The following is a 53873-nucleotide window of genomic DNA, read 5'->3' as shown; positions in this document are numbered from 1 at the left end:
ACAGCGGGCGCAATTGCAGGCCGTGCACCTGTTGTGGTTTCCGCCGGCTTGGCACCTGAGGCGGCCGGTGTCGATGGAGGGGACGCGCAGCCTGCCAGCAGCGCGGCCATGGCCGCGGACGCAGCCAGGAGCGTGAACCTGCCGGAACGCAGAAAGAGGGTACTGGTTGGATGCATCGATGGATTTTCACCGCTGGTTCGCGGGCGCTGTTACCAGACGCTGCGCAGGACATCGCCTGCACCGCCTGCTCATTCCGTCCGATAGCCCGTACAGCCCTGCGGCGGAGGATGGCCACTGGCGATCAACAGGAGCACCAGACATGAATCGGAAACAAGCGCCCGATACATCGGCGGATCCGGTGACGCACCAACCGGCGTCGGGACTGCCGCTTGAAGCCGAGGTGCGCGCCAAGGACCTCGAGCTGGATGAGCCCACCAACCCGGAAGACACGGCCAGCGACGAGGCGCAGCCCGGCAAGGGCGAGAACGCGCCGGGCTTTCTGAAGCGCCGGAAGCCCTGAGGCACGTTCCTGCCCTCCGCAGTGAGCGAAGTGCGGCAACCACGAGTGGTTGTCAGGCCACAGATGCAGCTACCGTCCGACAGGGCACCGGGTGTGCCTGGCTTAGATTTTCTGCGTCTCGCCGAGAAGGCTCGCGTTGCGGGCTGACAAGGAGAACCATGAAAACGCTCGAAACCCTTCTGCGAGCGCTCACGCTCGTTGGCATGGCGGCGCTCGCCGCGGGGTGCTCGACCCTGCCGGAGCCCGATGCGCGCGCCGGCACCGCGAGCGCGGCGCGGACGAGCGGTCTTCAAGACCCGCAGTTCATCACCGCGGCGGTCGGCAATGGCCGGTACGAAATCCAGGCATCGCGATTGGCCATGTACCGCGCCTCGAGCCCCGAGGTGCGAGGCTATGCGCAGATGCTCGTCGACCACCACACACGCGTCAACAACGAACTCAGGGCACTGGTGCGCGACCGAGGAATGCGACTCCCGGGCGTTCTGCCGCGTGGCAAGTACGCCAAGCTGGACCGGCTGGCTTCGGCGTCGGGAGACGAGTTCGATCGCACGTACATCCGGCTCGTGGGTATCGAAGACCTCCAAACGGACATCGCGCTCTTCGAGCGTGCGAGCCGCGAGGCCCGCGACCCCGAATTGAGGACCTGGGCAGGCAAGACGCTGCCGGCCCTGCGCTCGCACCTGGAGGCGGCCCGCTCGCTCAGTTCGACATTGCGTTGATCGCTGCTCACTGCAAGCCCTTGCCGTCGCCAGTTTCCAATCTCAAGGAGAAAGCAATGCCACATGAAGCCTTCGACGCATGCATCGAGGCATGCAACGGCTGCGCCACCGCGTGCAACCACTGCGCCGCCTCCTGCCTCAAGGAAGCCGACGTCAAGATGATGGCCAGATGCATCGCGCTCGACATGGACTGCGCGGCCGCCTGCCAGTTTGCGGCTGCCACCATGGCACGCGGCAGCGAGTTTGCCAAAGCCATCTGCGCCCTCTGCGCCGACATCTGCCAAGCCTGCGGCGAAGAATGCGGCAAGCACAAGCACGAGCATTGCCAGGCATGCGCCAAGGCCTGTCGGGACTGCGCGGCCGCCTGCCGCGCGATGGCGGGCTGAGCCGCGGCGGACGGACGGGCCGCGCCCCCTCAGCGCTTCTGGCGCAGGAGTTCCGACTTTTTGGCCAGCTCCACCGCTTCGACAACCTGCTGGATGGAAAGCGGCCCGGCCAGTTTCACTTCGCCGGCAAGAACGCTTTCCAGCGCGGCGCTTCCCGCAGGCCCGGTCAACCACGTGAACACCGAAGTGATCGAGCCACCGCCGAACTTGGCATGCAGCGCCTGGGACGCTGCGCGGCTGACCTCGACAAACGCGGCGTGATCGGCTGCGGCCGAAGCCGCGCGAACGACGACACAGAATGCTTCGAGCTTGTCGGCTTCCGCGCGCAGGCGGCCGGCCTTGGCTGCGCCTTGCGCAGCGGAATCGTGAGGCGTGGGTTCGGCGGAATCGGTGAACTGATCGGAAGGCATGGAGGCATTCATTGCAAGAATGCCTTGATTGTCGCGGCATCAGGGCCAATGCCTGGATTCACGACGATCTTGTTACTCACCCCTGCACTCCAGAGTGCATAGAGTTGCCTCGCGGGCCATCCAGGGCGCGCCACAAGGAACCGGCGATGACCCGCAAAAGCAGCACCACCGACAGCCGAGTCGCACAGGCGCTCGGAATCTACCGAAGCATTGCCGCGTGCGATGAATGCCTTGCGCGCGGCGACGGCGTTCATGCGCTCACGGCGGCGCTGATGCTGCCCTGCTACCGGGCTGACTTCAGGCGCCTGGTGCGTGAGCTGGACCCTCTGGAGGAGAACGAACTGAGGCTCGCGCTTCATCCTCTCTCACTCGACGCTCACTCGATAAAAAGCAGCGCCGGGCATTCGAGCGAAGCCCGCACGGCCTGAATGAATTCAGCCGCAAGCTGGCCGTCAACCACGCGATGGTCGAAGGAGGAGGACAGGTTCATCATGCGGCGCGCAACCACTGCGACGCCTTGCATCACGGGGCGCTGCACGATGCGGTTGACGCCGACGATCGCCACTTCGGGCGCGTTGATGATCGGCGTGGAGGCGATGCCGCCGAGCGCGCCGAGGCTGGTGAGCGTGATGGTCGAGCCGCTCAGTTCATCACGCGTGGCCCGGCCAGCGCGCGCGGCATCCGCCAGGCGCGCGATCTCGGTTGCACTGGACCAGAGGTCGCGTGCTTCCGCGTGGCGAAGCACCGGCACCATGAGGCCGGCCGCGGTCTGGGTCGCGATGCCGACGTGCACCGCGCCGTGGCGCGTGAGCACGCCTTTTTCGTCGTCGAATCGGGCATTGACCTGCGGGAAGCGCGGCACCGCCAGCACCACCGCGCGCACCAGCAGCGGAAGCAGGGTCAGGTGCGCCCGCTCGGCGCCCCAGCGTTCATTGATCCGCGCGCGCAACAGCTCCAGCTCGGTCACGTCGATCTCCTCGACGTAGGTGAAGTGCGGGATGCGGCGCATCGCATCCTGCATGCGCTGCGCAATGCGGCGGCGCACGCCGGTGATGGGCACAGCCTCCTCGTCGTTGCGCTCTGCAAGGGTCGCCGCAGTCGGCGCCGTCGGCCCGTGCCGGCGGACGAGCCAGGCGTCGAGGTCCTCATGCAGGATGCGGCCTTGGTCGCCGCTGCCTGGCACTTGTTGAAGGTCGATGCCAAGGAGCGTGGCCCGATGGCGCAGCGCGGGCGAAGCGAGCGGCTTGGCGGACGATGGGCGCGTGCGTTCAGCCGGTACGGGTGTCGGTATTTGCGTGGGTGCAGGTGCTGGTGAAGGTGCAGGTGAAGATGCAACTGCGGCTGCTGATGCTGGCGCGGCACGCGCCGCCTCCGTCTCGCCGCTGGCCTCCACATCGAGTCGGATCAGCTCCGCGCCCACCGCCATCTGCCGCCCTACCTCGCCACCAAGCGCGATCACCTTGCCCGCCACCGGCGAGGGAATCTCGACGGTGGCCTTGTCGGTCATCACGTCGGCCAGCACCTGGTCTTCGGCCACCGTGTCGCCGGGCTGCACGCGCCACGCCACCAGTTCCACCTCGGCAATGCCTTCGCCCAGGTCCGGCACCTTGATTGCATGCGTGGCCATTCAGTTCTCCATGGCGCGCCGGAATGCAGCGCCAACGCGTGCCGGGCCCGGAAAGTAGGCCCACTCCTGCGCATGCGGATAGGGCGTGTCCCATCCGGCCACGCGCCCGATGGGCGCCTCCAGGTAGTGGAAGCAGTGTTCCTGCACCAGCGCCGCCAGCTCGGCGCCGAAGCCGCTGGTGCGCGTGGCCTCGTGCACGATCACGCAGCGGCCGGTCTTCTTCACCGAGGCGACGAGCGTCTCCAGGTCCAGCGGCCACAGGCTGCGCAGGTCGATGATCTCGGCATCGATGCCGGTCTCTTGCGCGGCCGCTTCCGAGACGAACACCATCGTGCCGTAGCTGATCACCGTCAGGTCGGCGCCGGGGCGGAACACGGTGGCCGATTCGAGCGGCACCGTGTAGTAGCCCTCGGGCACCTCGCCCAGCGGGTGGGCCGACCAGGACACCAGCGGCCGGTCGTGGTGGCCGTCGAAGGGGCCGTTGTACAGCCGCTTGGGCTCCAGAAAGATGACAGGGTCGTCGTTCTCGATCGAGGCGATCAAGAGGCCCTTGGCATCGCGCGGATTGGAGGGCATCACCGTGCGCAGCCCGCAGACGTGCGTGAACAGCACCTCGGGGCTCTGGCTGTGCGTCTGCCCGCCATAGATGCCGCCACCGCAGGGCATGCGAATGGTGATCGGCGCGGTGAAATCGCCCGCCGAGCGATAGCGCAGGCGCGCCGCCTCGGACACGATCTGGTCATAGGCCGGATAGACGTAGTCGGCAAACTGCACCTCCACCACCGGACGCAAGCCGTAGGCGCCCATGCCGATGGCCGAGCCGACGATGCCGCCCTCGTTGATGGGCGCATCGAACACGCGCGAGCGCCCGTACTTGGCCTGCAGGCCTTCGGTGCAGCGGAACACGCCGCCGAAGTAGCCCACGTCCTGGCCGTAGATGATCACGTTGTCGTCGCGCTCGAGCATCACGTCCATGGCGGAGCGCAGAGCCTGGATCATGGTCATCGAGGCCATGCCGTCATCCCTCCGACGACAGCTGTTCGCGCTGCCGCTTCAAGTGTTCGGGCATGTCCTTGTAGACGTCCTCGAACATGGTCGCGGCGCCGGCAACGTGGCCGTCGGCCATGGAGCCGAAGCGCTCGGCCTCCTTCAGCGCGGCGTTCACCTGCGCCTCCAGATCTGCCCGCGTCTGTTCGTGCTCCTGCTGCGACCACGCGCCGATCGCCGTCAGGTGCTGCGCCAGGCGAGGGATCGGATCGCCCAGCGGAAAGTGCGCCCAGTCGTCGGCCGGCCGGTAGCGCGAGGGATCGTCCGAGGTCGAATGGGCGCCGGCGCGGTAGGTCACCCATTCGATCAGCGTGGGCCCGAGGTTGCTGCGCGCGCGCTGCGCGGCCCAGCGCGAGGCGGCCAGCACGGCAAGGAAGTCGTTGCCGTCGACGCGCAGCGAGGCAATGCCGCACCCCACGCCGCGCGCCGCGAAGGTGGTGGCCTCGCCGCCCGCAATGGCTTGAAAGGTCGAGATCGCCCACTGGTTGTTGACCACGTTGAGGATCACCGGCGCGCGGTACACGTGGGCGAAAGTCAACGCAGTGTGGAAGTCGGACTCGGCCGTGGCGCCGTCGCCGATCCAGCCCGAGGCGATGCGCGTGTCGCCCTTGATCGCCGAAGCCATGCCCCAGCCCACCGCCTGGATGAACTGCGTGGCCAGGTTGCCCGAGACCGAGAAGAAGCCGGCCCGCTTCATCGAATAGCACACCGGCAACTGCCGCCCCTTGAGTGGGTCGCGCTCGTTGGACATCAGCTCGCAGATCATCTCCACCATCGTCACGTCTTCGCGCGCCAGCAGCAGGCCCTGCTGGCGGTAGGTGGGAAAGCACATGTCGCCCTGCTGCAGCGCGAGCGCGTGGCCGGTCGCGATGGCCTCCTCGCCGAGGCACTGGATGTAGAACGAGATCTTCTTCTGCCGCTGCGCGATCAGCATGCGGGCATCGAAGGCGCGCGTCTTCATCATCGCGCGGAGGCCTCGGCGCAGCAGTTCAGGATCGGCCTCCGGCACCCACGGGCCAACGGCGCGGCCCTCGTCGTCGAGCACGCGCACCAGCGTGTAGGCCAGGTCGCCGGTGTCGGCTGGCAACGCGTCGATCGGAGGCTTTCGCACCTCGCCGGCACGCGACAGGTGGAGGTAGGAAAAATCGGTCTCGTGCCCCGGCCGGCCGGTGGGCTCCGGCACATGCAGACGAAGAGATGCGCCCTGGCTCATCGCGTTGTCTCCGCGCTCGATGGGATCGCTCGCCAGCAAAGCCTAGCGAATTTCAGGCGAAAGCGCAGTCGGTCAATCGCGTATTTCTCTGGATGCAGAGGGGCGGCAGGACTCGAATCCGGCGCGTCACGCCAGGGCTTCGAAGAAGGCGAGCTTCCGCGAGCGAGGCAGTGCCTTGACGCTGATTTCCGCCCGCAGCGCAGCCCCCTTGTCGGGGTATGCGCGGGCTGCGAGCACACGCAACGGAGGACGCGCGCGCGTGAATTTGGCGCCCAGTCCGAAGACATGCTGAAAGAAGCGCTGCTCCACGTCGATCGCGATCCCCGTGTAGTACACGCCGCCTTCGCATTCCAGGAGGTAGAGCCAGTAAGGCACGGGCCCGGTGTCGGGCAAGGTTCGAGGCATGGCTCGGATTGTGCAGCGACAATATTCCCATGGCCCAAGGCAAACGCATCTCGGCGGACATCGACAGCGGCGCCCTTCAGGCGATCAAGCACATGGGTGCTGCGGCCAAGTTGGCTCGCACCAATGCCGGTGAGGGCCAGGCCGCAGCGGCCGCCCGACTGGGTGTGCATGTCCAGACGGTTGCGCGAATCGAATCGGGTGAACCGGGCGTCGCCATCGGGCACGTGCTGGGCATGCTTGCGCTTTACGGCATCAAAACGAAGTTGCTGCTCACTGGCGATGACCAGCCCACCTCCTGAGTGAGTGGGTTCATCTGCCGAGTGCGGGCAAGCGGGAGCAGGCGTACAGTCGATGATCGAGCCCACGGGTGCCGGCAGCCGCCGCATCTATGTCGGGGCTCTCCACAAATGGAGGCTGAAGATGTCCCAGCATGCGATTACCGCTGTCCACTTCAAAGACGAAAAAATCGAACTCGTCGCCATTCACCCGGTTGTGGAGAAGGAGTTCGGTTCGACAGAGTTCGCCCTTGGCACGGCGCAGCGAATCAGCGTTGCCGAGTGCGCCGAGCTCCTGGCCGCCGGCGAGGAAGTGTGCCTTGCACGGCGCACCGAAAGCCATGCCTGGGAGGTCATCTGCGATGTCAACCTCTTGCCGGGCGGAACCGGCATCACCGGCGTCGACATTGTCGGACGTCCCAACGATGCGTTGCAGAACCTTGCGGCGTGGGGCTGAGGGCCGGCCGCCCTATCTCATGGTTCCCAGATCCCGGACATCGGCTCGGAGAGACACCCGGTCGCCTTTGGCCAGTGGCAGGTTGACGAACAAATCGAGTCTTCGACGCAAAGCGTAGAGCGCTTGGATCGCGCCGTAGGTCGTCTTTTCTGGATCTCCCAAGGCGGCAACGTCCGGCATCGACCAAAGTGCGGTATCCGGTTGCCCCGGCCATGCCGGCTGTTCCTCGAAGGTCTTGTCGTCGAGCGTGATGATGAAGGTGGCTCTTGCGGCACCCTGTTCCTTCAACTTCTCCCAACTTGTCGGGATTCCGAGAGGCGGCCGCATCCGGGCGCTCGCCAGTGCGCCGAGCGCGGCTGGATGAATTTCGCTGGCAAGGTGTTTTGGAGAGCCGCACGACAGGGCTGCAAAGCGCTCACCACCGATATGTTCGAGACAGGCCTGTGCAAGAACGCTTCGAAGCGAGTTGCGTTTCGAAACAAAAATGACCCGGACCTTGCCCACTGTTGACATATAGAGTGGAGCTTAGTGCAGAGGTGATAGTTCAATCTGCCCGACGGCTTCCTTCTTACAAGGACGATGCGATGAGCAAGGATCAAGCTCGCCTGCAGCACCTTCTCGTGCGAATGCAGGCCTGGTACGGAGCAGACGATGCCGATGTTCTACAGCTTCGTGACGCGGTGCAGCAACTGAAGCTCGACGAATCCCGCGCACGCGGAACCCTGCGCTATTCCAACGCGCCCTTGTTTTCCGACCGGGCAACGCGCCTGGCGCGCGTGAGCCAGGACAGAGGCTTGTTGTAGAGACGATCGCGGACATCGGGGAGCAAGCTTCCTTGGCTGGCCGATTCAAGACGCGGTTTGCAGCTGATCGAGGTCCAGCAGAACATACTTCGCGGATCGTTCTGCCTTCCGGCTCCCGTCGTCGCTGACGATGATGATTCGGTCGACCCCGTCGATGACGGCCGGGCTCACCCCTTCTGCGCGCTCCAGGCCTTGAAGACCTGGAACCGTGACTCGACGCGTTGCGCCACCTTGCCGACCATTCCAGCGCCAGAGGGCGAACTGGCCCGGCTCGCGCGAAACCGGCCCGCTGATGACAAGGTACTCGCCGATGGCGGGGACGTAAGACAACCCACGAATTCCGTGGCCGTCCAGATCCAGCTCATCGAGATCAGCCGCCACCCGGGGGACCTCATCCGCCTCGAAGAGGCCTTGCGGGTTTTCGACGCTGGCGATGATCGCGCGGCCATTGCGCAACGGGCTGCGAAAGCCGATCAGCAGCCGTTGCTGGTCCGGGCTGATCTCCAACGCTTCGATATTGAGCCCGCCGCCGGTTTTGACATCGCGGATCTGGGCCGCCGAAGCCAGTTCAGGATGCTTCGCCATCAGGGCGCGCTTCAGTCCGTCGATGACTTTGGGGTCTTCGACGCGATTCCCCTCGATGCGGAACCGGACCAGTCGTTCACGTGACTTCTTTTCGTTGCCTTCGTCGTCTCGAGAATGCGACGTGATCGCGTAGACGAAGCCTACGCGGTCCAAGGCGAGTCCTTCGAGATCATCCAGTTTCCAGAAGTCGCTGAATATTTGAAACAGCCCGGCGATGAGTTCGGTGCTGTCGACACTTCCGTCGGCGCCGAGCACGACCAGACTGAAGGGATGGCCCTTTTCGTCCTCGACCACAAGAAAGCGCCCATCCGGCAACCGCTGGATCGCCGACGGCTCATAGATGCCGGTCAGGGGCTGGAAAGCGGGGAGTCTTTTCTGCGCCATGAAAGCATTGTCCACCCACGTATCCGCTTTTCCCAGGCCCTCCTGTCACAGGCATCGCCGATGCCGCGAGGAACGCCGCGCGGCCTTCGGTTGGCCTACTTCTTCGGGCGCCCAGCCTTCAGCGGCGCCAGCGAATCCAGCGCACCGCGCAGCTGGGTGTCGGTGAGTTGTTGAAGCGCGTGCAGCCCGGCTCGCAGCAACTCGCTCTTCTTGGCAGGGCGTTTGAAACCTAGCGCGCGATCCTTGAGGACGGCAATCAGACCGAAGTCCGGCTGGGGCATCGTGAAGCTGTCTCGCACGAGCTTGCTTTTGGTCTTGGCCGCGTCGCGGACGGACTCGGAGGAAGTGGCCTGGAAAGACGTCGCCAGTTCCGTGCGGGGAGCAGCAGGCCGGGTGACCTGAGGCGGCGCGACCACGGCCTTCACCGTCTTGGTCTTCAGCGGCCCCGTCTTCTTTGCAACTGTCTTCTTCGCTGATTTCTTCACTGATGCCTTGTTCACTGGCGTCAACTTTTTGGGTGCAGCGGTGGTCTTGGCGCCGGCTTTGGTGGGCGTTGCCTTCTTGGTGACTGCGGCTTTCTTGGTCACCACGGCCTTTTTTGCCGAGGACTTCGTAACCACCGGTTTTGCCGGCGTGGTCCGAGGCGAGACCTTCTTGGCGGTGGCCTTCTTCGTCGCAGCTGCTTTGGGTTCGCGCACCGGCGCCTTCTTGGCCGCCGGCCTCTTGCGTGCAACCGGCTTTGCGGTTGGCGGGTTCGACGGCAGCTGCGGTGCGGCAGGCGTTGTCGACTCTGCCGGAGGCTGGACCGCCGAGGCGGTCACTGTCGGGTCGGTTGCGTTGCTGGGCTCAGAAGTCATTTCGTTGTTGGTCATGCCAAAGTCAGTCATTGAGGATTTCTTCGATTATGGTGTAAATGATTTACACCATTATTTTCAACGCAATCGAAGTCGTCATCAAGAGCCTGTCCGTCTGGCGGATACGTCGAAGCAGAGGGGCCGGCAGCACCCGGATCTTTCCTCTTGTCTTTCCTTGCGCGCATCTGCACGCTCCACCAAGCGGCAGCGGCTTATGAGCAATACGGATCCTTCGTCCCCCCCAACGGAACCGGGCCGTATTGCGCGCCGGACGAAGGCCGCCGATCAAACCGGGTGGAGCCGCTGGCTCCCGGGGCTGCGCACGCTGCGCGAGTACCAGGTGGCCTGGCTGCGGCACGACATCGTTGCAGGACTGGTGCTGACCACGATGCTGGTGCCCGTCGGCATCGCCTACGCGGAGGCGTCGGGCGTACCCGGCATCTCTGGCCTCTACGCAACCATCGTTGCGTTGCTCGCGTACGCCGTGTTCGGCCCCAGCCGGATTCTGGTGCTGGGCCCGGATTCTTCGTTGGCCGCCGTCATTCTGGCCGTCGTCCTTCCATTGTCTGGCGGGGACCCGCATCGCGCGGTCGCCCTTGCGGGCATGATGGCGATCGTGTCGGGCGCGGTGTGCATCCTTGCCGGAATCGCGCGCCTGGGCTTCGTCACCGAGCTTCTCTCCAAGCCGATTCGCTACGGCTACATGAACGGCATCGCGCTGACGGTATTGATCAGCCAACTGCCCAAGCTTTTCGGCTTTTCGATCGAGGGCACGCGCCGGGGTGTCGGTCCTTGGCGAGGTCCCGCAAGGTCTGCCTGCGTTCGCCATTCCGTGGATCACCACCGCCGACATCGTCCCCGTCCTGATCGGCGGTTGTGCCGTCGCTCTCGTATCGTTCGCCGACACCAGCGTGCTTTCTCGTGTCTATGCGGCGCGGACCCGCAGCTATGTCGACCCGAACCAGGAGATGGTGGCGCTCGGCGCCGTCAACCTGGCGGCCGGACTTTTTCAGGGCTTTGCTGTCAGCAGCAGTTCGTCACGCACCCCCGTGGCCGAGGCCGCAGGCGCCAAGACTCAGCTGACCGGAATCATCGGCGCGCTGGCTGTTGCCCTGCTGCTGGTGGTGGTGCCGGATCTGCTGAAAAACCTGCCCACCAGCGCGTTGGCCGCGGTGGTGAGTGCATCGGCCATCGGCCTGATCGAGGTCGCCGACCTGCGAAGAATCTATCGCATCCAGCGCTGGGAATTTTGGCTGTCGATCGCCTGTACCGCCGGCGTAGCCGTGCTGGGCGCGGTTGAAGGCATCGGCCTGGCCATCGTGATTGCGGTCATCGAACTCCTGTGGGATGCATGGCGCCCGTATTCCGCTGTTCTGGGACGCGCCGACGGCGTCAAGGGCTACCACGACATCACGCGCTATCCCGACGCGCGCCTTATCCCGGGCCTCGTGCTGTTTCGCTGGGATGCGCCGCTGTTCTTCGCCAACGCCGAACTGTTCCACGACCGCGTGCTCGACGCCGTGGTTTCGTCGCCTACGCCGGTGCGTTGGCTGGTCGTTGCGGCGGAACCGATCACCAGCGTCGACGTGACCTCCGCCGACATGCTGGCCGAGTTGATCGAAACCCTGCACGCGGCCGGCATTCAGTTGTGCTTTGCCGAGATGAAGGACCCCGTGAAGGACAAGCTGAAGCGCTTCGGGCTTTTCGAGCGGCTTGGGGATGCGACGTTCTTTCCGACCATCGGTACCACCGTCAGCCGATATCTCGAGACCCATGCGGTGGACTGGGTGGACTGGGTGGACTGGGTGGACGAAAGGCGCTGACAGATACCAGCAGCCGACGGTCGAGCGCAGGCTATATTGCTCGCTCAGCAACTGAGAGAAATCACTATGGCAAAAGCCTATTGGGTCAGCGCGTACCGTGCCGTCAAGGACGCCGACAAACTTGCGGCGTACGCAAAGCTCGCCGGTCCGGCGATCACTGCAGGCGGCGGGCGCTTTCTTGCGCGCGGCCTGCCCGCCGAGGTCTATGAGTTCGGTCTGCTCCAACGCACCGTGTTGATCGAATTCGACAGCATCGAGCAGGCCAGGGCCGCGCATGACAGCTCCGACTACCAGGCCGCACTTGCCGCGCTGGGCGATGGGGCCGAACGGGACCTGCGGATCATCGAAGGGGTCTGAGCCATTCGCGGCAACCGTTGACCTGGTGTGCCTTGAGACCCGGAGATTCAGATGCTTCCTGTGGTCATTGCGCTCATCGCGACGGTCATCCTCCTCGTCTGGATGGGTTTCTTCATGATGGGCTCGCTGCCGCTGCTGGTGCTCAAGCACGACACGCCGCTGGACTCTCGCTTCATTCGGGGCCTGTTCAACGTCTACTACGTCGCCGTGATGCTGACGGCGAGCGCTGCGGCACTCAGCTATGCATGGTCCGGCAAGCCCGCCTTTGCCATTGGCATGGCCTTGATCGCCGCCTTCGCGTTTGCGCTGCGCCGCTGGATCATCATCCCGCGCATGGACCTTCTGCGTCACACTATCCCGGCCACTGGCACTTCGATCTTCCGGTTCCGCCGGCTTCACGTCGCCGGGATGGTGCTCAACGTGGCGCAGCTGTGTACCGTGGCTTGGGCCTTGACCCGGCTGGCTCTCTGATCGCATGGAATCAACGGGACGAAACACTGGCTCGCCAAATTCCCTTCACGATCAGCACTGCGAGCAGTACGCCTGCTTCGGCAAAGACGGCGCATGCGAGCAAGAATTGCAGTGGCGCCTGTGCCAGCACGATGTCCGGGGCCTTCCATGGAGCGGGAATGACGCCTCTGAAGAGGCCTCGCACGGCAATGTAGATAGGCACTCCCCCGAAGAGGAGCGCCAGAAAAATACCAAAGACCTTCAACTGCCACGGCGACAGCACGGTACGCTCGAAACCGCTGTCTTCGAACCGTGCTTCTCCCAGGATCGGGAGGTTGAATATGACAACGGCGAGCGCAAAGAAGGCGACAAGCACTGCGGGGATGAAGAAGAGCCCTCCCAGCGCAGAACTGCCCGAACGCATCTCGATCGAGACGTAGGTCGCACCGAGGAAGATGGCAAGCGCAATTGCCCTGCGAAGCAAATCCATCGTTTGGCCCCAATGTGTCAATCAAGAAGGTCGACATCCACGTCGTCGTCATGCCAACGGCGCTCGATAAGCCAGGCGCCCAAAGCGGCGGTTGCCAGCCCCAGCAGGATGCTGCTCCAGCCCCATGGTCCCACGCGCCAACGAGGAACCATCAGCAGGCATAGCGCCCAGAGCAGCGGCGCGCGCACCAGTGCGCGGACGATCGCACCGGGCACGAGGATCGTCATGAGGAAGACGAACCCCAGCCCCAGCGCCCAAGCCACGATCTCTCCCAAACCCATGGCCACAGTCCAGCCCAGCACGCGAAAGAAATCCACGGCGGGATCTGCATGCACGGACAGGCTCGTGAGCGCCAGAAGGGCGCCCACCCAGCGGGCGGGCCGAAGGTGCGAAATCGGGGTCGGCGCGAGCATGGGCGCAGTATGCACACCCTCGCCGTGTGCAGGATGTCCAACGCGAGAAGGCGCAAAGACCGCGACCGGCGGGTGCATGGGCTGATACCGAAGCAAGTCGATTGCCCCCCGGCCCACCGCCCCTCGCAATCACTCCACCGTCACGCTCTTGGCAAGATTGCGCGGCTTGTCGACATCGGTTCCGCGTGCGCAGGCCGTGTGGTAGGCGAGCAATTGCAGCGGCACCACGTGCAGGATCGGCGAGAGCGCGCCGTAATGCTCGGGCATGCGGATCACGTGCAGGCCTTCGCTGCCCTTGATCTTGGTGTCGCCATCGGCAAGCACATAGAGCACGCCGCCGCGCGCGCGCACTTCCTGCAGGTTGCTCTTGAGCTTTTCGAGCAGCATGTCGTTGGGTGCCACGGCCACCACGGGCATCTCGCTCGTCACCAGCGCGAGGGGGCCGTGCTTGAGCTCGCCGGCGGCGTAGGCCTCGGCGTGGATGTAGGTCACTTCCTTGAGTTTGAGCGCGCCTTCCAGCGCAATCGGATAGTGCAGCCCGCGGCCGAGGAACAGTGCGTTGTCCTTGCGCGCGAAGTCTTCGGCCCAGCCGATGATCTGCGGCTCGAGCGCGAGCACCGATTGCAGCGCCACGGGCAAGTGGCGCATCTCCTTCAGGTATCGCGCCTCGTCGGCTTCGCTCAGGCGGCCTTTGCTCTGGGCAATGGCGAGCGTTAGCAGAAAGAGGCCGGCCAATTGCGTGGTGAAGGCCTTGGTCGAGGCCACGCCAATTTCGACGCCCGCACGCGTGATGTACGCAAGCTTGCACTCGCGCACCATCGCGCTGGTTGCCACGTTGCAGATGGTGAGCGTCTGTTCCATGCCGAGCGATCGCGCATGCTTGAGCGCAGCCAGCGTGTCGGCGGTTTCGCCCGACTGGCTGATGGTGACCACCAGCGTCTTGGGGTCGGGCACCGAATCGCGATAACGGTATTCGCTCGCAATCTCGACCTGCGTCGAGATCTTTGCGATGCCTTCGAGCCAGTACTTGGCGGTGCAGCCGCTGTAATAGCTGGTGCCGCAGGCAAGGATGAGGATCTTGTCGATGTCCTTGAAGACACGGTACGCGCTGGCACCGGTGGTGCCGTCCTGCCCGATGCCGTCGAACAGCTCAGGCACGATGCCGGCCACGCCTTCGAGCGTGTCGCCGATGGCACGCGGCTGCTCGAAGATTTCCTTCTGCATGTAGTGGCGATACGGGCCGAGTTCGGCCGCGCCGCTGTGCGCCTGCACGGTGCGCACCTGGCGTTGCACGGGCTTGTGGTTGCGGTCGACGATCCAGTATTTGCCGGGCTGCACGTCCACCACGTCGCCTTCTTCGAGATACACGATCTGGTCGGTCACGCCGGCCAGCGCCATGGCATCACTCGCGAGAAAGTTCTCGCCGCCCTCTTTGCCCGCGCCCAGGATGAGCGGCGAGCCCGCACGCGCACCGACCACGCGCTGCGGCTCGTCCCGGCAGATCACGGCAATGGCGTAGGCGCCGTGCAGCTGCAGCACCGCGGCCTTCACGGCCTCGAACAGGTCGCCGTCATAGAGGCTGTCGACCAGGTGGGCGATGACCTCGGTGTCGGTTTGGCTCTCGAACACATAGCCCTTGGCTTCGAGCGCCGCGCGCAGGGCTTCGTGGTTCTCGATGATGCCGTTGTGCACCAGCGCGATACGGCCGGGCCGCGTGCCCTGCGCATCGGGGCCGGGCCCGTGGCTGAAATGCGGGTGCGCGTTGTGCACGGCGGGCGCGCCGTGCGTGGCCCAGCGCGTGTGGGCGATACCGGTCAGGCCTTCGACGTGGTCTTCACGCACCTGGGTCACGAGATCCGCCACGCGCGACGTGGTGCGCGCCCGCGTGAGACCGCCCGCGTGAACCGCCACGCCGCAGGAGTCATAGCCTCGGTATTCGAGCCGCTGCAGGCCCTGGACGAGGACCGGAACGATGTTGCGATGGGACGCTGCGCCGACGATGCCGCACATGGTGAGCTTCCTTTGAATGAAGAGGAGGCCTGATGGTAGAGAGCGACGCGAAAAATATGCGCTCGCAATTTGGTTGATTTTGAATTTTTATTTCACTCATCTACCTGCATGGTTTTTTATTCCATAATTTGTTCATATATGGAATCGATTTCCCTCGATGCAATAGATCTCCGCTTGCTCGACGCCTTGCAGCAGGACGCCTCGCAGACCAATCAGCGCCTTGCCGCCGAGGTCGGCATTTCGCCGCCCACCTGCCTGCGCCGCGTTCAGCGGCTGCGGCAAGAGGGGCTCATCGAGCGCCAGATTGCCCTGCTCTCACCCGATCGGCTGGCTGCTGCGCTGGGCCACGGCTTGCAGGCGGTGGTTGAGATATCGCTCGACCGGCAAGACACGGCGGCGCTCGACGCATTCGAGGCGCGCGTGATCGCCGACGACGCCGTTCAGCAGTGTTGGCGCGTCTCGCCGGGACCGGATTTCGTGCTGGTGGTGGCCGCCCGCGACATGCCGGACTACGGCGCGCTGGCGCAGCGGCTCTTCACCGCCGACGCCAACGTGCGCAACGTGAAGGCTTTTTTCAGCCTCAAGCGCGCGAAGTTCGATCCCAAGGTGCCGCTCGCGCCCTGAGCGCAGCTTGTTTGCTTGCTGCAGGCGATCAGGCCTTGGGCGTCTTCTGCGGGCGTTTCCAGTTTGGAAAGCTCACCTGCTTGCCGCGCGCCACGGTGAGCGCCCCGGGCGCGGTCGACTTGTTGACCGTGGACCCGCCGCCGATGGTGCCGCCCGCACCGATGGTGATGGGCGCCACCAGCACGCAGTTGCTGCCCACGTGCACGTCGTCCTCGATGACCGTGCGATGCTTGTTCGCGCCGTCGTAGTTGGCGGTGATGCTCCCCGCTCCGTAGTTGACGCGCTGGCCCACGCTGGCGTCGCCCAGATAAGCCAGGTGATTGGCCTTGGCACCGTCGGCCAGGGTCGAGTTCTTGACCTCGACGAAGTTGCCGATGTGCACCTCGGTGCCCAGTTGGGCGCCAGGCCGCAGCCGCGCGAAGGGGCCGACGAGCGACCTTTCGCCCACGGTCACGCCGGTCTTTTCGCCGTCGATGTGGGTGAAGGGATGGATCACCGCACCCGCTTCGATGCGTGCATTGGCAATCACGCAGTTGGCACCGATGCGCACGCCTTCGCCCAGATACACCGAGCCCTCGAACACGCAGTTGACGTCGATCTCGACGTCGGCCTCGCAGGCCAGCGTGCCGCGCACGTCGAAGCGCGCCGGGTCGGCCAGCCGCACGCCTTGCGCCATCAGCGCATCGGCCTGGCGCAGCTGCCACGCCCGTTCGAGAGCCGCCAGCTGCGCGGGGCTGTTGATGCCCGCAACCTGGAGCGCATCGCCGATCACGTGCGCAACCACCGGCACGCCGTCGGCAGCGGCCAGCTTGACGATGTCGGTGAGGTAGTACTCGCCCTGCGCGTTGCGGTTGTCCAGCCGCGCAAGCCAGCCTTTGAGGAGGCCGACGGGCACGGCCATCACGCCGCTGTAGATTTCGCGGATCTGGCGCTGTGCCTCGGTGGCGTCTTTCTGTTCGACGATGGCCGTGACTTCGCCGGCGCCCTGCCCGCCCTGCCCTTCCGCGCGGACGATGCGCCCATAGCCCGTGGGATCGTCGAACTCGATCGTCAGGAGCGCGAGCCGCTGGCCTGCGCTGGCGGCGATCAGCGCGCGCAGCGTTTCCTCGCCGATCAGCGGCACGTCGCCCGACAGCACCAGCACCGTGCCGTCGTCGGGCAGGAGCGGAACCGCCTGCTGCACCGCATGGCCGGTGCCGAGCTGCGGCTCCTGGCGTGCAAACTGCAACGCGGCGCCGGTGGCGGACATGGCGGCCTCGACCTCCGCTGCGCCATGGCCGGTGACCACAACCACGTGGCGGGCGCCGATGCGCGCGGCAGTGTCGGTCACGTGCGCAAGGAGTGCACGCCCGGCCAATCGATGCAACACTTTGGGCAGCCGGCTCTTCATGCGCGTGCCTTTGCCGGCCGCCATGATGACGACGTCGATGGGTCCCTGGTTGTCCTGCGGAATCTGATTCATGCTTCTTTCTACCCGAATGAGTGGCGCCAACTTGGCGCGAATTATCGGTGTGCTGCTGGTGGCCGCCGCGCTCGGGGCATGCAGTGCGGTCAAGCTGGCCTACAACAATCTTCCCGAGGTGAGCTATTGGTGGCTGGACGCCTACCTCGACTTCGACGGCTCTCAGACGCCCAAGGTGCGCGACGAACTCGCGCAACTGCAGGCCTGGCACCGGCAGAACGAACTCCCCCGCGTGGCCGCCCTGCTGCAGGAAGCGCAAGCCATGGCACCGGGCGACGTGACCGCGGCGCAGGCCTGCCGCATGGCGGACCAGATCCGCGAGCGCCTGCTGGCCGTGGCCGAGCGCGCAGAGACGGCGGGCACCGAGCTGGCCCTGAGCCTGGGCGAGGCCCAGTTGCTGCAGCTGGAGCGCAAGTACGCCAAGGTCAACGCCGAATACCGCAAGAAATGGCTCGACCGCAGCGCCGCCGAGGTCCAGGAGAAACGCTACGAAAAATACCTCGATCGCCTGGAAGATTTCTACGGCCGGCTCACCCCGGAGCAGCGCGACCTGGTTCGGCGGCAGGTGGCGCAATCGGGGTTCGACCCGCGGGTGATCGATGCCGGGCGCCGCAGGGGCCAGCAGCAGACGCTTGAAATGCTGCGCCGCCTCAACGCCAGCAGGCCGTCGGCGGCCGAAGCGCGCGCCGCCATTCATGCCTGGGTGATGCGCGTCGCCGCCCCGCCGCTGGGACCGGGGCGCGATCAGCAACAGGCGCTGCTGCAGGAAGGCTGCCGCAACCTGGCGGCGCTGCACAACACCACCAGCGCGAGCCAGCGCGAACGGGCGGTGCGGCGGCTGCAGGCCTACGAGGACGATGTGCGGCAGCTGGCGGCTGCGCGATGAATTCGAAGCCGCGCCGCTAGATGAGCGGCGTCGGCCGCAGGGGACGCTCGAAATAGTCGCCCAGCGTTTCGAGCGCGCGCGGCTCCAGAATGCGCAGCCATCCTGCATCGAGCTTGTAGAGGCCGAGGTTCTGCAGCCTTCGCAGCGTCTTGTTGGTGTGCACCAGCGAGAGTCCCAGCGCATCGGCCAGGTGCTGCTGGTTGAACGGAAACTCGACCCAGCCGTCGCGCTCCATGCCCACGCGCTGCGCCCGGCGGTACAAGTGCATCAGCAGCATGGCCACACGCTCGCTTGCGTTGCGCCGGCCGGCGGTCACCAGGTTGTCGTCGACCAGTTTTTCCTCGCGCGCGGCAAGCCAGGTAATCGCATAGCCCAGCTTGGGCTGGGCGTGGAACAGCTCCCACAGCTTGTCGCGCGAAAACGCGCAGAGCGTCGTGTCGGTCACGGCCTCCACGCCGTGCGTCTGGCCATCGGCAAACTCGTCTTGCAGGCCGATGAAATCGCCGGGCAGCAAGAAATTGAGAATCTGGCGCCGTCCGTCGCCCAGCGTCTTGTAGCGAAAGGCCCATCCGGCATAAAGCGTGAACAGCTGGGCGCTCGGCCGATGCTCTTCGATGATCGCGCCGCCGGCCGGAACGCGGCGGGAGCCGACGCGAAAGGACTGGATGATCTTCAGTTCTTCGGCCGAGGCCGGCAAGAAGGCTTCGAGCTGGCGCAAGGCACAGTCATCGCAGGGATTCGGCCCCTGGGGCGGCGATGCAGTCGGCGGATGGTCCTCGAATTTCACGCACCACTATAGGCTTTTCGCCTGTGTCTTTTTACATTTCGCAGGGGGCCGGAGCTTCATACACTTCGCACGTTTTCCGCTCCCTTTCGCAATGACAGAAGAAGCAGCTCTCCACGAAGTCTTTTATTGCAGCATGCTCACGCAGGACCTGCCGCCAGCCACGGTCGGCTCGATCGTGACCCAGGCCCGCGCCCGCAATGCCCAGCACAGCATCACCGGCCTGCTCGTTTTCGACGGCATGCGGTTCTGCCAGCACCTGGAAGGACCGCAAGGCGCGGTGGAAACCTTGATGGAACGCATCGCGCAAGATCCCAGGCATACGAGCGTCAGGGTTGTCTATCGCGGGCCCTTGGCAGCCCGCCGCTACTCGGGCTTTGGCATGGGTCTGGCCGAAAGCGAGGGCCCCCATCTCATGGCCGGCGTGCATGCGCTGGAGGGTGAAGCTGCGCTCAAGCACTTCCTGGCGCTGCAGCCCAGCTTCGACATCAACGCCTGAAAAACAAAAAAGGCGGCCGAGGCCGCCTTTCCGTCTGTGGGAAACCAGGCGCTCAGGCCGGATCCCACGAGTAGGTGGCGCCGTAGCCGTCCCACGCTTCCATGACGATGCGCTGGCCGGCGGCCACGGTCATCGACTCGCCCGGTGCCAGCACCAGGTCTTCGCTGGGGGCGGCCGAGGTGGCGTCCGGCGTGATCCAGACGCGGCCCTGCTTGACCCGCAGTACGCTGGCCGACCGCGCCTTCAGGCTCATCGCCTCGCCGGGCGCAATCTGCCAGGCACCACGGCGCACGGCCGGCGGAACGGCGGTAGCGGTACGGGCGGCAGGCGCGAGGGTAGCGAGCGATTGGTTGGTGCAGACAGCGGTAGACATATGAAACTCCTTGGCGTTGCCGAATTGCGATGGCACAGACGGAGGCAATAGCGCAGTTCGGGAATGAATGATCGTTTTTGTGCCGTTGGCAGTCCAATGAAAACGAGGTAGCCTACTGATTCCGAATCCGCATCAATCGAAACCGAGGCCGCCCACGCCTTCATCCATGCAGCATTCCCAAACCCACCTGCGCTCCCGGCCCATCTCGGCCGGCCACCTGCGTGCCTTCGAGGCCGTGGCCCGGCACCTGAACTTCCGGGCCGCCGCTGAAGAAATGGCACTCACGCAGTCGGCCGTGAGCCGCCAGATCCAGTCGCTCGAGGAAGAAGTAGGCGTGTCGCTGTTCCTGCGCCACACGCGCGCGGTGGAGCTCACGAGTGCGGGGGCGCAGCTGCTGCTCGCGGTGCAGCAGTCGCTGCCGCGCATCGATACGGCCGTGCGCCAGATTCGCCAGAGCGCGGGGCGCAAGAGCGTGTCGCTCACCACCTTTGCGTCTTTTGCATCGATGTGGCTCATCCCGAGGCTGGAGGCCTTCCAGCGCGACAACCCCGAGATCGACATCCGCATCGACGCCAGCGACGTGGCGGTCGATCTGGACGTGGCCGACGTCGACATCGCCCTGCGCTACGGCACGCGCGAAGCCATGCCGCCCACCGCGGTGCGCCTGTTCGGCGAAACCCTCACGCCAGTGGCGAGCCCCTGGCTATTGAAGAGCAGCCCGCCCATCAAGACTCCCGCCGACATCGCCCGCTTCACGCTGATCGAGGCCGGCGACGCGCACCGCACGCACCTCGAATGGCTGACTTGGCGGCGCTGGTTCGAAGTGAATGGCCTGGAACGGGCGCAGCCCAAGCGCTGGCTCTATTTCAACTACGCCTACCAGATGGTTCAGGCGGCGCTCACGGGCCAGGGCGTGACGCTGGCGCGCAGTTCGCTCATCGCGGAAAGCCTGGCCAACGGCGACCTGGTCGAGGTGCTGCCACAGCACCGCATGGATTCGCCGATGGGCTACTGGCTCATCGCCGGGCCGCGCAACGCGCTGCGGCCGGAAATCAAGGCTTTCTGGGACTGGCTGCAGACCCAGGCCGTCACCACGCGCGAGACCATCGGCGAAGTGCCTGATCCGGACACGGTCGACAACATCGACTGAACGAAGCATCAGCGAGAGGTGGCCGCCGCCGGGCCGCCCCAAGGCGGGCCACGCCTCCCCCTCGGGGGGTGGAGTTACACGAAGTGAAAAGCCGGGGGGCTCAAGACGTCGGCCAGACCACGCCGTTGTCGTTCAGGATGGCGTCGAGCGGCAGGTCGTGCGGTCCCGGCTCGAAATCTTCGAGAAAGCCGTTCGTGAATCCCAGCCCCACGGTGTAGGGGCGCGGCTCCAGCGCCGCCAGCGTGCGGTCGTAGAAGCCGCCGCCATAGCCCAGCCGGTAGCCGCCCGCGCTATAGCCCACGCAGGGCACGAACAGCAGCGTTGGCACGATCAGCTCGGTGTCCTTGGGCTTGGGAATGCCGTAGGCGTCTTCCTCCATCTGGCACCCCGGGTACCAGGCATGAAAGGTCAGCGTCTTGTGCACCTTGTTCATCACCGGCAGCCCGATGCGGCGGCGCTGCGGTTCGTCGATGAGCTCGCCGTCTTCCTTCCAGCGGTGCAAGGCGGGCAGCGGATCGAACTCGCCCTTGATCGGCCAGTAGGCGCCGATCACGGTGTCGGGCCGGCCGACCAGCCAGATCCGCATCACCCGCTGCAGCAGGTCGGCCCTGGCGAGCCGGTCGGGCATGGCCAGGCGCTGCTCGATCAGCGCTTTTCGCACCTGATCCTTGAGAAAACTCGTGGTCGCCGAGGTGTCGGCATCCTTTGACTTGTCCATAATCCCCCGATGCAGTTCCCAAGCATTTTGGCACCCATGTGCCATCGCCCGCTCCGCGCGGCGCCCGCACTCCTTTTTTCCGCCGTCTTGTTCGCAGCCGCGTTGCTCTCGCAGCAGCCGGCAAGTGCGCAGACAAACACCAATGACGACGTGCTCATCCAGATGAAGCAGGCCTTTCAGCGCGGCGACAAAGGCCGCCTGGCGGCCCTGCTGCCGCAAGCGCGCGGCCATGCGCTCGAACCCTGGGCCGCCTATTGGGAGCTCAAGGCCCGGCTGCAGGAAGCCTCGGCCAACGAGGTGCAGGATTTCTTCGCCCGTTACCCCGGCACCTACCAGGAAGACCGGCTGCGCAATGACTGGCTGCTGCTGCTGGGCCAGCGCCGCGACTGGGACGGTTTCTCATCCGCCGTGGCCGGGTTCCGCATGGGCGACGACGCGCAGGTGCGCTGCTACGCCATCCTGGTCGAATCCCTGCGCTCCGGCAGTGCCACGCAAGCCCAGGCCGACGACGTGCGCCGCAGCTGGTTCAGCCAGAAAGAGGCGGACGACGGCTGCCTTACCGCCGCCGACCGCATGGTCGCGGCCCGGCTGATGTCGCCCAACGACGCGTGGAAAAAGGCGCGACTGGCCATGGAGGCCAATCGCCCGCAGGCCGCGCGCGGCGCCGTGACCATTGCCGCGCCCGATGCGCTGCCGCTGTTCGAAGAGCTCAATGCCAGCGCGGCCAAGTTCCTGACCGGCCGCGCCTTCGTGGCCGCCAAGTCGCGCAAGGAACTGGTGGTGCTGGCGCTCATCAAGGTCGCCATGGCCGACCCGGACCAGGCCGCATCGCAGCTGGACAGCAAGTGGGGACCGATGCTTTCGGCCGAAGAGCGCAACTGGCTCTGGGGCACCATCGGCCGCCAGGCTGCTGGCAAGCTCTCGCCGCTGGCCGGCAGCTACTTTGCCAACGTCACGAAGAACGGCGACCTGTCCGACGACATGCTCGGCTGGCGGGTGCGCGCCGCGCTGCGCGCCGGCCAGTGGAAGGAGGTGGCGCCCGCCATCAACGCCATGAGCGAAACCGCCCAGCAAGAGTCGACCTGGGTCTACTGGAAGGCACGCGCCCTCAGCGCCGCGGGCGGCGACGACCGCCGCGCCCAGGCGCGCGAGCTCTACCAGACCATCGCCGGCACGCGCGGCTTCTATGAAATGCTGGCGCTCGAAGAACTCGGCCAGCGCACCGTGGTGCCCACCCGGCCGGCACCGCTCACGCCCGAAGAGAAAGGCGTCGCGCGCAGCAACATCGCGCTCAACCGCGCGCTCTATGCCATTGCCATCGGCCTGCGCCCCGAGGGCACGCGCGAATGGAACTACGCCACCAATCTGCACGACAAGGGCGGCATGGACGACCGCGCGCTGCTGGCTGCGGCCGACTTCGCCTGCCAGCGCGAGGTGTGGGACCGCTGCATCAACACCAGCGAGCGCACCAAGGGCGTGATCGACGTCGAGCAGCGCTTCCCCATGCCGTTCCATGACACGGTGCTGCGCAAGAGCCAGGACATCGGGCTCGACCCGGCCTACGTCTACGGGCTGATCCGCCAGGAAAGCCGCTTCATCATGGATGCGCGCTCGGGCGTGGGGGCCTCGGGCCTGATGCAGGTGATGCCGGCCACGGCGCGCTGGACCGCGCGCAAGATCGGCATGAACGACTTCACGCCGGGGCAGATCAACGACCGCGAGACCAACATCACCATCGGCACCAACTACCTGAAGCTCGCGCTCGACGACTTCGACGGTTCCATGGCGCTGGCTGCCGCCGCCTACAACGCCGGCCCGGGCCGGCCGCGCAGCTGGCGCAACGGCCCGGTGATGGAGGCCGCGATCTGGGCCGAGAACGTGCCCTTCAACGAGACGCGCGACTACGTGAAGAAGGTGCTGGCCAACACCACCAACTACGCGGCGCTGATCAGCGGACGTCCACAGTCGCTGAAAGAACGCCTCGGCCGGGTCGGCCCGCGCGACGCCTCGGAGCCCGAGCCCAACAAGGACCTCCCCTGAGATGAGCTGGGCCGGCGAGGTGCTCGACACCATTGCGGCCGAGTTCTCGGACGTGGGCGACGTCGCCCAGCTCACGCGCATCGTCGTTCGCCTGATGCTTGCGGCGGTGCTCGGCTTCATGCTGGGCTTCGAGCGCGAGCAGCACGGCAAGGCGGCGGGCGTGCGCACCCACATGCTGGTGGCCATCGGCTCGGCGCTGTTCGTGCTGATTCCGCAGCAGACCGGCATCGTGCCGGCCGACATGAGCCGGGTGATCCAGGGCCTGGTGGCAGGCGTGGGCTTTCTATGCGCCGGCACCATCCTCAAGCAGGGTCGGGACGAACACCAGGTGCAAGGCCTCACCACCGCCGCCGGGCTGTGGATGACGGCCGCCATCGGCATGGCCTGCGGGCTCGGCCGCGAGGTGACCGCGGTGTTGAGCGCACTGCTCGCGCTGGCCGTGCTTGCGCTGGTGCCGCGCCTGGTGGACCTGATCGAGCGCATGGTCGGGCCGCCGAGGGGTGAAGGCAAGGCCGGCGAGGCGCCCCGCGTGATCGTTCCACCCGAGGACCGGCCGCCGCGCTGAACCCGCATCAATAAGCGCAGGCTTCGGCATCAATCCACGCGCACGGCCGCGCTAGCATCGAAGGTTTCTCATCCGAACCGCGGGATCACATGATGCGCAAGCTCTACATCGGCAACAAGAACTACTCGTCCTGGTCCATGCGGCCCTGGGTGCTCATGAAGCAGGCCGGCATCCCGTTCGAAGAGGTGATGGTGCGTTTCGACTCCTTCGAAGCCGAGTCGCAGTTCAAGAACACCATCGGCGCCCTCAATCCCGTGGCGAAGGTGCCGGTGCTGGTCGACGGCGACCTGGTGGTGTGGGACACGCTGGCCATTGCCGAATACCTGGCCGAGAGCTTTCCGGACAAGCAGCTCTGGCCCCGCGCCGTGGCCGACCGGGCCCGCGCGCGCAGCGTCTGCGCCGAGATGCACTCGGGCTTCAGCAACCTTCGCAACCTGTGCGGCATGAACATCGAGGCTTCGCTGGCCCATGTCGGCGTGCGGCTGCTGAAGGACAACCCCGGCCTGCAGGACGAGATCGACCGCATCGTGCAGATGTGGACCGGCCTGCTCGACGCGCATGGCGGCCCGTTGCTGTTCGGCGAATTCAGCATTGCCGATGCCTACTTTGCGCCGGTCGGCACGCGCATCAAGACCTATGGGCTGCCGGTGACACCGGCCGTCTCGGCCTACATCGAGCGGGTACAAGCTTTGCCGGGCATCAAGGCATGGATCGATGATGCACTGGCCGAGAAGGACTTCCTGCAGTTCGAGGAGCCCTACCGCACCGGGCGCTGAGCCTCGTCGGGTTCAGGGGAGCCGCCGTATCCCTACACTGGGCGCATGAAAACCTATCTCGTCGGCGGTGCGCTGCGCGACCGGCTGCTCGGGCGGCCGGTGTCGGACCACGACTGGCTGGTGGTGGGTGCGACGCCCGAAGAAATGGTCTCGCGCGGCTACCTGCCCGTGGGACGCGATTTTCCGGTGTTTTTGCACCCGCGCACGCGCGAGGAATACGCCCTGGCCCGCACCGAGCGCAAGAGCGCTCCCGGCTACCGGGGTTTCACCGTGCATGCCTCGCCCGACGTCACCTTGGAGCAAGACCTGGCGCGGCGCGACCTCACGGTCAACGCCATCGCCATGCCCGCGGAGTTCGTGCAGGCCGATGGCAGCTTCGAGCCCGACCCCGGCAAGCTGGCCGATCCCTTCCATGGCCGGCGCGACCTGGAGCAGCGGTTGCTGCGCCATGTGACCGACGCCTTTCGCGAAGATCCGGTGCGCATCCTGCGGGTGGCCCGTTTTGCTGCGCGCTTCGACGATTTCTCGGTCGCACCCGAAACCATGGCCCTGATGCGCGAGATGGTCGAGGCCGGCGAAGCCGATGCGCTGGTGGCCGAGCGCGTGTGGCAGGAACTGGCGCGCGGCCTGATGGAAACCCGCCCGTCGCGCATGTTCGAAGTACTGCGTGCCTGCGGCGCGCTGGCCGTGCTGCTGCCCGAGGTAGACCGGCTCTGGGGCGTGCCGCAGTCCGCGGAGCATCATCCCGAGGTCGACACCAGCGTGCACCTGATGATGGTCGTCGACACCAGCGCCACGCTCGATGCGTCGCTGCCGGTGCGCTTCGCCTGCCTGATGCACGATCTCGGCAAGGGCACGACGAATCCCGAGGAGCTGCCGCGCCATGCCGGCCACGAGAAACGCAGTGTCGAACTGCTGCAGGCGGTGTGCGATCGCTGGCGCGTGCCGGTCGATGTCCGCGAGCTGGCCGAGGTGGTGGCGCGCGAGCACGGCAACATCCATGGCAGCAGCGAGCTCGAAGCGCCGGAGCTGGTGCGCCTGCTGGAGCGTTGCGACGCCTTCCGCAAACCGGCCCGTTTCGCCGACGTGCTCCTGGCTTGCGAGTGCGACTCGCGCGGCCGGCTCGGATTCGAAGACCAGCCCTATCCGCAGCGCGAGCGGCTGCTTGCAGTGCTCTCCGCGGCCACCGGCGTGGCCACCGACGCGGTGGCGCGGGCGGCACAGCAGTCGGGCGCCGCCGGCCCGCAGATCGGCGAGGCGATCCATCGCGCCCGGGTCGAGGCCGTGGCGGCGTTGCTGGGCTGAAGCCCGATTCGAGTGCGACGGCGCCCTGCGCCGCCCAAACGCGCGCGGGGCTTTGGCCGACACGGCAAATGCCAGGCCCGTGTTATGGTTTTCACCGATGCCAATGCCCTCTCAGACGCCTCCCCCGCTGGGCCGAGACACCGCCCTCTTTCTTGACTTCGACGGCACGCTGGTCGCGCTTGCGCCCACTCCGGAAGCCATCGAGGTCCCCCCTGCGCTGGTGGCACTGCTGCAAGACCTGCGCGACCAGCTCGGCGGTGCCCTGGCCGTGGTGTCGGGGCGCCAGATCGACGCCATCGACCGTTTTCTTGCGCCACTGCGACTGCCGGCAGCCGGCGAACACGGCGTGCAGCGGCGCGACTCGCAGGGCCGCATGCAGGAACAGCACGCGCCCGACCTCGTACCCATTCTCGACATCGCCAATGAGCTGGCGCGCGTGCACGAAGGCCTGCTGGTCGAGCGAAAGCACGCGGCCATCGCGCTGCACTACAGGCTCGCGCCGCAGCTGGAGGCCGTGTGCAGGGACGCCATGTCGCGCGCCATCACGGGCCGACCGTATCTCGAGCTGATGCACGGCAAGTTCGTGTTCGAGGTCAAGCCAACGGGCGTCAACAAGGGGATTGCCATTGAGGCCTTCATGAACGAGGCTCCGTTCGCGGGGCGCGTGCCGGTCTTTGCGGGCGACGACACCACCGACGAGAGCGGCTTCGCGGTCGTTCAGCCGCGCGGCGGTGTCGGCATCAAGGTCGGTTCGGGCCCGAGCCTGGCACTGCACCGGCTGGAATCGCCCCGCGCCGTCTACGAATGGCTGGTGCAGATGCGCGACCTGCTGGCCGCGCCAAAAAAGAAGAAGAATGAGTCCCCAAGGAACCCTGAATGAGCGAGATGCAATTGTCGAAGGCACCCGAAGATCGCGCAGGCGCTTCCATTTCCGGCGCGGCCAGGCCCGCCGGGACGGCGCCCGTCGACCCGCATGCCGCGGTGCAGGCCGTGCCGCGCGGCTTCGGGCCGTCGGCCGAGCCTTCGCTCAACGTGGGCGTGATCGGAAACTGCGCCTACAGCGCGATCATCGACGCCCGCGGGCGCGCCGTGTGGTGCTGCCTGCCGCGCTTCGACGGCGACCCGGTGTTCAACGCCCTGCTGCACCCCGAGGAAGATGCCGGCGCCTGGGCCATCGAGATCGAGGACTTCGCCTCCAGCAAGCAGTGGTACGAGCCCAATACGGCGGTGCTGCGCACGCAGCTTTACGACAGCGCCGGCCAGGGCATCGAGATCACCGACTTTGCGCCGCGCTTCTACAGCCGCTCGCGCTACTTCCGGCCGCTCACGATGGTGCGCCGCGTGCGGCCGATTGCCGGCGCGCCGCGCATCCGGGTGGCGCTCGACCCGCGCTTCCAGTGGGGTGCCACGGCGCCGCTTGAGGTCACGCGCGGCAGCAACCACATCCGCTACGTGGGGCCGGACGTGACGCTGCGGCTCAATACCGACGCCTCGATTTCGCACATTCTTTCGCGCCAGCCTTTCGTGATCTCGCGCGAATACAACTTCATGTTCGGCGTGGACGAGACGCTGCTCGAAGGCATTGCCGACACGGCGCGCAGCTTCGAGCAGGAAACCATCTCCTACTGGCGCACCTGGAGCAAGCGCCTGGCCATTCCGTTCGAATACCAGGACGCGGTGATCCGCGCGGCCATCACGCTCAAGCTCTCTCTGTACGAAGACACGGGCGCCATCGTCGCGGCCATGACCACGAGCATTCCCGAGGCGCCGGGCAGCCAGCGCAACTGGGACTACCGGTACTGCTGGCTGCGCGATGCCTTCTTCGTGGTGCGCGCGCTCAACTCGCTGAGCGAAGTGGGCACCATGGAAGACTACCTGCGCTGGCTCGGCAACGTGGTGATCGGTTCGCACGGCGAGCACATCCAGCCGCTGTACGGCATCGGGCTGGAGCGCGAACTGCCGGAGTCGATGGTCGAGAACCTCGCGGGGTACCGCGGCATGGGCCCGGTGCGTGTGGGCAACCAGGCGCAGGAGCACTTTCAGCACGACGTCTACGGCAACATCGTGCTCGGTGCGGCGCAGGCCTTTCACGACCACCGCCTGCTCGCCCGCGCGGGCGTGGCCGAGTTTCCGCACCTGGAAGCCGTGGGTGAACAGGCGATTCGCGTGTACGGCACGCCCGATGCCGGCATGTGGGAGCTGCGCACGCGAGCCCGTGTGCATACCAGTTCGGCACTGATGAGCTGGGCCGCCTGCGACCGGCTCGCCAAGATCGCACGTGCGCTGGAGTTGCCCGAACGCGCCGCCTATTGGCACGGCCATGCCGCGCGCATGAAGGAAGAAATCCTCGACAAGTCATGGTGCGAGGAGCGCCAGGCCTTCGCCGAAAGCTTTGGCGGCCACGAACTCGATGCCAGCATCCTGCTGATGGTGGAGGTGGGCTTGATCGACGCGCGCGATCCGCGCTTCATCTCGACCGTCGATGCCATGGAAAAGTCGCTCTGCGATGGCCCCTACATGCGCCGCTACGAAGCGGCCGACGACTTCGGCAAGCCCGAGACGGCCTTCAACATCTGCACCTTCTGGCGCATCGACGCACTGGCCAAGATCGGCCGCAAGGCCGAGGCGCGCCAGATCTTCGAGACCATGCTCGCGGCGCGCAACCCACTCGGCCTGCTGTCGGAAGACACGCATCCGGTCACGGGCGAGATGTGGGGCAACTTTCCGCAGACCTATTCGATGGTTGGCATCATCAATGCGGCCGTGCGGCTGTCGGCTCCTTGGGACTCGTGCATATGAGCGCCGCGCCAGGAGTGCACCCATGAGCCGGCTCGTCGTTGTATCGAACCGCGTCGCGGATCCGCGCAAGCCGGCCGCGGGCGGCCTGGCCGTTGCGCTCGGCGAAAGCCTGCAGCAAAGCGGCGGCCTGTGGTTCGGCTGGAGCGGGCAGATCGTCGAGGACGGCCCCACGGGCGAAGGCGAGCTGCACGTGCTGCAGGCCGGCAAGGTCACCCTGGCCACCATCGACCTGAGCCGCGAGGACCACGACAGCTACTACCTGGGCTACAGCAACGACGTGCTGTGGCCGGTGTTCCACAACCGCCTCGACCTCGCCCATTTCGATGCCGGCTTCATCGGCGGCTACCGGCGCGTGAACCAGCTGTTCGCGCGCAAGCTGATGCCGCTCCTGAAGGACGACGACATCATCTGGATCCACGACTACCACCTGATGCCGCTCGCGGCCGAGTTGCGCGCCATGGGCTGCCGGCAGCGCATCGGCTTCTTCCTGCACATTCCGCTGCCGCCGCAGATCATCATCGCCGCCGTTCCGCAGCACGAATGGCTCATGCGCTCGCTGTTTTCCTACGACCTGATCGGCTTCCAGGCGCAGCAGGACGTGCAGCATTTCGAGCACTACGTGCGCAACGAGGCGCATGGCGAATACCTGGGCGACGAGATGTACCGCGCCTACGGGCAGACGGTGCGCTGCAGCACCTTCCCAATCGGCATCGACGTCGACGAGTTCGCGGCGCTCACGCACGCCAAAGAGTCTCGCGACATGTTCGAGACCATGAAGCGCGAATATTCGCAGCGTCGGCTGCTGCTGGGCATCGACCGGCTCGACTACTCCAAGGGCATTCCGCAGCGGGTGCGGGCCTTTCGCGAACTGCTGGCCAACTACCCCGAGAACCGGCGCAGCGCCACGCTGATCCAGATTGCATCGCCCACGCGCGAAACGGTCGATGCTTACGGCGACATCCGGCGCGAGCTCGAATCGCTGTGCGGCGCCATCAATGGCGACTACGGCGAGCTCGACTGGATGCCGGTGCGCTACATCCACCGCATGGTGGCGCGCAAGCGCGTGCCGGGGCTGTGCCGCGCGGCGGCGGTCGGACTGGTGACGCCGTTGCGCGACGGCATGAACCTGGTCGCCAAGGAATACATCGCGGCGCAAGACCCGGCCGACCCGGGCGTGCTGGTTCTGTCGCGCTTTGCCGGCGCGGCGGAGCAGCTGAAGGAGGCGCTGCTGGTGAATCCGTACGACACGCACGGCACGGCCGAAACCGTGCAGCAGGCGCTGCAGATGCCGCTGGAAGAGCGGCGTGAGCGGCACCAGAAGCTCTTGTCTCGCATTCGCGAGCAAGACATCCATTGGTGGCGGCGCACCTTTCTCGAAGCGCTGCGGCACGCCGCGAGCCAGCGCTAGACAGAACGCGGCAGCCCGTTCAGGTGCCGGTCAAGAGCCGCACCAGGCGCATGACGGGCCGGGTCTCGGTGGGCCGGGCCGCCGGTGCCGGGGCCTGCTGCGGCGCATGAACCCGCAGCCGCACCGGCGTGAGCGCCGACAGCTCGATCCAGCCGCCGCGTTCCAGGCGATGCACGTCGCCCTCGGCCAGCGCAGTCTTCACGGTGAACACGGTGTCGCCGAACCATGAAGGCGGCGACACGAGCTGGGCGTGGCCCTCCAGCATCTCGAGCCAGGTGGCGGGGTCGAGCGAGGTGCGCAAGGCCTGGCCCGGTTGCAGGGAGACCGTATCGGGCAGTCGGTCGAGAGTGAGGGGGGACATGGACGCACCTTCCGGAGTTGATGCGGTCATCGTAGGAATTCGGGCGCCCAAAAAACAGGCACACGGCAAGGCGATTCGCACCGGAACAGTGGCGGGCACGGCGCATCTGTTATGGTCGTTTTCCTTTGCAACTGCATCTGTTTTCGGATGCGCGATAGGGGGAGCATCGACGCCATGGATTCGCTACCGCTCTACCGCCAGCTCGCAGCGCACTACGTGGACGCGATTCACACCGGCTCGCTCAAGCAGGGCGACAAGCTGCCGTCGCTGCGCAGTCTGATGCGGCTGCACGACATCAGCCTTTCGACCGCGCTGCAGCTGTGCCGCACGATGGAGAGCGATGGATGGGTCGAGGCGCGAGACCGCTCGGGGTACTTCGTGCGTCGGCCCCGGCGCCTGGCCATTGCGCCCATGGAGGAGCCCGCAGCCGGCGTGCCGCCCGATCCGGCGCAGTACGTGGGCATCCACGCCAAGGTCTCGGAGTTCGTGGCGCGCCGCCGGCAGATTTCCGAAAAGCTCAACCTCTCCATCGCGCGCGGCGCACCGGAGCTGTATCCCGCCGAGGCGCTTCGCAATGCGATGACGCGCATGCTGCGCCAGCAGCCCGAGATGCTGACGGTCGCGTCGCCGCTGAAAGGCCATCGCCAGTTCCGCGAGGTGCTTGCGCAGCGCAGTCTGCGCGTGGGCATGGCGATCTCGCCGGACGACATCCTGGTCACCAACGGCTGCATCGAGGCGCTCAACCTCGCGCTGCGCGCCGTGGCTCAGCCGGGCGACACGGTGGCGGTGGAGTCTCCTACCTTCTACGGCCTGCTGCAGGTGCTCGAAAGCCTCGGCATGCGCGCGCTGGAAATCCCGACCAGTCCGCAGACCGGCCTTTCGATCGAGGCGCTGGAGCTTGCAATCAGCACCTACGACAACATCAAGGCCGTGGTGGTGGTGCCGCACCTGCAGAACCCGCTGGGCAGCGTGATGCCCGACGCCCACAAGGCGCGGCTGGCGCAGCTGTGCGAGCGGCATGCCATTCCGCTGATCGAGGACGACACCTACAGCGAACTGGTCGACGCCCCGACGCCGCCGCGCGCACTCAAGTCGTGGGACATCAGCGGCAACGTGATTCATTGCGCATCGCTGCACAAGATTCTTGCGCCCGGCCTGCGGCTGGGCTGGATCGCGGCCGGACGCTGGCAGGCGCGGGTGGAAATGCTCAAGTTTGCGCAGACGCGCAACAACGAAGGGCTCTCGCAAGGCGCGGCGGGCCTCTTCATGGGCACCGGCGCCTACGACCGCCATCTGCGCCATCTGCGCGGTTGCCTCAAGACGCAGCGCGAGCAGACCGCCGATGCGATTGCCAGCTACTTTCCCGCGGGCACGCGCATCAACCTGCCGCCCGGCGGGCTGCAGCTGTGGGTCGAGCTGCCCGAACGGCTTTCTTCTTCAAGGGTCTTCGATGCGGCGCTGGTCGAACGGATCGTGGTGGCGCCCGGCACGCTGTTCTCCAACTCGTCGCGCTTCGACCACTACCTGCGCATCAATTGCGGCTGGCCTTACGGCGAGGCGGTAGACACCGGCCTGCGCCGGCTGGGCCAGATCATCCAGACGCTGAGCCGCGGCGCCGGCGCAGGGACGGCATCGCCCGCCGCGACCGCCTGGCCGCCCGAAGTGCGCAGGCTTCAGTCGAGCAGTGCGAGGGCCGCGTAGTCGCCGACCTTTTCGCCGAGCCCGGCAGGCACCAGCATCACGCCACGCGTGAGCGGCAGCAGCTTGCCGTCGACCTGCGCCTGCAGCCGTGGCAGCAGAAATTCGCGGTGGTGCCAGAACACGCTGCCGCCCAGGCTGATGCGCTGGAGATCGAGCGTGGCCACCAGGTTGTAGATCATCCGGCCCATGACGCGGCACAAGGCATCGACGATCTCGACGGCGTGGGCTTCTCCACCCGACGCGGCCGCAAACAGCTCGGGCGCAGGCTGCCCCAAGCGGCGCGCGATGGAGTTGCCGGCCACCAATGCCTCCACGTCGCCAAGGTTGCCGCAGCCGCAGAGCGCGCCGCTCGCGTCGTCCGCCACGAAACTGTGGCCCGCATGTCCGGCGTTGCCGTTCTTGCCGCGCAGCGGTCGGCCGTCGACGCACAGGCCCACGCCCACGCCGGTGCTCCAGGTGACGTAGGCGCAATGGTCCAGCCCCTTGAGCGCACCCCACTGGCGCTCGGCCTCGAGCGCCGCCACCGCGTCGTTCTCGACCCGCACGCTGCCGAAACGCCGGGCCAGCGGCGCTTCGATGATTGCCGTCATCCAGTTGTTGGGCAGGCCGCGCGCCGGGCCTGCAATGCCGCCGCAGATGTTCGGCGTGGCGAGTTCCACCAGGCCGTCACGCAGTTCGAAGGGCCCCGTCGACGAGACGCCCACGCGGTCGATCGAGGCGGCATCGACGCCGTGTTCGGCGCAAGCTTCCTCGATCATCCGGATGATCTGCACGGCCACCGCATCGTTGTCGCCGGTCTTGGCGGTCGGCTCGCTGCGGCGGCCGACAAGAGGCGCATCGCTCGAGGGGGAAAGGCTCACGGCCACCTTGGTGCCGCCGATGTCGACGCAGACTCTCATTGCGTGGTTCTTCTCTTTTCGGACATTGGGTTCATCGGTTGCGCTAGATGAAGCGCGCCACCAGCGCCGCGATCATGCTGAGCACCAGGGTGCTGGAGATCGGCAGTTGCCAGTCGCGGCCGAAAGCGCGAAATTCGAAATCGCCGGGCAGCCGCCCGAAGCCGAACCGGCGCAGCCAGGCGGTGAGGCCGCTCATGAGCACCAGGGCAAGGACGACGACGATCAGCCAGCGGATCATGGAAACAGTCTAGGCCGATTCAAGCCTGCGCCGAGGATGGCCATCGCCTGCGCGTGGAGTTCAGGCGTGGCGGCGGCGATCACGCGGCCGTCGGACTCGAGCCCCAGCGGCTGGCCCTGCCAGTCGGTGATGACGCCGCCCGCGGCTTCGATCAGGCCAGCAGGGCCGAGGTAGTCATAGGGCTGCAGGCCGGTTTCCACCACCAGATCGATGGTGCCGCCGGCCAGCTGGGCGTAGCCATAGCAGTCGCCGCCGAAGCGCCGCATCGCGCACTGACGGCTGAGCCGGTCGAAGGCCTGCCAATCGTCCGGCGCGAAGATGTCGGGCGAGGTGGTGACGATGCGCGCCTTGATCACCTCGGTGCAGCTGCTTGCGCGCACCGGCTCGCCGTCGCGCGTCGCGCCCTTGCCGGGCTGGCCGATCCAGCGCTCTTTCAGTACCGGCATGTCGACCATGCCGAGCACCACGCGCGGGCCTTGCAGCACGCCGATCAGCGTGCCCCAGAGCGGTGATCCGGTGATGAAGCTGCGCGTGCCGTCGATCGGGTCTAGCACCCAGACGCGCTTGGCGTCGAGGCGCTCGAGGCCGTGCTCCTCGCCGAAGATGCCATCGGCCGCGGCACGCTCGGCCAGTATCTCGCGCATGGCCGTCTCGGCGGCGCGGTCCGCCAGCGTCACGGGGCTCGCATCGGCCTTGGTGACGATGTCGAGCGGCGTGCGGAAGTAATGCATTGATTGCGCGGCGGCCGCGTCGGCCAGCGCATTGGCAATCGACAAAAGATCGGGGGTCGGGGGGCTCATGGAGAAGACACGCGTGCCAAAAACTGCAATTAGACCCGAGGCGGGCCGGTTTGACATGCCGGGGGCCCCCGCTCTAGCATGGTCCGGAACTCCTTCTCCTTCTCCAACCCATGCTGTCTTCCTTCCGGTTTCTGCGCACCGCACTGTTAGCACTTTTGCTTGGTGCCGCTGCGGCGCTGGCGCAGGCCACCCCGTCCGTGTCGGAGCAGAAGCTCATCGACACGCTGATCCTGCGCGTTTCGAACATGAAGACGATGACCTTCATGCGTAATGGCGACGAGCACAACGCCGCCGACGCCGCGAAGCACATGCAAGCCAAGTTCGATCACTTCAAAGACGAGATCGTCACCGCGGAAGACTTCATCGACCGCTGCGCGTCGCGTTCCGAGATGACGGGCAAGCCCTACCAGGTGAAGATGCCGAACGGCGCAGTGAGGGATGCCAAAGAGTTCCTCAACGCTGAGTTGCGCACGCTGCGCAAGGGCGGTGGCAAACCTGCCGCCAGCTGAAAAGGATCGGCCCGCCGTTCCTTTTCAGAACGGCGTGTCGCCGGCGATGGTGGTGCGGTTCAGGCGGCGGCGCAGTTGGTCGGGCGTGCCGGCCGCCAGGTGCATCAGCGAGCGGTTGTCCCAGAACACCAGGTCGTGCGGCGCCCACCGGTGGCGATACACGAACTCGGGCTTCACGCTGTGCGCGAACAGCTCGGCCAACAGCGCGTCGCTCTCCTCTTGCGGCAGGCCGACGATGCCCGTCGTGAAATGCTCGCTGACGAACAGCGCTTTTCGGCCCGTCTCGGGATGCGTGCGCACCACCGGCTGCACGGCGGGCGTGACCTGGTCGACCTGCGCCTGCGAGAGCTTCGGCCGCCACGGGTTCTTGGCGCGCAGCTCTTCGTACTTGGCAAGGTAGCTGTGCTCGGCCTTGAGCGGCAGGATGCGTTGCTGCAGATCCGGGCTCAGAGCCTCCCACGCGAGATGCTGGTCGGCGAAGAGCGTGTCGCCGCCTTCGCTCGGCAGCTCTTGCGCATGCAGCAGGGAGCCGAGACTCGGCTGGGGCTTGTAGGACAGGTCGGAGTGCCAGTAGGCACCCGCATCGCCCAGGCCGATGGGCTCGCCGTTTTCCTTGATGTTGCTGACGATCAGGATCTCGGAGTGGTTCTTTAAATGAAACTGGTGCAGCACGTGGATTTCGAGCGGGCCGAAACGGCGGCTGAAATCGATGTGCTCGGCGGGGGTGATCTGCTGGTTGCGGAACACGAGCACGTGGTGGTCGAGGTGCGCGCGGTGGATGCGGGCGAAATCTTCGTTGTTGATGGGCTTGGAGATGTCCAGGCCGAGGATTTCTGCGCCTACGGGGGCGGGGAAGGGGCGCACTTCGAAGTGCTGCGAAGCGGGGCCGGCTTTGCTTTGAGAAGCGGTCATACCGCCAATGTAGGTTTTCAGGGGTGGTTTCTCAACGAAATCTTTGTTGGTAGCTTATTTGCCGTTGTCGGTTGTTTGAGTTCCGAGGCCGGGACTCGCCCCGGCGGGCGACCCCACTGTCTGCGACCCTCCGCTTCGCTGCGGGCAACCTGCGGTGCTCGGGTTTCGCGGGGTCTCGCAGAACTCGCTTCGCTCAAACAGCTGCGAGCCCTGATCCGCGAAACCCTGCGCTCCTCGGCGCATACAGAGGGGCGGGCAAACCACACGGGCCTTTGCTTCGCTCGGCCACCAGGCCCCCGCGGCGCTGCGCGCCGCGGGGGTTGGCATTGGCTGTTGGTCTTGGGGCCGAGCGAGAGCGAAGGCTGCCCGCTCCCACCCCTTCTGTATGCGCCGAGGAGCGCAGATGCAGGCGGGATCAGGGCCGCAGCTGTCTGAGCGAAGCGAGTTCTGCGGACCCCCGCCGGAGTCGAGCACCGCAGGTTGCCCGTAGCGCAGCGAAGGGACGCAGACAGTAGGGTCGCCTTTTCTTTGCTTACTTTCTTTTGGCGAAGCAAAAGAAAGTAAGTCCGCCGCCGGGCGGATATCCCGGCCTCGGGAAGCAAACAAGGCCAACAGCTCGAAGAGTCAAAGCGTATGACTCCGATCCCCCTCCACAAACCCCATCGCATCCCAAGGCTCGCCAACAGCAAACCCCACCACCTTGAACAGTTCCCCCATCTCATGCTCATGGATGAGCCGAGCCGCCATTCCCCGCTCTGCGGTCGTGCCTTGCTCCATCCTCGAAAGCAGCCCGCAGTTCAGCAGAAACCGCGCCTGGCTCGTGTAGCCCAGCACCTCGAGCCCCGCTTCCTGTCCCGCCAGCGCAATGCCAGTGAAGTTGACGTGCGCCGTGATGTCCTTGTAGCCCACGTCGGACAGCGGATCGCCATCGGCCTGGTGCGCCCGGTGGCACATCACCGTTCCCATGTGGCGCTGCGGGTGGTAGTACTCGCCCTCTGGAAAACCATAGTCGATGAAAAAAGCCGCGCCTTCGGTCAGGCGGTCCGCCAAAGTGGCGACGAAGGCCTCGGCCTGGGGATGGATTTCAGTGAGGTAGTCATGCTCGCCCGACACCTCGAAGGGCGGCCGGAGTTCGGTGGCGCGATCGGCCCAGGTCCAGCCATTGCCGCTTGCATTGCGAACCACGCCGCGCTCATGCCACTGGCCGCCCACGCGCGCCAGCAGTTGCACCGGCATCGCGTCGAGCACCTCGTTGCCGACCACCACGCCCTGCATCGATTCCGGCAGCTCGCCGAGCCAATCGACGCGGTCGGCGTAACGCACCAGCGCCTGCTGCTGCCGCTCGCGCAAGGTGCCCGACAGATCGACGATGCGGTAGCGCACATCGCTGCGGCCCATATCGTCAAGCGCGTGCAGCAGCTGCACCGCGAGCGCGCCCGAGCCGGCGCCAAACTCCCAGACCGTGTCGGTGCCAGTCTTCTCCAGTGCTTCGACCACCTGGGCCGCGAGGGCCTGGCCGAACATGGGCGTGAGTTCGGGCGCCGTCACAAAGTCGCTGCCCGAAGACGGCATGTGGCCGAACTTGGCGGAGCTGTTGGCGTAGTAGCCCAGCCCCGGCGCGTACAAGGCCAGCGCCATGAAGCGGTCGAAGCCGATCCATCCGCCGGCGCGTTCCACCGCGCGGGCAATCAAAGTATCGAGGGCGATGGGTAAACTGTTTGTCGTCTTTATCGTCACGCCCCGATTCTCCCTTCTCTCTCCGCATGAGCACAGTGCCTCTTCCTCCTGTTACTCCGGCCCGCCGCACCGTCCTCGTCACGGGTGCCGGACGCCGGCTGGGCCGCGAGATCGCGCTGGCGCTGGCCGCAGGGGGCTGGCAAGTGGCGGTGCACTACCGCAGCTCGCGGGCCGAAGCCGAGCAAACTTCGGCCGATTGCGCGGGCCTCTCGGGCAGTTCGGCGGTCTTCGAGGCCGACCTGCTCGACGAAGGCGCCACCCGCGCCTTGCTGCCGCGCGTGGCAGCGCATTTCGGCGGGGTCGATGCCGTGGTCCACAGTGCGGCGCTCTTCGAGCACGACGATGCGGCCAGCTTCAGCTACGCGCTCATGGAGCGCCATGCGCGCAGCAACACCGGCGCGGCCATCCTGCTGGCGCAGGCGCTGCGCGACCATCTGGCGCTGCGCGACGCGCAGGGCGCGGTGGTGCACCTGCTCGACCAGAAGCTCTGGAACCCGAACCCCGACTTTCTCAGCTACACGCTTTCCAAGGCCGCACTCGAAGCCGCCACGCCCATGCTGGCCATGGCGCTGGCGCCGCGCGTGCGGGTGGTGGGCGTGGCGCCCGGCCTCACGCTGCCGAGCCACATGCTCGACGAGGCCAAGTTTTCGCAGCTGCACAAGCTGTCGCCGCTGGGCCGCTCTTCAACGCCGACCGACGTGGCGGCAACAGTGAAGTTCGCGCTGGAGAACAACTCGATCACCGGCACCACGCTCTTGGTGGACGGGGGCCAGCACCTCATGAAATTCGACCGCGACTTCTCGCTGATGTGAGCCCCACCATGCCCTCTACCCCCATCGGCCGCCAGACCCTCACGCTGCAAGGGCTTCGCTTCGACGCCAACCTGGGCATCCTCGACCAGGAAAAGACGGCGCCGCAGCCGATCCAGGTCGATGCCGAGCTGCATCTGGGCGCGCAGCCGCTGATGCCGAAGGACGACGACATCTTTCACGTGCTGGACTACCGCAAGGTGCGCCGCATCATCATCGACGAGTGCACGGCCGAGCACGTGAACCTGCTCGAAACCCTCATCGGCAAGCTCGCGCAGCGCCTGCTGCAGCTGCCCGGCGTGGTCGGCGTGCGGGTGAAGATCGCCAAGCTCGAAATCTTCGACGACTGCGAGGTGGCTATCCGCATGGAAGCCGGGGAATGGTGATCCAAGGCAAAATCGGGGCTTCCTCCCCCCGATTTGCCTGAAGCAGCCCACCCATGAACGCCGTCTGGATCGACGAGGCGCCCGTCGCCGGCGCCACCCCCATCGCCACCAACTCGCTGAAGATCGAACGCGAGACGCACAAGCTCGAAAAGCGCCTGTGCCGCGAGGTGGGCCGCGCCATCGTCGACTACAACATGATCGAAGAGGGCGACAAGGTCATGGTGTGCGTCTCGGGAGGGAAGGACAGCTACGCCATGCTGGACATCCTGCTCAAGCTCAAGGCCCGCGCACCGATCCATTTCGACATCGTCGCGGTCAACCTCGACCAGAAGCAGCCCGGCTTTCCGGAAGAAGTGCTGCCCAAGTATTTGAGCGAACTCGGTGTGGACTTCCACATCGAGAACCAGGACACCTACAGCATCGTCAAGCGCGTGATTCCCGAGGGAAAGACGACCTGCGGCCTGTGCAGCCGTCTGCGCCGCGGCATCCTGTACCGCGTGGCGGACGAGCTCGGCGCCACCAAGGTGGCGCTCGGCCACCACCGCGACGACATGCTGCAGACCTTCTTCCTCAACATGTTCTTCGCGGGCAAGCTCAAGAGCATGCCGCCCAAACTGGTGAGTGACGACGGCAAGCACATCGTGATCCGCCCGCTCGCCTACGTGGCCGAGAAAGACCTGGTGCGCTGGGCGCAGCACCGCGAGTTTCCGATCATTCCGTGCACGCTGTGCGGCAGCCAGGAAAACCTGCAGCGCAAGCAGGTCGGCGAGATGCTGCGCGAGTGGGACAGGAAGCACCCCGGCCGAGTGGAGAACATGTTCACCGCGCTGCAGAACGTGGTGCCCTCGCACCTGCTCGACGGAACGCGGCACGACTTCAAGGGTCTGAAGGCCACCGGCGTGGCCGACGAAGACGGCGACAAGGCCTTCGACACGCCTTCTTTCGACCTGCTCTCCCAGGCACCTGCAGCCCTGCGCATCCTCCAGGGCTGAACGGGCAACCCAGGGGAATTTTGGGCCGCGGAGCCCGGAGATCCTCATGAAATGTGCGTTTTTTGCTCTCTTTTTGGCAGCATCACTGAGCGGCTGCGCCACCTCCTGGGTGGTCGACAGCGACGTGAAAAGCTTCTCTTCGCTCGCCGCGGTGCCGCCCGGCGCCACCTACCGCTTCGAACGCCTGCCGTCGCAGCAGGCCGACGCCGCTCGGCAGGAATCGCTCGAGGCGATGGCCGCCACGGCACTCGAAAAAGCCGGCCTGCGCCGCGACGACGCCAAGCCGCAGTACAGCGCGCAGATCGGCGCACGGGTCACGGTCGGCCTTTCGCCCTGGGCCGACCCGTGGCTGTTCGACGGCCCCTGGGGCGCTGGCTACGGCTACCACGGCTACGCGCGCCGCTGGTATGGCGGCGGCTGGTACGGTGGACCTGGCTTCATCCCGCCCGCGGCCAACCCTTGGTATGAGCGCGAGGTGAGCATCGTGCTGCGCGACATCGGGTCGAACCGCGTGGTCTATGAAACGCGGGCCCGCAACGACGGGCCCTACAACGTGAGCTCGACCATCCTGCCCGTGATGTTCCAGGCCGCGCTGCAGGGGTTCCCGAACCCGCCGCAGGGCGAGCGCCGCGTGAACATCGAGCTGTCGACCGCGAAGAAATGAGCCGCTTCTAGAATCCCGGCAGATGGAAGAAATCACCCGCCTGATTGCCGTTCGCCATGGCGAGACCGCCTGGAACGTCGACACCCGCATCCAGGGCCAGCTCGACGTCGGACTCAACGCCACCGGCCTGTGGCAGGCTCGGCGCGTGGGGCAGGCGCTGGCGCACGAAGACATCGGCGCGATCTACGCGAGCGACCTGTCGCGCGCCTGGCAGACCGCGCAGGAGATCGCGCGGCCCCACGGCCTCACGGTGCACCCCGAGCCCGGCCTGCGCGAACGCGCCTTCGGCCGCTTCGAGGGCATGAGCTTTGCGGAGATCGAAGCCACCCTGCCCGACCAGGCCAGGCGCTGGCGCGAGCGCGATCCCGAGTTCGAACCCGAAGGCGGAGAAAGCCTGCTGGCGTTTCGCGAGCGCGTGACGCACATTGCCTCGAAACTGGCCGCGCGCCATCCGGGCCAGCTGGTGGCGCTGGTGGCGCATGGCGGTGTGATGGACGTGCTCTACCGCGCCGCCACACGCCAGGAGCTGCAGGCGCCGCGCACCTGGCAACTCGGCAATGCGGCCATCAATCGCATGCTGTGGACGCCCGAGGGCTTCAGCCTGGTGGGCTGGAGCGACACCGCCCACCTGGTGACGGACGAGGACGACGACATCCTCGACGAGACGACGACCTAGGCGTGCGACGCCGCGTGCGTTGCCGCGGCTCCACCCGCTTCGCTTTGGGCCTCGCCCGGCAAGTCGACCATCGGCCCGGTGCCGCTGTAGCGGTCGAGCGCAAGATAGATCGCGGGCGTGATGTAGAGCGTGATCACCTGCGAGAAGATGAGCCCGCCCACCACCGCCACACCCAGCGGCTGACGCAGTTCGGCGCCGGCGCCCAGCCCCAACGCGAGCGGCAGCGCACCCATCAGCGCGGCCAGCGTGGTCATCATGATGGGGCGGAAGCGCAGCCGGCAGGCCTCGCGGATCGCATCGACCGGCTTCATGCCTTCGGTGCGCTGCGCATCGAGCGCGAAGTCGATCATCATGATCGCGTTCTTCTTCACGATGCCGATCAGAAGCAGGATGCCGATGGTGGCGATCAGCGTCAGGTCGAAGTTGAAGAGCTTGAGCGAGAGCAACGCGCCCACGGCTGCCGACGGCAGCCCTGCGAGGATGGTCAGCGGGTGGATGTAGCTTTCGTACAGTACGCCCAGGAGCACGTAGATCACCAGCACGGCCAGCACCAGCAGCACGGCCTGGCTCGACTGCGAGCTCTGGAACACCGCCGCATCGCCGCCGTAGGTGGTGATGATCGACGGCGGCATCTTCAGCTCTTCCTTGAACTGGTCGATTTTCGCGGTCGCGTTGCCCAGCGGCACGTCGGGCGCGAGGTTGAACGACACCGTCACCGCCTGCAGCTGGCCCTGGTGGTTGACCGAGGTCGGTCCCACGGTGCGCTTGACGGTCGAGAAGGCCGACAGCGGCACCAGCCGGCCCGTGGTGCTGCGCACCGACAGGCGCGACATGTCGTCCTCGAACTGGCGGTCGTTGTCGGAGGCCGAGAGGATCACCTGGTAGGTGTTGCTCGCGCCGTAGATGCTGCCGATCTGCCGGTCGCCGTAGGCGTTGTAGAGCGCGGTGCGAAGGTCGCCCACGGCCACGCCGAGCACGCCGGCCTTGTCGCGGTCGACCTCGAGCGTGGCTTGCAGGCCGCGGTTCTGCGAATCGCTGGTGACGTCGCGGAAGGCAGCGTCGGCGCGCATGCGCTCCATGAGCCGCGTGGCCCAGGGCACCATCTCGCCCGCGTTCACGCTTTGCAGCGTGTACTGGAAGCGCGCCTTGCTCTGGCGTCCGCCCAGGCGCAGGTTCTGCACCGGCTGCATGTAGACCGCGATGCCCGGAATCTCGCGGAAGCGCTGGCGCAGCGACTCCAGCACCACGGCCATCTTGGGACGCTGGCTGCGCGGCTTGAGCACGGCGAACAGGCGGCCGGAGTTCTGCGTGGCGGTTGGCCCGCCCACGCCGACGAACGAACTCACGTAGGCCACGCTCGGGTCGGCCTGGAGCGAGGCCGCCACGCGCTCCTGCAGCGCATTCATGGCGGTGAAGGAAATGTCCTCGGCCGCTTCGGTGGTGATCTGGATCTGGCCGATGTCTTCCTCGGGAAAGAAGCCCTTCGGAATGGAGATGAACAGCCACGCCGTGACGATGAAGGTGCCGCCGGCAATCAGCAGCATCACCATGCGGTGTCCCAGCGTCCAGTCGAGCGTTCGCATGTAGCTGCCATGCACCCAGCGGTAGCCGCGCTCGAAGGCGCGGCCAATCGCGGTGCCGGGCTCCGGATGCTCCTCTTCATGGTCGAGCACGCCTTCCTTGCGGGGCACGTGCTTGAGCAGCCGGCTCGCGAGCATCGGCACCAGCGTGAGCGAGACGACGGCCGACACCAGCACCGCCAGCGCCACCACCACCGCGAACTCGTGGAACAGCAGGCCGATCACGCCCGGCATGAAGAAAATGGGAATGAACACCGCCACCAGCGAGATGGAAATCGAGATGATGGTGAAGCCCACCTCGCGCGCGCCGCGCAGCGCCGCGGCAAAGGGCTCCATGCCCTTCTCGACGTAGCGCATGATGTTTTCGAGCACCACGATCGCGTCGTCCACTACCAGGCCCACGGCCAGCGTGATGCCCAGCAGCGAGACGTTGTCCAGGCTGTAGCCGAAGGCATAGAGCAGCGCCACCGCGCCGATCAGCGAGATGGGGATGGTCGCCGCCGGAATCAGCGTGGCCACCAGCCGGTGCAGGAACAAAAAGATCACCAGCACCACCAGCGCGATGGTGCCCAGCAGCGTGAGCTGCACGTCGTGCACCGCCTCGCGAATGGACAGCGAGCGGTCGTTCACCATGTGGATCTCGACCGATTGCGGCAGCTCCGCCTTGAAGCGTGGAATGAGCGCGCGCACCGCGTCCACCACCTCCACGGTGTTGGCATTCGGCTGGCGCTGCACGGCCAGCGAAATGGAGCTCTGGCCGTTGAAGCTGCTCGCGGTCTTGACCGACTCGAAGCTGTCCTCGATGGTGGCCACTTCGTCGAGCCGCACCGGCGCGCCGTTGCGCTGCCCGACGATCAGCTTGGCGAAATCTTCCGCCTTGGTGAGCTGCCGGTTGGCCTGGATGGTGAGCGTCTGGCGCGGCCCGTCGAGCGTGCCGACCGGCGTGTTGGCGTTGGCCGAGTTCACGGCCTTGGCCAGCTCGTCGAGCGTGATGTTGCGCGCATTGAGCAGATCGGCATTGGCCTTGATGCGCACCGCGAAGGCCTTGCGCCCATAGACGCCCACCTGCGCCACGCCGTCGATGGTGGAGAGCGTGGGCGAGATCAGGTTCTCGGCATAGTCGTTGAGTTCGGACGGGTTCATCGACGGAGAAATCAGCGCGATGAACAGCACCGGCGCGTCGGCCGGATTCACCTTTCGGTACGAAGGCAGCTGCGTGAGTTCCTGCGGCAGCTGCCGCTGAGCGCGCAGCAGCGCGGCCTGCACGTCGACGGCGGCGGCGTCGATGTCGCGGCTGCTCACGAATTCCAGCGTGATCGAACTCACGCCCTGCGTGTTGACCGAGCTGATGGTCTGCAGGCCCGGAATGGTCGAGAACTGCTTCTCGAGCGGCAGCGCGACCGACGACGCCATGGTGTCCGGGCTTGCGCCCGGCAGCTGGGCATTCACGTTGATGACCGGCGTGTTGTAGCTCGGCAGCGCCGCAACGGGGATGCTGAAGTACGCAAAGATACCCGCCACCACGACGGCGGCGGACAACAGCACCGTCATCGCGGGACGACGGATGCAGAGCTCCGAAATGTTCATGCGCGTTCCCGCGGAGTCTGGGTGTCCGAGGAGGCCGCGCTGCCCGGCGTGACCCCGGTGGTGCCGGCCGGTGCGGCCTTCTTGTCGACGCGGACCTTGCCGCCCGGGCGCACGTTCTGGCTGCCCTCGATGACCACCTGCTCGCCCGGCTCGACACCGCTCACCGCCACCTTGGTGCCGAAGGTGTAGAGCACCTGTACCTTGCGGCGCTTGGCGTCCTTGGCCTCGTCGACCACGTAGAGCGAAGCGCCGTCGGACAGCATCATGAGTGCCGCCGCCGGCACCACCGTGGCGCCGGACAGTGTGCGCACCGTGATGCGCGTGCCGACGAACTGTCCGGGCCAGAGGCTCTGGTCGGCGTTGTCGAACACCGCCTTGGCGCGCACGGTGCCGATCTGCGGGTCGACCGTGTTGTCGACGAAGTTGAGAACGCCGATGAGTGGCTCCTTGCGCCCGCTGACGAGCGCCTCGACCTTGGAGCGGCTGCGCGCCGCCGCCAGCAGGTCTTGCAGGTTGGCTTCCGGCACCGGGAAACTCACCGCGATGGGGTCGAGCTGCGTGATGGTGACCAGCGACAGCGTGGGCTGCACCAGCGTGCCGGGATAAATGTTGACGGCGCCGATGCGCCCCGCGATGGGCGCGCGCAGCGTGGCATAGCCGAGCGCCACCTGCGCCGACTGGACGGCGGCGCGGTCGGCCGCCACCGCGGCGCGCTGCGCCTCGAGCTGCGACAGCGTGGCGTCCGTGGCGCTCTTTGAAATGAAGTTCTGCGCCAGCAGCTCCTGGCTGCGCTTGTACTGGCGCTCGAGGTCGGCCATGGTGGCCTCGTCGCGCTTCTGCTGGGCGCGGGCGCGGGCCAGGTTGGCCTGGTCGTTGCGGTCGTCGAGCGTGAAGAGCAGCTGGCCCTCCTTGACGAACTGCCCTTCCTTCACGTGCACCGCCGCAACCGTGTTGGTCACCTGCGGCCGCAGGTCGACACTGTTGAGCGACACCACACTGCCGTTGACCTGGACCGTCACCGGCACGTCCTGCCGCTCGGCCGTGGCCAGGGTGACGAGCGCGGGCGCTCCGCCGGCCGCTGTGGCCGGCTTGGCGTTCTTTGCCGAGATGCGCTCGCCAGCCCCGTTCCACCACCATCCCGCGACGGCTACGATCAACACACCTGCAAGGGCGAGAACGAGTTTTTTCTTCATGGTTTTTTGAGCACTTTGGGCTGACAGCGGCTATTGGAGCAGCGGTCGGCTTGCAGTGTCCACGAGTGCCGTAAAGATAAGTAAAGCCACCCTGCAAGGGCCCATGCTCAACCCGCTGTGGCGGGCGCCAAGGGGGATTTCACCCCCTCGGTAAAATCGCCGCTCCACAGCCTCTGGATATACGCCATGAACCGCTGCAAGAAACCCATGAATGCTCTCACTTTCATAGCGCTTTGCACAGTAGCTACAAGCCTTTTTTCCATTGACGCGGCCGCCCAGACCGACGTGCCCCGGCCGCAGACGCAAAACGAGTCGATGGTGGGCGGGCGCACCTTCCCCGTCGGCACGCTGCGCGGCAAGTTCATGGTGATCAATGCGCCCGACGTCGAGCTCGACGGCCACGCCGACCGGCTGGCGCCCGGCGCCCGCATCCGCAGCGAACAGAACATGCTGGTGATGGCGGGCGGCATCGTTGGCCAGAAATACCTGGTGAACTACACGCGCGATGCCGCAGGCCTGCTGCGCGAGGTGTGGATCCTCACGCCCAGCGAGGCGACGGCCAGCCGCGAATCGCTGAGCAAGCCGTTCCTGAACATCTGGCCGTTCACTTCGAACGACACCGTCAACACGCAATGAAAAAGACGGCGGGCCATTGCCCGCCGCGCCGCAGCGAGCGATAGCGCGCGCTGCATTTGGCCTTCCCGCAGCGGAAGGCCCGGAGAGCACCCCATGAGCAAAAAAGTCTTTATCAAAACCTTCGGCTGCCAGATGAACGAGTACGACTCGGACAAGATGGCCGACGTGCTGAACGCCGCCGAGGGCTACGAGCCGACGCAGAACGTGGACGAGGCCGACCTCATCCTCTTCAACACCTGCTCGGTGCGCGAGAAGGCGCAGGAAAAGGTGTTCTCCGACCTCGGCCGCGTGAAGCATCTGAAGGCCAAGGGCGTGAAGATCGGCGTGGGCGGCTGCGTGGCCAGCCAGGAGGGCGAAGCCATCATCGCGCGCGCGCCCTACGTCGACATCGTTTTCGGCCCGCAGACGCTGCACCGCCTGCCCGAGATGCTGAAGGACCGCGATCGGCTGGAGCACCCGCAGGTGGACATCAGCTTTCCCGAGATCGAGAAGTTCGACCACCTGCCGCCCGCGCGCGTCGAGGGCGTGACCGCCTTCGTGTCGATCATGGAGGGCTGCTCCAAATACTGCAGCTACTGCGTGGTGCCCTACACCCGTGGCGAGGAAGTCAATCGCCCGCTGGACGACGTGCTGGTGGAGATTGCAGGCCTGGCCGACCAGGGCGTGCGCGAGGTCACGCTGCTGGGGCAGAACGTGAACGCCTACCGCGGCCGCATGGGGGACACGGCCGAGATTGCCGACTTCGCGCTCTTGATCGAATACGTGGCCGAGATTCCCGGCATCGAGCGCATCCGCTACACCACCAGCCACCCCAACGAGTTCACGCCGCGGCTGATCGAGGCCTACGCCAAGGTGCCACAGCTGGTGTCGCACCTGCACCTGCCGGTGCAGCACGGCAGCGACCGCATCCTGATGGCCATGAAGCGCGGCTACACGGCCATGGAATACAAGAGCACCGTGCGCAAGCTGCGCGCCATCCGGCCCGAACTCGCGCTGTCGAGCGACTTCATCGTGGGCTTCCCGGGCGAAACGGACGAAGACTTCGCCAAGATGATGAAGCTGATCGACGACTGCCAGTTCGACAACAGCTTCAGCTTCATCTTCAGCCCGCGCCCCGGCACGCCGGCCGCCGCGCTGCACGACGACACGCCCCATGCGGTGAAGCTGGCGCGCCTGCAGACGCTGCAGCGCGTGATCGACGGCAACGTGCGCCGCTTCGGCGACGCACTGGTCGGCACCACGCAGCGCGTGCTGGTCGAAGGGGCTTCACGCAAGGACGCGAACGAACTGATGGGCCGCACCGCGTGCAACCGGGTCGTCAACTTCGAAGGCGATGCGCGCCTCGTCGGGCAGATGGCCGACCTGCGCATCACGCGCTCGTTGGCCTACACGCTGCGCGGCGAAGTGGCCACGCGCGAATCGTCGACGGCGCCGGCTTCAGCCGCGCTCGCCGCCTGATGGCGAAACGGCCGTCGACGCGGGGCTCGTTCCAGCAGCTCCTTCTCTTCGCTTTCCTCTTGATCACCGCGCTCCTGGTGGGCGTGGCGCTGCGCTCGGTGTTCCAGTACGACGTGCTCATGACCCAGAGCCGCGATGCGGCCGCGCGTGCGCTGCGGCTTTCGGGCGCGGCCCAGTCGCTGGCCGAGCGCAGTGCGGCCATGGAGCGTGCCGGGCGCCAGTCGCTGGTGCTGAACGACGCCGTGCTGCGGCGCCGCTTCGATGACGCCGCGCGCGAGGCGCACCAGGTGCTCGACCGGCTCGAGAGGAACGGCCTTGCGCCCACGGGCATCGAGATGTGGCGCAGCCAGCTCGGCGTAATCGAGGGGCTGATGAGCGGTAGCGCCGATACCGCGCTCTCGCGCGAGAACAGCATGGCCATCCAGTTCCGCGATCTCGATTCGCTCAACACCAACATCGCGCAGCAGGCCCAGTTCCTCATCGAGATGCAGAACGACGCGCTCGCCAAGCGCATCGAGGACGCGCGCCGCCGCCTGATGCGCGAGGTGGTGGCGGCGAGCGTGCTCGCGGTGTCTCTGGCGCTGGCTTTCGGCATCTGGCTCGCGCGGCCGTTCAAGCGGCTCGAACACGCCATCGTCGGCCTGGGCCAGAACCGGCTGGACGAACCGATCGACATCCGCGGTCCGGCCGACGTCCGGCGCGTGTCGCAGCAGCTCGAATGGCTGCGCCTGCGCTTGACCGAACTGGACGCCGACAAGGCCCGTTTCCTGCGGCATGTGTCGCATGAGCTCAAGACGCCGCTGGCCGCGCTGCGGGAAGGCGTTTCGCTGCTCGAAGACGGGGTAACGGGTCCGCTGAATTCGGCGCAGCTGGAAGTGGCCCAGATCCTGAACCAGAACACCGTGTCGCTGCAGGGGCAGATCGAGGCGCTGCTGCGCTTCAATGCCGCAGCCTTCGAGGCGCGCGAACTGCGCCGCGAACGCACCGAGCTGCTGCCGCTGATCGAGGAACAGATCGAGGCCCAGCGACTGCAATGGCAGGCCCACGGGCTGCGCGTTCGGGCGGAAGGCGAGGCGCTTGCGCTCACGGTCGACCGTGTCAAGCTGGGTACTGCGGTAGCCAACCTGCTGTCGAATGCGATCCGCTATTCGGCGCCCGGCGGCGTGATCACCATCACTGTGTCCGGCACGGCGGATTCGGCGTGCATCGATGTCAACGACGCTGGCCCGGGTATTGCCGAAGGCGACCGCGACCGCATTTTCGAGCCCTTCTACAGGGGCGAGCGCCAGCCCGAGCACGCGGTCAAGGGAACCGGCATCGGTCTTTCCATCGTGCAGGAGTACATTGCTGCCCATGGGGGCCGCATCACCCTGCAGCCAGGCGGGCCGGGCGCGCGCTTTCGCATCGAACTGCCGCGCACGGCCTGATCCCTTCCTGAAGCTCCGCGAACCCGGGCACCCACCTGAAACACCGCCTCTTGTCCTTTTTTCGACCCATGCTTTTTCCGTTCGTCCGCAGTTCGGCCCTGTCCGGGGCGGTGGCCATGCCTCTGGTCCTGCTGCTGGCCGCGTGTACGACGCAGCCCAAGCCACCTCCCGAGGCCGATGCCCTGCCGCCGCCTCCCGCGGCGCCGCGCGTGGTTCCCGTCGAGGCCGAACCCAAGGCGCCCGCCACCCAGCCGGCGTCGCTCTTCACGCTGATCACCCAGGGGCCCGTGGCGGCGATGCTGGCCTACGCCGACAAGGTCCGCCCGCTGGGCGGCGCCGAGTTGAATGCCGAAATCACCCGCGCCGGCGACCCGGGCGACTCGCCCGCCGCGCAGATGCAGCTTGCGTTGCTGCTGGCGCAGACGCGCGTTCCGGCCGACCTGGTGCGCGCCCTGGGCTTGTTGCAGCGCGTGATGTCCAACCCCTCGCCCGAGGCCCAGCCGCTGCAGCCGCTTGCGCGTGCACTGGCCGCGCGCTACGTCGAGCAGCGCCGCGTCGAGGACGATCGCGATAAGCAGGTGCAGCAGCTGCGCGAGAGCCAGCGCCGCATCGACCAGCTGAACGACCGCATCGAAGCGCTGCGCGCCATCGAGCGCAGCTTCGCGCGTCCCAACAACGCGCCGGTGCCGACCCTTCCGCCACCCAACAGCACCAAGCCCAATCCATGAACATCCAGCGATCGCGCAAAGGGCCCCTCCGATGAGCACGACCGGCGCGCGCCTGCTGGTGGTCGACGACGATCCGGACATGCTGCGGCTGCTCTCGATGCGGCTGAGTTCGGTGGGCTACCAGGTCACGGCCGTGACCTCGGCCGAAACCGCGCTCACGCAGCTCGAGATCGAGCATCCGCAGCTGGTGCTCAGCGACGTGCGGCTGCCCGGGCGCGACGGGCTCCAGCTGTTCGACGAAATCAGGAAGCGGCACCCTTCGCTGCCGGTGATCCTGCTCACGGCCCACGGCACCATTCCCGACGCGGTCGAGGCCACGGCACGCGGCGTGTTCACCTACCTCACCAAGCCCTACGACGGCCGCGAGCTGCTGGACAAGATCGCCCAGGCGCTGGCGCTCGGCGCTCCCGCCAGCACGCCTGCCAAGGCCGGCGACGAAAGCTGGCGCGCCGAAATCGTGAGCCGCAGCAACCGCATGTCCGAGCTGCTGGCCGAGGCCCGCATGGTCGCCAAGTCGGACGCCTCCGTGCTGCTGCGCGGCGACAGCGGCGCCGGCAAGGAAATGCTGGCACGCGCCATCCACCGCGCCAGCGCCCGCGCCGACAAGCCCTTCGTGGCCGTCAATTGCGGCGCCATTCCCGAGGCGCTGCTCGAGTCGGAACTGTTCGGCCACATGAAGGGCGCCTTCACCGACGCGCATGCCAACCACAAGGGGCTGTTCCAGCAGGCCGACGGCGGCACGCTGCTGCTCGACGAAATCGGAGACATGCCGCCTGCCCTGCAGGTCAAGCTGCTGCGGGTGCTGCAGGAGCGCGCGGTGCGTCCGCTTGGCGCCAGCCAGTCGATCGAGGTCGACGTGCGCATCATCTCGGCCACCCACCGCGACCTGGACGCGGCCATGGCGGCGGGCCAGTTTCGCGAAGACCTCTATTACCGGCTCAACGTGGTCACGCTCACGCTGCCGCCGCTGTCGGCCCGGCGCGAAGACATTCCGCTTTTGGCCAACCACTTTCTGCAGAAGCTGTCGACCAAATACGGCAAGCGGCTTTCCGGCTTCGCGCCCGAGGCGCTCAAGGCGCTGGCCACCGCGGCCTGGCCCGGCAACGTGCGCCAGCTCTTCAACGTGGTGGAACAGGTCTGCGCGCTGTCGAGCTCGCCCCTCATTCCGCTGGCGCTCGTGCAGCGGGCGCTGCGCGTGCCGACGGTCGAGGTCCAGACCTATGCCGAGGCCAAGCAGCGCTTCGAACGCGACTACCTCGTAGGCCTGCTCAAGTTGACCGACGGCAATGTGGCTGATGCCGCCCGGCTGGCGGACCGCAACCGCACGGAGTTCTATCGCCTGCTGCAGAAGCACGAGCTCACGCCGGGGCACTTCAAGGCCGACGCTGTCGCTCCCGGCAGCGAGCCTGTCGCCGAGTAGCGACGCCCCTAAGGCGTTGATTTAAAACGATATTTTCCACCAGCCTCCAAGGCTTGTCGGGATTCGGCGACAAAAACAGGGGTTTCGGGGCCTTCCAAACGGCCCGAGCCGCCAAAACTGCATCCAGATCGACGTAAGTCATTGATCTGAAAGCGTTTTTCCATGCTGGCACAGGGTTTGCCCCTGTAGAGGCATGACAGCACTAACCAGCCCATCTTTCGCACTGCGCCAGCAGCGCGACGGCCTGCGTCAAAAGCAGTTTTCCCTCTCGCGGCCCCGTGCCGCGGGTCATTCGGCGGCCGCGCACGCAAGTGCAGGCGGCGCCGAACCGGATTGCGTCATCAAGCGCTTTCCTGCCATTGGCGACACCCCTTCCCTCGACAAGCAACGTTGGTAAATCACACATGAAGCCAAACGACTTCTCCCAACTGAACGTGCTGACCGAAGCCGACTTTTCGCACCGCAGCCCGGTGCGCGAAGAACGCCACCCCAATGCCGTGACCGCTCCGCCGGTCAACCGTGGCTCCATGGCGCCCCGCCCCTGGCGCGGCTTCTGGAACAGCCTGGGCACCGCCGTGCTGGTCAAGCTCGGCGCCGGCGGCAAGCCGGAAGCCGAAACCGCCGAAGCCGGCGCACAGGTCAAGCAGCCGTGGCAGCGTGCCGCGGCGCAGCGCCGCTTCGCATTCATGGCGCTCACGCTGCTGAGCACCGTGATCGCGTCCGCGCTGTTTGCCGGCGTGCAACCCGACTACGACAACATCTGGCTCGAATACGGTCAGATCGGCCTGTACGGCCTGCTTTCGGGCTGGGTCGTCACCGGCTTCGTCACCGCACTGATGGGCTTTTACGTCTCGGTGCGCGGTGACAAGCACGCGCTCTCGGTCAAGCAGGTGGCCCACCACCCGATGAACCCCGAAGCACGCACCGCGATCATCATGCCGATCTGCAACGAAGACGTTGCCACGGTGTTCGCCGGCCTGCGCGCCACCTGCGAATCGGTTGCGACCACCGGCCACGCCAAACAGTTCGATGTGTTCGTGCTGTCCGACAGCTACAACCCCGAGACTGCCGCCGCCGAGCGCGCCGCCTGGGAAGACCTGCGCGCCGCCCTGGCCGACAGCCCGAACCAGCCGCAGGTCGAGGTCTACTACCGCCTGCGCACCCGGCGCACGCACCGCAAGGCCGGCAACGTGGCCGACTTCTGCCGCCGCTGGGGCAAGGACTACCGCTACATGGTCGTGCTCGACGCCGACTCCGTGATGAGCGGCGACTGCCTGACCTCGATGGTCAAGCTGATGGAAGCCAACCCGACCGCCGGCATCATCCAGACCGCCACGCAGGCCATCGGCCACGTGACGCTGCATGCCCGCGCACAGCAATTCGCTTCCCGCGTGACAGGCCGCCTGTTCACGCTGGGCATGCAGTTCTGGCAACTGGGCGAATCGCACTACTGGGGCCACAACGCGATCATCCGCGTCGAGCCCTTCATGAAGCATTGCGCACTGGCTCCCATCAAGGGCACCGGCGGCATGTCGGGCGGCATCATGTCCCACGACTTCGTCGAAGCCGCGCTGATGCGCCGCGCCGGCTACAACGTGTGGCTCTGCGCCGACCTTGTCGGCAGCTACGAACAGCAACCGCCGGACCTGCTGGCCGAACTCCAGCGCGACCGCCGCTGGTGCCAGGGCAACCTGCAGAACGCCCGCCTGATGGCCGAACCCGGCATCCACCCGGTGCACCGTGCAATGTTCGTGACCGGCACCATGGCGTATGTCTCGGCACCGCTGTGGCTCGCATTCCTGACGCTCGGCACCGCGCTGTGGCTGAGCGGCTCGAGCCTGATCTCCAGCTGGAGCGTGCTGCCGGCGGAACTGGCCGGCCTGTGGGTCTGGACCCTGTGCCTTTTGTTCCTGCCCCGCGTGCTCGGCATCGCTGCCGTGCTGATGCGCGGCGAGCAACGCCAGTACGGCGGCCTCTGGGGCCTGGTGAAGAGCTCGATGCTCGAAAGCGGCCTGGCCATCGTGCAGGCGCCGGTTCGCATGCTGGCCCACTCGCTGTTCGTGCTGGTTGCCCTCACCGGCATCAAGCTCGACTGGAAGTCGCCCCCGCGCGAAGCTGCTGCGGTGCCGTGGAAGGTTGCCGTGTCGCAACTCGCTCCCATGAGCGTGGTGGTCGGCGCGCTGGCTCTCGGCGTCGCAATGATCGATCCGAGCGCGCTGATCTGGCTCATGCCGGTGGGCCTGCCGCTGCTGCTGGCCATTCCGCTCACGGTGCTGACCAGCCAGATCGCACTGGGCACGTCGCTGCGCGATCGCGGCTATCTGCTGATTCCCGAGGAATCGCGTTCGCCGGCCGTGCTGCGCCGCGCCTGGATGCATGCGCTGCGCCTGGCGCGCCCCGCGGCGCTGGCAACGGCCTGATGATTCACTGATGCGCTGAAGCGCATCGTGACCCGTCCTGCCATAGGTTGACACCTATGAAGGACATATAACCGGCTTGATCCAGCCGGCCAGAGACGCCCGATGAACTTCATCGGGCGTTTT

Annotated in this window: 58 protein-coding genes and 1 pseudogene (1 of these 59 running past the window's edge); 34 read left to right on the top strand and 25 right to left on the bottom strand. The window is 66.4% G+C overall.

What is annotated here, in order from left to right; genetic code table 11:
* On the bottom strand, nt 1-176 hold the start of the coding sequence (locus tag BLR24_RS19030) for a lytic murein transglycosylase (RefSeq protein ID WP_093019709.1). Its footprint begins 1156 nt before the window's first position; the window shows 176 of its 1332 coding nt (coding positions 1-176); the start codon lies at nt 174-176; its stop codon lies off the left edge, out of view.
* Between the two features lie 143 nt (nt 177-319).
* Here BLR24_RS19030 and BLR24_RS30450 point away from each other — a divergent pair, with 143 nt between their 5' ends.
* The 3 genes from BLR24_RS30450 (at nt 320) to BLR24_RS19020 (ending at nt 1625) form a co-directional block, all read left to right on the top strand.
* A complete protein-coding gene (locus tag BLR24_RS30450) occupies nt 320-520 on the top strand; it encodes a hypothetical protein (RefSeq protein ID WP_139188780.1) in 201 nt (66 codons plus the stop codon).
* A 158-nt stretch (nt 521-678) separates the two neighbouring features.
* Nucleotides 679-1239: a DUF4142 domain-containing protein gene (locus BLR24_RS19025; protein WP_093019707.1), complete on the top strand. Its 561-nt coding sequence runs from the start codon at nt 679-681 to the stop codon at nt 1237-1239.
* Between the two features lie 56 nt (nt 1240-1295).
* Nucleotides 1296-1625, top strand: coding sequence for a four-helix bundle copper-binding protein (locus tag BLR24_RS19020; RefSeq protein ID WP_093019705.1), 330 nt, complete (start codon nt 1296-1298; stop codon nt 1623-1625).
* A 29-nt stretch (nt 1626-1654) separates the two neighbouring features.
* On the opposite strand, the gene BLR24_RS19015 is transcribed toward BLR24_RS19020, so the two are convergent.
* Complete coding sequence (locus tag BLR24_RS19015) at nt 1655-2035, bottom strand: hypothetical protein (RefSeq protein WP_139188779.1); 381 nt, start codon at nt 2033-2035, stop codon at nt 1655-1657.
* Between the two features lie 146 nt (nt 2036-2181).
* Between BLR24_RS19015 and BLR24_RS19010 the strand changes: the two genes are divergently transcribed.
* Nucleotides 2182-2463, top strand: a complete 282-nt coding sequence (locus BLR24_RS19010; RefSeq protein WP_093019701.1) for a hypothetical protein — start codon at nt 2182-2184, stop codon at nt 2461-2463.
* On the opposite strand, the gene BLR24_RS19005 is transcribed toward BLR24_RS19010, so the two are convergent.
* From BLR24_RS19005 to BLR24_RS18990, 4 genes are all read right to left on the bottom strand, one after another.
* Nucleotides 2412-3662, bottom strand: a complete 1251-nt coding sequence (locus BLR24_RS19005; RefSeq protein WP_093019699.1) for a dihydrolipoamide acetyltransferase family protein — start codon at nt 3660-3662, stop codon at nt 2412-2414. The two genes, BLR24_RS19010 and BLR24_RS19005, sit on opposite strands and share 52 nt — an antisense overlap.
* Nucleotides 3663-4676 (bottom strand): alpha-ketoacid dehydrogenase subunit beta, encoded by a 1014-nt coding sequence (locus tag BLR24_RS19000; RefSeq protein ID WP_093019698.1) that lies wholly within the window; start codon nt 4674-4676, stop codon nt 3663-3665. It lies immediately after the preceding gene.
* A 4-nt stretch (nt 4677-4680) separates the two neighbouring features.
* Nucleotides 4681-5922 carry a 3-methyl-2-oxobutanoate dehydrogenase (2-methylpropanoyl-transferring) subunit alpha gene (locus BLR24_RS18995; protein WP_093020170.1) on the bottom strand — a complete coding sequence of 414 codons (1242 nt, stop codon included), beginning with the start codon at nt 5920-5922 and terminating at the stop codon, nt 4681-4683.
* A 126-nt stretch (nt 5923-6048) separates the two neighbouring features.
* On the bottom strand, nt 6049-6327 hold the full coding sequence (locus BLR24_RS18990) for a GIY-YIG nuclease family protein (RefSeq protein WP_093019696.1): 279 nt from the start codon (nt 6325-6327) through the stop codon (nt 6049-6051).
* A 29-nt stretch (nt 6328-6356) separates the two neighbouring features.
* Between BLR24_RS18990 and BLR24_RS18985 the strand changes: the two genes are divergently transcribed.
* Together BLR24_RS18985 and BLR24_RS18980 are read left to right on the top strand one after the other, a co-directional pair.
* Nucleotides 6357-6626 carry a helix-turn-helix domain-containing protein gene (locus BLR24_RS18985; RefSeq protein WP_093019694.1) on the top strand — a complete coding sequence of 90 codons (270 nt, stop codon included), beginning with the start codon at nt 6357-6359 and terminating at the stop codon, nt 6624-6626.
* A gap of 52 nt (nt 6627-6678) precedes the next feature.
* Nucleotides 6679-7059 (top strand): hypothetical protein, encoded by a 381-nt coding sequence (locus BLR24_RS18980; protein WP_254787446.1) that lies wholly within the window; start codon nt 6679-6681, stop codon nt 7057-7059.
* A 12-nt stretch (nt 7060-7071) separates the two neighbouring features.
* Here BLR24_RS18980 and BLR24_RS18975 read toward each other — a convergent pair whose 3' ends face one another.
* Nucleotides 7072-7572 (bottom strand): low molecular weight phosphatase family protein, encoded by a 501-nt coding sequence (locus BLR24_RS18975; protein ID WP_093019692.1) that lies wholly within the window; start codon nt 7570-7572, stop codon nt 7072-7074.
* A gap of 71 nt (nt 7573-7643) precedes the next feature.
* Between BLR24_RS18975 and BLR24_RS18970 the strand changes: the two genes are divergently transcribed.
* Entirely contained in the window at nt 7644-7862 is a 219-nt protein-coding gene (locus BLR24_RS18970) for a hypothetical protein (RefSeq protein WP_093019690.1), read from the top strand.
* A 45-nt stretch (nt 7863-7907) separates the two neighbouring features.
* Here the strand turns inward: BLR24_RS18970 and BLR24_RS18965 are convergent, their stop codons facing one another.
* From BLR24_RS18965 to BLR24_RS31195, 3 genes are all read right to left on the bottom strand, one after another.
* Complete coding sequence (locus BLR24_RS18965; protein WP_093019688.1) at nt 7908-8831, bottom strand: DUF3616 domain-containing protein; 924 nt, start codon at nt 8829-8831, stop codon at nt 7908-7910.
* Between the two features lie 95 nt (nt 8832-8926).
* Nucleotides 8927-9703, bottom strand: coding sequence for a hypothetical protein (locus tag BLR24_RS30760; RefSeq protein WP_175543304.1), 777 nt, complete (start codon nt 9701-9703; stop codon nt 8927-8929).
* 267 nt (nt 9704-9970) lie between these two features.
* On the bottom strand, nt 9971-10093 hold the full coding sequence (locus BLR24_RS31195; protein WP_302848514.1) for a hypothetical protein: 123 nt from the start codon (nt 10091-10093) through the stop codon (nt 9971-9973).
* Here BLR24_RS31195 and BLR24_RS18955 point away from each other — a divergent pair.
* The 3 genes and pseudogenes from BLR24_RS18955 to BLR24_RS18945 all read left to right on the top strand — a co-directional run bounded on the left by BLR24_RS18955 (nt 10062) and on the right by BLR24_RS18945 (nt 12336).
* Nucleotides 10062-11508, top strand: a pseudogene (locus BLR24_RS18955) (SulP family inorganic anion transporter). The gene BLR24_RS31195 and the pseudogene BLR24_RS18955 sit on opposite strands and share 32 nt — an antisense overlap.
* 66 nt (nt 11509-11574) lie before the next feature.
* The gene (locus BLR24_RS18950; RefSeq protein ID WP_093019684.1) at nt 11575-11865 is read left to right on the top strand and encodes a DUF1330 domain-containing protein; all 291 of its coding nucleotides are present in this window, start codon (nt 11575-11577) and stop codon (nt 11863-11865) included.
* Nucleotides 11866-11916: 51 nt separating this feature from the next.
* Nucleotides 11917-12336 carry a hypothetical protein gene (locus BLR24_RS18945; RefSeq protein ID WP_093019682.1) on the top strand — a complete coding sequence of 140 codons (420 nt, stop codon included), beginning with the start codon at nt 11917-11919 and terminating at the stop codon, nt 12334-12336.
* A gap of 10 nt (nt 12337-12346) precedes the next feature.
* Here BLR24_RS18945 and BLR24_RS18940 read toward each other — a convergent pair whose 3' ends face one another.
* The 3 genes from BLR24_RS18940 to glmS form a co-directional block, all read right to left on the bottom strand.
* The gene (locus BLR24_RS18940; RefSeq protein WP_093019680.1) at nt 12347-12805 is read right to left on the bottom strand and encodes a hypothetical protein; all 459 of its coding nucleotides are present in this window, start codon (nt 12803-12805) and stop codon (nt 12347-12349) included.
* Between the two features lie 17 nt (nt 12806-12822).
* On the bottom strand, nt 12823-13218 hold the full coding sequence (locus BLR24_RS18935; RefSeq protein ID WP_093019678.1) for a hypothetical protein: 396 nt from the start codon (nt 13216-13218) through the stop codon (nt 12823-12825).
* A 129-nt stretch (nt 13219-13347) separates the two neighbouring features.
* Nucleotides 13348-15228 (bottom strand): glutamine--fructose-6-phosphate transaminase (isomerizing), encoded by a 1881-nt coding sequence (gene glmS, locus BLR24_RS18930; RefSeq protein ID WP_093019676.1) that lies wholly within the window; start codon nt 15226-15228, stop codon nt 13348-13350.
* A 138-nt stretch (nt 15229-15366) separates the two neighbouring features.
* On the opposite strand from glmS, the gene BLR24_RS18925 reads away from it, so the two are divergent.
* Nucleotides 15367-15852: an Lrp/AsnC family transcriptional regulator gene (locus BLR24_RS18925; RefSeq protein WP_093019674.1), complete on the top strand. Its 486-nt coding sequence runs from the start codon at nt 15367-15369 to the stop codon at nt 15850-15852.
* A 28-nt stretch (nt 15853-15880) separates the two neighbouring features.
* Here the strand turns inward: BLR24_RS18925 and glmU are convergent, their stop codons facing one another.
* Complete coding sequence (gene glmU / locus BLR24_RS18920) at nt 15881-17314, bottom strand: bifunctional UDP-N-acetylglucosamine diphosphorylase/glucosamine-1-phosphate N-acetyltransferase GlmU (RefSeq protein ID WP_093019672.1); 1434 nt, start codon at nt 17312-17314, stop codon at nt 15881-15883.
* Between glmU and BLR24_RS18915 the strand changes: the two genes are divergently transcribed.
* Nucleotides 17313-18200, top strand: a complete 888-nt coding sequence (locus BLR24_RS18915; RefSeq protein ID WP_254787443.1) for a DUF6279 family lipoprotein — start codon at nt 17313-17315, stop codon at nt 18198-18200. The two genes, glmU and BLR24_RS18915, sit on opposite strands and share 2 nt — an antisense overlap.
* Before the next feature lie 16 nt (nt 18201-18216).
* Here BLR24_RS18915 and BLR24_RS18910 read toward each other — a convergent pair whose 3' ends face one another.
* A complete protein-coding gene (locus BLR24_RS18910; RefSeq protein WP_254787441.1) occupies nt 18217-18918 on the bottom strand; it encodes a Crp/Fnr family transcriptional regulator in 702 nt (233 codons plus the stop codon).
* Between the two features lie 160 nt (nt 18919-19078).
* On the opposite strand from BLR24_RS18910, the gene BLR24_RS18905 reads away from it, so the two are divergent.
* Nucleotides 19079-19483, top strand: coding sequence for a BLUF domain-containing protein (locus BLR24_RS18905; protein WP_093019666.1), 405 nt, complete (start codon nt 19079-19081; stop codon nt 19481-19483).
* A gap of 52 nt (nt 19484-19535) precedes the next feature.
* Here BLR24_RS18905 and BLR24_RS18900 read toward each other — a convergent pair whose 3' ends face one another.
* A complete protein-coding gene (locus tag BLR24_RS18900; RefSeq protein ID WP_093020166.1) occupies nt 19536-19856 on the bottom strand; it encodes a DUF2917 domain-containing protein in 321 nt (106 codons plus the stop codon).
* Nucleotides 19857-20022: 166 nt separating this feature from the next.
* Between BLR24_RS18900 and BLR24_RS18895 the strand changes: the two genes are divergently transcribed.
* Nucleotides 20023-21006: a LysR substrate-binding domain-containing protein gene (locus tag BLR24_RS18895; RefSeq protein WP_093019664.1), complete on the top strand. Its 984-nt coding sequence runs from the start codon at nt 20023-20025 to the stop codon at nt 21004-21006.
* Nucleotides 21007-21106: 100 nt separating this feature from the next.
* Here the strand turns inward: BLR24_RS18895 and BLR24_RS18890 are convergent, their stop codons facing one another.
* Nucleotides 21107-21724 (bottom strand): 5-formyltetrahydrofolate cyclo-ligase, encoded by a 618-nt coding sequence (locus BLR24_RS18890; RefSeq protein WP_093019662.1) that lies wholly within the window; start codon nt 21722-21724, stop codon nt 21107-21109.
* Nucleotides 21725-21733: 9 nt separating this feature from the next.
* Between BLR24_RS18890 and BLR24_RS18885 the strand changes: the two genes are divergently transcribed.
* From BLR24_RS18885 to otsA, 7 genes are all read left to right on the top strand, one after another.
* Nucleotides 21734-23764 (top strand): lytic transglycosylase domain-containing protein, encoded by a 2031-nt coding sequence (locus BLR24_RS18885; protein ID WP_093019660.1) that lies wholly within the window; start codon nt 21734-21736, stop codon nt 23762-23764.
* A gap of 1 nt (nt 23765) precedes the next feature.
* A complete protein-coding gene (locus BLR24_RS18880) occupies nt 23766-24329 on the top strand; it encodes an MgtC/SapB family protein (protein ID WP_093019658.1) in 564 nt (187 codons plus the stop codon).
* 92 nt (nt 24330-24421) lie between these two features.
* Complete coding sequence (locus BLR24_RS18875) at nt 24422-25105, top strand: glutathione S-transferase family protein (protein ID WP_093020164.1); 684 nt, start codon at nt 24422-24424, stop codon at nt 25103-25105.
* A gap of 45 nt (nt 25106-25150) precedes the next feature.
* The gene (locus BLR24_RS18870) at nt 25151-26410 is read left to right on the top strand and encodes a multifunctional CCA addition/repair protein (RefSeq protein WP_093019656.1); all 1260 of its coding nucleotides are present in this window, start codon (nt 25151-25153) and stop codon (nt 26408-26410) included.
* A gap of 103 nt (nt 26411-26513) precedes the next feature.
* Nucleotides 26514-27290 (top strand): trehalose-phosphatase, encoded by a 777-nt coding sequence (gene otsB, locus BLR24_RS18865; protein ID WP_093019654.1) that lies wholly within the window; start codon nt 26514-26516, stop codon nt 27288-27290.
* Entirely contained in the window at nt 27287-29209 is a 1923-nt protein-coding gene (locus BLR24_RS18860; RefSeq protein ID WP_093019652.1) for a glycoside hydrolase family 15 protein, read from the top strand. Before otsB ends, BLR24_RS18860 begins: the two co-directional genes overlap by 4 nt.
* A gap of 22 nt (nt 29210-29231) precedes the next feature.
* A complete protein-coding gene (gene otsA, locus BLR24_RS18855) occupies nt 29232-30617 on the top strand; it encodes an alpha,alpha-trehalose-phosphate synthase (UDP-forming) (RefSeq protein WP_093019650.1) in 1386 nt (461 codons plus the stop codon).
* 19 nt (nt 30618-30636) lie between these two features.
* Here otsA and BLR24_RS18850 read toward each other — a convergent pair whose 3' ends face one another.
* Nucleotides 30637-30978 (bottom strand): hypothetical protein, encoded by a 342-nt coding sequence (locus tag BLR24_RS18850; protein WP_093019648.1) that lies wholly within the window; start codon nt 30976-30978, stop codon nt 30637-30639.
* Nucleotides 30979-31152: 174 nt separating this feature from the next.
* Here BLR24_RS18850 and BLR24_RS18845 point away from each other — a divergent pair, with 174 nt between their 5' ends.
* Nucleotides 31153-32679: an aminotransferase-like domain-containing protein gene (locus BLR24_RS18845; protein WP_093019646.1), complete on the top strand. Its 1527-nt coding sequence runs from the start codon at nt 31153-31155 to the stop codon at nt 32677-32679.
* Here the strand turns inward: BLR24_RS18845 and BLR24_RS18840 are convergent.
* From BLR24_RS18840 to hisN, 3 genes are read right to left on the bottom strand one after another with little or no spacing between them, the layout of a single operon-like run.
* Complete coding sequence (locus tag BLR24_RS18840) at nt 32652-33578, bottom strand: ROK family protein (RefSeq protein ID WP_093019644.1); 927 nt, start codon at nt 33576-33578, stop codon at nt 32652-32654. The genes BLR24_RS18845 and BLR24_RS18840 overlap by 28 nt on opposite strands.
* Before the next feature lie 43 nt (nt 33579-33621).
* Complete coding sequence (locus BLR24_RS18835; protein WP_021005700.1) at nt 33622-33816, bottom strand: DUF2905 domain-containing protein; 195 nt, start codon at nt 33814-33816, stop codon at nt 33622-33624.
* On the bottom strand, nt 33813-34616 hold the full coding sequence (gene hisN, locus BLR24_RS18830) for a histidinol-phosphatase (RefSeq protein ID WP_093019642.1): 804 nt from the start codon (nt 34614-34616) through the stop codon (nt 33813-33815). The genes BLR24_RS18835 and hisN overlap by 4 nt, the downstream gene beginning before the upstream one ends.
* Before the next feature lie 110 nt (nt 34617-34726).
* Between hisN and BLR24_RS18825 the strand changes: the two genes are divergently transcribed.
* Nucleotides 34727-35125, top strand: coding sequence for a DUF5329 family protein (locus tag BLR24_RS18825; RefSeq protein ID WP_254787436.1), 399 nt, complete (start codon nt 34727-34729; stop codon nt 35123-35125).
* Nucleotides 35126-35149: 24 nt separating this feature from the next.
* Here the strand turns inward: BLR24_RS18825 and BLR24_RS18820 are convergent, their stop codons facing one another.
* Together BLR24_RS18820 and BLR24_RS18805 are read right to left on the bottom strand one after the other, a co-directional pair.
* A complete protein-coding gene (locus tag BLR24_RS18820) occupies nt 35150-36037 on the bottom strand; it encodes a TauD/TfdA dioxygenase family protein (RefSeq protein ID WP_093019640.1) in 888 nt (295 codons plus the stop codon).
* Between the two features lie 624 nt (nt 36038-36661).
* Nucleotides 36662-37774 carry a class I SAM-dependent methyltransferase gene (locus tag BLR24_RS18805; protein ID WP_093019638.1) on the bottom strand — a complete coding sequence of 371 codons (1113 nt, stop codon included), beginning with the start codon at nt 37772-37774 and terminating at the stop codon, nt 36662-36664.
* A 26-nt stretch (nt 37775-37800) separates the two neighbouring features.
* Here BLR24_RS18805 and BLR24_RS18800 point away from each other — a divergent pair, with 26 nt between their 5' ends.
* Genes BLR24_RS18800 through BLR24_RS18780 form a run of 5 tightly spaced genes read left to right on the top strand, consistent with a single transcriptional unit; the run spans nt 37801 to nt 41301 of the window.
* On the top strand, nt 37801-38586 hold the full coding sequence (locus tag BLR24_RS18800; RefSeq protein WP_093019636.1) for an SDR family oxidoreductase: 786 nt from the start codon (nt 37801-37803) through the stop codon (nt 38584-38586).
* Between the two features lie 8 nt (nt 38587-38594).
* Entirely contained in the window at nt 38595-38969 is a 375-nt protein-coding gene (locus tag BLR24_RS18795) for a dihydroneopterin aldolase (RefSeq protein WP_093019634.1), read from the top strand.
* Nucleotides 38970-39022: 53 nt separating this feature from the next.
* Nucleotides 39023-39961 carry a tRNA 2-thiocytidine(32) synthetase TtcA gene (gene ttcA / locus BLR24_RS18790; protein WP_055801803.1) on the top strand — a complete coding sequence of 313 codons (939 nt, stop codon included), beginning with the start codon at nt 39023-39025 and terminating at the stop codon, nt 39959-39961.
* A gap of 46 nt (nt 39962-40007) precedes the next feature.
* Nucleotides 40008-40625: a DUF4136 domain-containing protein gene (locus BLR24_RS18785; RefSeq protein ID WP_093019632.1), complete on the top strand. Its 618-nt coding sequence runs from the start codon at nt 40008-40010 to the stop codon at nt 40623-40625.
* Between the two features lie 22 nt (nt 40626-40647).
* On the top strand, nt 40648-41301 hold the full coding sequence (locus BLR24_RS18780; protein ID WP_055801796.1) for a histidine phosphatase family protein: 654 nt from the start codon (nt 40648-40650) through the stop codon (nt 41299-41301).
* Here the strand turns inward: BLR24_RS18780 and BLR24_RS18775 are convergent.
* Nucleotides 41298-44468, bottom strand: coding sequence for an efflux RND transporter permease subunit (locus BLR24_RS18775; RefSeq protein ID WP_093019630.1), 3171 nt, complete (start codon nt 44466-44468; stop codon nt 41298-41300). The genes BLR24_RS18780 and BLR24_RS18775 overlap by 4 nt on opposite strands.
* Nucleotides 44465-45577 carry an efflux RND transporter periplasmic adaptor subunit gene (locus BLR24_RS18770; RefSeq protein WP_093020160.1) on the bottom strand — a complete coding sequence of 371 codons (1113 nt, stop codon included), beginning with the start codon at nt 45575-45577 and terminating at the stop codon, nt 44465-44467. Before BLR24_RS18770 ends, BLR24_RS18775 begins: the two co-directional genes overlap by 4 nt.
* 291 nt (nt 45578-45868) lie before the next feature.
* On the opposite strand from BLR24_RS18770, the gene BLR24_RS18765 reads away from it, so the two are divergent.
* From BLR24_RS18765 to mdoH, 6 genes are all read left to right on the top strand, one after another.
* Entirely contained in the window at nt 45869-46297 is a 429-nt protein-coding gene (locus BLR24_RS18765) for a hypothetical protein (protein WP_254787430.1), read from the top strand.
* Nucleotides 46298-46390: 93 nt separating this feature from the next.
* Nucleotides 46391-47755, top strand: coding sequence for a tRNA (N6-isopentenyl adenosine(37)-C2)-methylthiotransferase MiaB (gene miaB, locus BLR24_RS18760; protein WP_093019626.1), 1365 nt, complete (start codon nt 46391-46393; stop codon nt 47753-47755).
* Nucleotides 47755-49182 (top strand): sensor histidine kinase, encoded by a 1428-nt coding sequence (locus BLR24_RS18755; RefSeq protein ID WP_093019624.1) that lies wholly within the window; start codon nt 47755-47757, stop codon nt 49180-49182. Before miaB ends, BLR24_RS18755 begins: the two co-directional genes overlap by 1 nt.
* Nucleotides 49183-49250: 68 nt before the next feature.
* Entirely contained in the window at nt 49251-49910 is a 660-nt protein-coding gene (locus BLR24_RS18750) for a hypothetical protein (RefSeq protein ID WP_093019622.1), read from the top strand.
* Nucleotides 49911-49941: 31 nt separating this feature from the next.
* The gene (locus BLR24_RS18745; RefSeq protein ID WP_093019620.1) at nt 49942-51330 is read left to right on the top strand and encodes a sigma 54-interacting transcriptional regulator; all 1389 of its coding nucleotides are present in this window, start codon (nt 49942-49944) and stop codon (nt 51328-51330) included.
* 404 nt (nt 51331-51734) lie between these two features.
* Entirely contained in the window at nt 51735-53750 is a 2016-nt protein-coding gene (gene mdoH / locus BLR24_RS18735; RefSeq protein WP_093019617.1) for a glucans biosynthesis glucosyltransferase MdoH, read from the top strand.
* Nucleotides 53751-53873: the final 123 nt, after the last annotated feature.

This window comes from Variovorax sp. OV700 (assembly GCF_900099805.1).
Taxonomy (GTDB): Bacteria; Pseudomonadota; Gammaproteobacteria; order Burkholderiales; family Burkholderiaceae_C; genus Variovorax.
Note: the sequence above shows the minus strand (reverse complement) of the source record. Positions and strands in the feature narration are given on the sequence as shown.

What these genes read in the sequence shown, in the direction of transcription:
- BLR24_RS19005 (WP_093019699.1), bottom strand. Translation starts at nt 3,662, where the DNA reads ATGGCCACGCATGCAATCAAGGTGCCGGACCTGGGCGAAGGCATTGCC.
- BLR24_RS18860 (WP_093019652.1), top strand. Translation starts at nt 27,287, where the DNA reads ATGAGCGAGATGCAATTGTCGAAGGCACCCGAAGATCGCGCAGGCGCT.
- BLR24_RS18895 (WP_093019664.1), top strand. Translation starts at nt 20,023, where the DNA reads ATGCAGCATTCCCAAACCCACCTGCGCTCCCGGCCCATCTCGGCCGGC.
- BLR24_RS18885 (WP_093019660.1), top strand. Translation starts at nt 21,734, where the DNA reads ATGCAGTTCCCAAGCATTTTGGCACCCATGTGCCATCGCCCGCTCCGC.
- BLR24_RS18765 (WP_254787430.1), top strand. Translation starts at nt 45,869, where the DNA reads ATGAATGCTCTCACTTTCATAGCGCTTTGCACAGTAGCTACAAGCCTT.
- BLR24_RS18820 (WP_093019640.1), bottom strand. Translation starts at nt 36,037, where the DNA reads ATGACCGCTTCTCAAAGCAAAGCCGGCCCCGCTTCGCAGCACTTCGAA.
- BLR24_RS18985 (WP_093019694.1), top strand. Translation starts at nt 6,357, where the DNA reads ATGGCCCAAGGCAAACGCATCTCGGCGGACATCGACAGCGGCGCCCTT.
- BLR24_RS18795 (WP_093019634.1), top strand. Translation starts at nt 38,595, where the DNA reads ATGCCCTCTACCCCCATCGGCCGCCAGACCCTCACGCTGCAAGGGCTT.
- BLR24_RS18785 (WP_093019632.1), top strand. Translation starts at nt 40,008, where the DNA reads ATGAAATGTGCGTTTTTTGCTCTCTTTTTGGCAGCATCACTGAGCGGC.
- BLR24_RS18845 (WP_093019646.1), top strand. Translation starts at nt 31,153, where the DNA reads ATGGATTCGCTACCGCTCTACCGCCAGCTCGCAGCGCACTACGTGGAC.
- BLR24_RS18995 (WP_093020170.1), bottom strand. Translation starts at nt 5,922, where the DNA reads ATGAGCCAGGGCGCATCTCTTCGTCTGCATGTGCCGGAGCCCACCGGC.
- BLR24_RS18940 (WP_093019680.1), bottom strand. Translation starts at nt 12,805, where the DNA reads ATGGATTTGCTTCGCAGGGCAATTGCGCTTGCCATCTTCCTCGGTGCG.
- BLR24_RS30760 (WP_175543304.1), bottom strand. Translation starts at nt 9,703, where the DNA reads ATGACCAACAACGAAATGACTTCTGAGCCCAGCAACGCAACCGACCCG.
- BLR24_RS18850 (WP_093019648.1), bottom strand. Translation starts at nt 30,978, where the DNA reads ATGTCCCCCCTCACTCTCGACCGACTGCCCGATACGGTCTCCCTGCAA.
- otsB (WP_093019654.1), top strand. Translation starts at nt 26,514, where the DNA reads ATGCCCTCTCAGACGCCTCCCCCGCTGGGCCGAGACACCGCCCTCTTT.
- BLR24_RS18870 (WP_093019656.1), top strand. Translation starts at nt 25,151, where the DNA reads ATGAAAACCTATCTCGTCGGCGGTGCGCTGCGCGACCGGCTGCTCGGG.
- BLR24_RS18905 (WP_093019666.1), top strand. Translation starts at nt 19,079, where the DNA reads ATGACAGAAGAAGCAGCTCTCCACGAAGTCTTTTATTGCAGCATGCTC.
- BLR24_RS18800 (WP_093019636.1), top strand. Translation starts at nt 37,801, where the DNA reads ATGAGCACAGTGCCTCTTCCTCCTGTTACTCCGGCCCGCCGCACCGTC.
- BLR24_RS18965 (WP_093019688.1), bottom strand. Translation starts at nt 8,831, where the DNA reads ATGGCGCAGAAAAGACTCCCCGCTTTCCAGCCCCTGACCGGCATCTAT.
- BLR24_RS19020 (WP_093019705.1), top strand. Translation starts at nt 1,296, where the DNA reads ATGCCACATGAAGCCTTCGACGCATGCATCGAGGCATGCAACGGCTGC.
- BLR24_RS18975 (WP_093019692.1), bottom strand. Translation starts at nt 7,572, where the DNA reads ATGTCAACAGTGGGCAAGGTCCGGGTCATTTTTGTTTCGAAACGCAAC.
- otsA (WP_093019650.1), top strand. Translation starts at nt 29,232, where the DNA reads ATGAGCCGGCTCGTCGTTGTATCGAACCGCGTCGCGGATCCGCGCAAG.
- glmS (WP_093019676.1), bottom strand. Translation starts at nt 15,228, where the DNA reads ATGTGCGGCATCGTCGGCGCAGCGTCCCATCGCAACATCGTTCCGGTC.
- BLR24_RS18970 (WP_093019690.1), top strand. Translation starts at nt 7,644, where the DNA reads ATGAGCAAGGATCAAGCTCGCCTGCAGCACCTTCTCGTGCGAATGCAG.
- BLR24_RS18755 (WP_093019624.1), top strand. Translation starts at nt 47,755, where the DNA reads ATGGCGAAACGGCCGTCGACGCGGGGCTCGTTCCAGCAGCTCCTTCTC.
- BLR24_RS18745 (WP_093019620.1), top strand. Translation starts at nt 49,942, where the DNA reads ATGAGCACGACCGGCGCGCGCCTGCTGGTGGTCGACGACGATCCGGAC.
- BLR24_RS18775 (WP_093019630.1), bottom strand. Translation starts at nt 44,468, where the DNA reads ATGAACATTTCGGAGCTCTGCATCCGTCGTCCCGCGATGACGGTGCTG.
- BLR24_RS18900 (WP_093020166.1), bottom strand. Translation starts at nt 19,856, where the DNA reads ATGTCTACCGCTGTCTGCACCAACCAATCGCTCGCTACCCTCGCGCCT.
- BLR24_RS18840 (WP_093019644.1), bottom strand. Translation starts at nt 33,578, where the DNA reads ATGAGAGTCTGCGTCGACATCGGCGGCACCAAGGTGGCCGTGAGCCTT.
- BLR24_RS18890 (WP_093019662.1), bottom strand. Translation starts at nt 21,724, where the DNA reads ATGGACAAGTCAAAGGATGCCGACACCTCGGCGACCACGAGTTTTCTC.
- BLR24_RS18950 (WP_093019684.1), top strand. Translation starts at nt 11,575, where the DNA reads ATGGCAAAAGCCTATTGGGTCAGCGCGTACCGTGCCGTCAAGGACGCC.
- BLR24_RS18780 (WP_055801796.1), top strand. Translation starts at nt 40,648, where the DNA reads ATGGAAGAAATCACCCGCCTGATTGCCGTTCGCCATGGCGAGACCGCC.
- BLR24_RS19025 (WP_093019707.1), top strand. Translation starts at nt 679, where the DNA reads ATGAAAACGCTCGAAACCCTTCTGCGAGCGCTCACGCTCGTTGGCATG.
- BLR24_RS18875 (WP_093020164.1), top strand. Translation starts at nt 24,422, where the DNA reads ATGCGCAAGCTCTACATCGGCAACAAGAACTACTCGTCCTGGTCCATG.
- BLR24_RS19015 (WP_139188779.1), bottom strand. Translation starts at nt 2,035, where the DNA reads ATGCCTTCCGATCAGTTCACCGATTCCGCCGAACCCACGCCTCACGAT.
- BLR24_RS18835 (WP_021005700.1), bottom strand. Translation starts at nt 33,816, where the DNA reads ATGATCCGCTGGCTGATCGTCGTCGTCCTTGCCCTGGTGCTCATGAGC.
- BLR24_RS19010 (WP_093019701.1), top strand. Translation starts at nt 2,182, where the DNA reads ATGACCCGCAAAAGCAGCACCACCGACAGCCGAGTCGCACAGGCGCTC.
- BLR24_RS18750 (WP_093019622.1), top strand. Translation starts at nt 49,251, where the DNA reads ATGCTTTTTCCGTTCGTCCGCAGTTCGGCCCTGTCCGGGGCGGTGGCC.
- glmU (WP_093019672.1), bottom strand. Translation starts at nt 17,314, where the DNA reads ATGAATCAGATTCCGCAGGACAACCAGGGACCCATCGACGTCGTCATC.
- mdoH (WP_093019617.1), top strand. Translation starts at nt 51,735, where the DNA reads ATGAAGCCAAACGACTTCTCCCAACTGAACGTGCTGACCGAAGCCGAC.
- BLR24_RS18980 (WP_254787446.1), top strand. Translation starts at nt 6,679, where the DNA reads ATGATCGAGCCCACGGGTGCCGGCAGCCGCCGCATCTATGTCGGGGCT.
- BLR24_RS31195 (WP_302848514.1), bottom strand. Translation starts at nt 10,093, where the DNA reads ATGCCGACGGGCACCAGCATCGTGGTCAGCACCAGTCCTGCAACGATG.
- BLR24_RS18925 (WP_093019674.1), top strand. Translation starts at nt 15,367, where the DNA reads ATGGAATCGATTTCCCTCGATGCAATAGATCTCCGCTTGCTCGACGCC.
- BLR24_RS18915 (WP_254787443.1), top strand. Translation starts at nt 17,313, where the DNA reads ATGCTTCTTTCTACCCGAATGAGTGGCGCCAACTTGGCGCGAATTATC.
- BLR24_RS18990 (WP_093019696.1), bottom strand. Translation starts at nt 6,327, where the DNA reads ATGCCTCGAACCTTGCCCGACACCGGGCCCGTGCCTTACTGGCTCTAC.
- ttcA (WP_055801803.1), top strand. Translation starts at nt 39,023, where the DNA reads ATGAACGCCGTCTGGATCGACGAGGCGCCCGTCGCCGGCGCCACCCCC.
- BLR24_RS18825 (WP_254787436.1), top strand. Translation starts at nt 34,727, where the DNA reads ATGCTGTCTTCCTTCCGGTTTCTGCGCACCGCACTGTTAGCACTTTTG.
- miaB (WP_093019626.1), top strand. Translation starts at nt 46,391, where the DNA reads ATGAGCAAAAAAGTCTTTATCAAAACCTTCGGCTGCCAGATGAACGAG.
- hisN (WP_093019642.1), bottom strand. Translation starts at nt 34,616, where the DNA reads ATGAGCCCCCCGACCCCCGATCTTTTGTCGATTGCCAATGCGCTGGCC.
- BLR24_RS18945 (WP_093019682.1), top strand. Translation starts at nt 11,917, where the DNA reads ATGCTTCCTGTGGTCATTGCGCTCATCGCGACGGTCATCCTCCTCGTC.
- BLR24_RS18880 (WP_093019658.1), top strand. Translation starts at nt 23,766, where the DNA reads ATGAGCTGGGCCGGCGAGGTGCTCGACACCATTGCGGCCGAGTTCTCG.
- BLR24_RS19000 (WP_093019698.1), bottom strand. Translation starts at nt 4,676, where the DNA reads ATGGCCTCGATGACCATGATCCAGGCTCTGCGCTCCGCCATGGACGTG.
- BLR24_RS18935 (WP_093019678.1), bottom strand. Translation starts at nt 13,218, where the DNA reads ATGCTCGCGCCGACCCCGATTTCGCACCTTCGGCCCGCCCGCTGGGTG.
- BLR24_RS30450 (WP_139188780.1), top strand. Translation starts at nt 320, where the DNA reads ATGAATCGGAAACAAGCGCCCGATACATCGGCGGATCCGGTGACGCAC.